Below are 57,671 nucleotides of genomic sequence, written 5' to 3'. Positions count from 1 at the left end.
GGGAAGTTCTTTAGCTTGCCAAATGGTGGTAGAGGATGTGCTTAGCAAGGAAAAAATTGAGGCAGATTTAGAGCACGAATCTATATCATCAGCACCAGGGTTAAGGACAGATATTATTGTTTCGGCCGAAAATTTTAAAATGCAATTTGAAAAATTTGAGATGGACCCAGAAATTCATTTTGTATTTTTACACAACATTGTTAGTGAGAACGAAATTAAGGAAAAGCTTATTCCAGTTATCAAAGAATTGTCAGAATAAAGTAATCAGTAAATTTGTCTGGAGGTAAGACGATATGGTTGTTATTAATTTTATTATTCAAAATATTCTAACGCAATCAGCTATTATCATCGCACTTATTGCGTTACTGGGTTTAGTTCTGCAAAAGAAATCATTCGGTACGGTGCTCACAGGTACTTTTAAAACTTTACTTGGATTTGAGGTTCTGAGCGCGGGTTCTACGGTTATTACTGCTAGCTTGACATACTTTGGTAAAATCTTTCAACATGCATTTCATTTGAACGGTGTTGTTCCAAGCATAGAAGCAATCAATGGGCAAGCAATGAACACGTTGGGATTAGGTAATGAAATTGCGTTTACATTCCTAGGTATCTTCATTGTTAACATTATTATTGCACGTTTTTCACCCTGGAAGTACATTTTCTTGACCGGTCAAGCGCTATTATGGATGTCCACAATGACGGTTGTTGGCGGTAAAATTTGTGGTTTCAATACCGTTGTAACGGTTGTTTTGGGGAGCATTATTGGCGGTATTTTTGCTGTTGCTATGCCAGCATTAGCTCAACCATTTGTTCGCAAAATTACTGGTAATGATGCAATTGCATTAGGACACTTCTGTACAGTCGGTTATCTATTTGAAGCAGGTGCAGCCTGGATTTTTGGCGAACGTGGTGAAAATAAGCATTCTGTTGAGGACATTAAACTTCCTAAGGCTCTCGAATTTATGCAGGATACTTACCTATCAGTTGCTGTTGTTATGGTCCCTTTGTATTTAATCACTGCTGCATTTGCAGGTCCAAAGTGGGCAGGTGTTGGTACGACTAATTATATGGTCGAATCATTCCTACAAGCTGTTCAGTTTGTTGTCGGTGTCTATGTACTGTTGGCAGGGGTTCGACTTCTGTTGGGAGAAATTGTGCCAGCATTTCGTGGTATTGCTATGAAGCTTGTTCCCGATGCAAAACCTGCGTTAGATTGCCCTGTTCTTTTCCCATACTCACCAAACGCAGTTATTCTCGGATTTGTCACAACTACAATTGGTACAGTGATTGGTATGTTCTTAATGCCAGTGATGGGTCTAGCCGTTATTTTACCAGGTATGTTAACAAACTTTTTTGCAGGTGGGACTGCTGGAATTTTTGGTAATGTTGTTGGTGGGCGACGAGGGGCAATCATTGGAGGTGTGCTTCACGGTTTGTTCATTACGTTACTCCCAGCACTGTTGGTTGTTGCTTTGCAAAGCCTTGGTTTTGTAAATGCTAGTGCTACTGATTCTGATACGATTGTCGCAGCATTAATGTATGCATTTATTTTTGCACCGATTTTGAAGGCAATCTAGGTATGACAAAAATAGCTGATTTTGTGATGGGAGATGATGCCATGTTTGGATTTAATAAAAAGAAAAAAGTAGAGTTTACTAATGCTAAAGAACTAACTTCTAAGGAAATTGAAAATCTTATCATTAGAGCAGCAAATCTTAAAAAAGAGATAAGCGAGGCTAATGCTGATGATGAAAAAATTAAATTGTATGAGGATCTTGGTACGGTATATGTGAAACTTAATCAAACAGATAATGCTATCTTTGCATATGAAGCAAGCTTGAAGATCAAGGAACAGTTTGGTGATGCATATAACGTATTATTGAATCTTTATGAGGAAAAACGCAAAATTGCGGCAGTGGCTAAAGATGATGCTGAAATTCAAAAATGGATTGGGAAAACTGATAGTTTATTAGATATGTCAAAACGAGTTCTGCGTTCAAACATGTTCTGAAAATTATATCTAAATAGGAGGAGTTATCTTATGTACAAGAATCTTGAGTCGATGTTAGGGGAAGCAGAAAAATTGAACTATACTGTGGGTGCTTTTAATGCGCATAATCTTGAAATGGTACCTGATATGATTCGAGCAGCTAAAGATGCTGGATCGCCAGTTATCATTCAAACCAGTGAATCTACTGCAAAATATGTTGGAATGAAAAACTTTGTAGCTGTATGTAAAATGATGGCTGAAGAGTTACTTGTCGATGTGGATTTACATCTTGACCACGCTAAATCCTTTGACAATATAAAAGAAGCAATTGATGCTGGATACAGCTCTGTAATGTTTGATGGCTCGGCATTGCCCTTCCGAGAAAATATGGAACGTTCATTACGTGTAACAGATTATGCACATAAACATGGTGTAGCAGTTGAATGTGAAATTGGTACAATTGGGGGTACTGAGGAGGGAATAACTGTTGCCGAAGGGGTCTATACCGATCCTAAACAAGCACTTGAATTTCTGAGTAATGTGCCTGTTGATGCACTTGCTGTGGGTGTTGGTACTCATCATGGTCAGTTTGAATCTAAAACGAAACTTAATTGGAATTTAATTGAAGAACTTCATTCAAATATATCAACGCCGCTTGTGATCCACGGTGGTACTGGAGTTAACGAGAATGATTATCATCGTCTGACGGAAAATGGTATTCGTAAATTTAATGTCGGCACTGAATTACTAGTTGCTTGGACACGAACTGCTAAGAAGTATTTTGATAAAACTGAAGTTAATAACTCTTTGCGAAACAATATCATGCCATGTAATAAGGCAGTGTACGATGTGGTAAAACACAAGATAGGTTTGTTTTTGAATAAATAAAAAGTATTGTTTAATGTGACAGTAAAGATTGGGAGAAAAGTTCGTTAATTTTCCAATCTTTTACTTTGCAGTGGGGGATGGTGATAGTAGTGAATTCAGCACAAAAAACATTAATTTTATTAGCCGGAGCTCCAGGAACAGGTAAAAGTTACACAGGAAGAATTATTATGCGAGCATTTCCTTTTCTAATTTATACGCCGCTAGATATGTTTAAGGAACACATATACGATGAAATTGGTTTTGATAATTTAGAGCAAAAAAAAGTTCTTGATGAAGAGGCACGAGAACGTTTTTATCGAGCAGTTGGACTCATGATGAGTTATGAAAAACAGATACTGTGTGATTATCCTTTTAGCTATAAACAAAAACCATATCTTAAAAGCATTGCATATAAAAACGATTATCAAGTAATTACTGTGAGGCTAGAGGCTCCAGTTGATATTTTGTATTGGCGTCAACGTAATCGTGATCAAGAAGAACCACGACATCTCGGACATCTGATGAATCACTATCATCGTGATGATGTATTAGAATCAAACACAAAATTTGATGGGATGCCAAGTATAGAAACATTTGAAAGACGAATGAGGGACCGCGGATATGCAAATTTTAGTTTAGGAAAATTACTTCGTGTTAATGTGAGTAATTACTCTCAAATTGATTATTCAAGGTTGGTTAATACACTTGAGAAAATAATTGGTATTAATGCCTTATCCATAAATAACGAAGGCAACTAGCATACGAGAAGATATATTATTTTATCTTAAGTGACAAATTGACAGTGCCACTGGGACCTTTTTTTTGATCAAGGATGTCATAATGAAGAAACAATTGGCAGACAAAAGATTGAAATAAATTAGCGAAAGTACGGATAACAATAGAACTATATTATAATTTCAAGTTGCAATACGTGTTATATAAACATTTTATTTTTTTAGGGTATTGTTTTGAAGGCACTGGAGCATGGCTGTATTTTCATCCTAGAATACATTAATAGCTCTATCAGAAAAATTATGACTTCTTCTGGTAGAGCTGTTTGTTTGGAAAATATGACTTGTTTTATTCTGGGATCTTAATAAATTTTTGTGAGTTCAATATTTATTGGAACATAACTTTACTTGCCATTTCGTATATCGTTATCTTCATCTTCGTTAGACAGGCACATTGCTTTTTTTAGGCCACGGGTACATTCGGCCTGAATTGTAACGTGACTAATATTATATTTAGCTTTTAATACATTTTCAATATTGCCATATATTTTCTCGGTTTCACTGAGTGGCAAATCGGGGAGATTGACATGTACAGATGCCATTAGTTCATTTTCGTTAATTGACCAAGAGTGAAAGTGATGGACATCTTTTATTTCTGGAATAGCCAGCAAATCACTTTTAACATGTTCGACATCAATATCAGGTGATCCTTCCATAAGGATTCTGAATGTCTGCTGGATAATCGGTAGAGATTCGTAAGCAATATAGAGTGATACTAGGATGGTAATAACGGGATCGATCCAAGTAAGATTGAAGAAGTAAATAAAAATAGCACCGATTATTACACCAATTGAGGCAAGGGAGTCACTCAATAGATGTAAGTAAGTAGCTTTCATATTAAGATTATTATGTGATCCACCGCGTAATAAGAGAGCAGCACCCAAATTAGCAATAAAACTAATTATTGCCACCCAGAACATAATAGCACCCTTAACAGCCTCAGGATTCTGAATGCGATCAATTCCCTCGAATAGTAAGAATAAAGAGATCAAAACCAGTATAATGGAGTTGAGTAATGCAGTTAGAATTTCTGCGCGACGATAACCATAAGAATTTTTAGGAGTAGCTTTTTTGTTCCCAATTACATTGGCAAGATAGCTTAAAACAATCGAGAAAGTATCGCTAAAATTATGAAATGCATCAGAAATCAGCGAAAGGCTTCCTGAAAGCAAACCACCAACTAATTCAAAAAAGGTGATTAGGATATTTAAAGTCGTAACTGATAAAAATCTTAAGTTTGTGTTATTGGGTTGATCCATATTACTACTCCTCTCTATGATAATATGAGTATATGTTCATATTATCTTAAATATAGCACTGTGGGTCAGGAAAAACAATGAGAATTTCTCGAAAATTTAAGAAAATAAAAAAGAAACACTTCTGCAACAATTATTGAGGCAATCTGATGTATTATCAGTATATAAATGAAAAGGAGGAACTACGATGGAACAATTCTTTGATTTTGGCAAAGGCTTGAAAGTCAACCGTTTAGGATATGGGACGATGCAGTTGCCTGGTAAAGGTGTTTGGGGACCTGCTAAAGACGTTGAGAATGCTGTAGAAGTAGTAACAACTGTAATTGACAACGGAGTTGATTTTATTGATACTGCAGATTCATATGGACCTTTCTTCGCTAATCTCTATTTGAAAGAAGCATTGAAACAACGGCCAGGTAACAATGTAATGGTAGCAACTAAAGTTGGATTTACAAGACAAGGTCCAGGGCAATGGACCCCTAATGGTCGACCAGACTATCTAAGACAACAAGTTGAATTAAACTTATTCTCATTGGGATTAAAACAAATTGATCTTTTGCAGCTTCACAGAATTGATAAAACAGTTCCTCTTGAAGAACAGCTCGGAGTGCTAAAAGAATTACAAAGTGAGGGAAAGATAAAACATATTGGACTAAGCCAAGTTTCCGTTCCCGAGATTGAGGCAGCACAAAAAATTGTTCCAATCGTATCCGTTCAAAATAGATATAACTTGATAGATCGTGCTGATGAAGATGTCTTAGAATTCGCTGAAAAAAATCACTTGGCATTTATTCCATGGTTTCCGCTTGCAACAGGAAAGTTGAGTGAGGATAAAAGATTGTTAAAGATTGCAGATAAATATGACGCAAGTCCTTCACAGATTGCACTAGCATGGCTGCTGAAGAAAAGTGCAGTAATAATGCCAATTCCTGGTACCAAATCAAAAGAACATGCAGTGCAGAATTTAGAGGCAGCTAAGATTGAGTTAACAGATGCAGAATTTAATGAACTGGGAAATTTAAAATAAAAAGGCAATCAAAGCAGGTTTTTAACTGTTTTGTTATAAAATTTATTGTGTAAAATGTAACAAACTATTATTTTAAGGAGTTGACAACAAAGTGGATTTTAGGATTGAGAGCGATACGATTGGGTCTGTTAATATTCCTGCCAATGCTTTGTGGGGAGCGCAAACTGAAAGAAGCAGGCAAAATTTTAAAGCCGGAAATAAGATGCCTTTGGATATAATTAAGGTACTGTTAGTAATTAAAAAGGCTGCCGCAGTGGCTAACCGTCAACTTGGGAAAATGACTGAAGAAAAAAGAGACTTAATTGTCGAAGCAGTAGATACTTTATTACAGCTTGGAGATGCAGAATTAAGAAGTGATTTTCCATTGCGAGTGTACCAAACCGGTTCTGGGACACAAACTAATATGAATGTTAATGAAGTTATTGCACATATGGCAAAGAAGCTTAACTCCAATCTAGAAATTTTACCCAATGATGATGTTAATATGGGGCAGAGTTCCAATGACGTTTTTCCTACCGCAATGAATATTGCAGCGACTCAGGCTTTGAAAAATCTAATTGAAGAAGTCCAAAAACTAGCAGCCACGTTAAGAGATAAGCAAGAACGCTATTGGGAGACTGTAAAGATTGGCAGAACGCACCTGCAGGATGCAACTCCACTGACATTTGGCCAGGAAATCAGTGGTTGGATAAGTATGTTGGAACATGATTTATCATTCATTAATACTATAAAGAAAAGTTTGTATGAATTACCACTTGGAGGAACTGCAGTAGGTACAGGATTGAACACAACAAAGGAATTTACGAAAATCGTAAATACTGAGATCAACAATCACTATCATGATAAATTCAATGTGGAAAATAATAAATTTTATGGATTAGCGGCACATTCAGCAATCAATGCTGTACACGGAACACTAAAAACATTGGCGGCAGATTTACTTAAAATAGCAAATGATGTCAGATTTTTGGCAAGTGGACCTCGTGCCGGATATGGTGAATTGAACATTCCAGCAAACGAACCTGGTTCATCGATCATGCCGGGCAAGGTCAATCCTACACAGGCTGAGGCGCTAACCATGGCAGCTGTTCGCGTTATTGGCAATGACACGGTAATTTCCGTGGCAGCATCACAGGGAAATTTCGAAATGAATGTTTATAAACCTGTGATTATCGATACTTTTCTAGAATCGGTTAACCTGCTGACACTTACCGTCAATGGTTTTAACGAAAAAATGATTGTGGGGATGACAGTTAATGAGAAGAAAATGGTGGAGCTGGTAAATAACTCGCTGATGACTGTAACGGCTCTGTCACCACACTTGGGATATCATAAAAGTGCTGAAATTGCGCAAAAGGCCCAAAAACAAGGTATTTCGTTGAAAGAAGCTGCACTAGAAACAGGAGAAATCTCAGAAAGTGATTTTGATAAGTGGGTTGATCCTAAGAAGATGACAATGATTGATGCAAAATAAAAAAATAAATGAAGTGGAATACTTAAATACAAGTAGAGCTAAATATGGGGGAGAAAAATAATGGCTGATAAGTTTGTTTTCACACCTAGTCCGATTAAGCAACTTGGAACAGACTACGATGTAATAATAATAGGTTCTGGTAGTACAGGACTAACTTGTGCAATTCAAGCATATGAACTTGGACTTAAACCAGTTATCTTGGAAAAGATGGACAAAATTGGAGGTAATACTAATCGTGCGTCTTCTGGGATGAATGCTGCTGAAACAGAAGTTCAATTAGCTAATGGGGTAGTTGATAGTTTTGCCGAATTTTACGATGAAACGTATCAAGGTGGAGGAAAGCTGAATAACCAGGAAATGTTAGAGTATTTTACTACACATACAGCCTTGGCAATTGAATGGCTTTCTTCTCATGATATAGAATTGACCGATCTAACAATAACGGGCGGAATGAGTAAGAAAAGAGCACATCGGCCAGCTTCGACTGCACCAGTTGGAGCATATCTAATTAAAGGACTGCTGCGTATTATTCAGAAAGAGAATATCCCCTTATTTACACAGGTCAAAGTTGAACATATAAAAAAGAATACTTCTGACACTGAAGTAGTTATCAGGTTAAGTGATGAGATGCGAAAGACGGTTGTAGGGAAGTCGATTGTTATCGCAACGGGAGGATTTGGGGCCGGTACTAAATGGATAAAGAAGTATCGACCAGAATTGTTGAATTATAAGACAACCAACCATGGTGGCGCCACTGGGGATGGATTATCGCTTGCACAGGAAATAGGTGCTGAATTAATTCAGATGGAAATGATTCAAATTCATCCAACAGTACAACAAGATACGCCGCATGCGTACCTGATAGGTGAAACGGTTCGCGGCGAAGGAGCCATTCTTGTATCTAGTGAAGGAAAACGATTTGTTGATGAACTGGATACAAGAAAAGTTGTTTCACATGCAATTACTGCTTTACCAGGGAAAAGTGCATACTTGATCTTTGATGAGAAGGTCAGAAAACGTGTTAAAGCAATTGAATTCTATAATCATATAGGATTGGTTGAGAGTGCAGAAACAGTTGCTGAATTAGCAGAAAACTTGAAAATTGATAGTAATAGCTTAACTTCCACTTTAGCAGAATGGAATAAAGCGGTCGAGGCTGGAGTGGATACAACATTTGGAAGAAAAACAGGAATGAATATCAAATTAGATGCTGGGCCATATTATGCAATCCACGTTGCACCGGCGGTTCATTACACAATGGGTGGAATTCATGTTGATGAAAAAACCAGAGTGTTGGACGGAAATGGTTATGCGATTCCAGGAATTTTTGCTGCTGGTGAGGTTGCTGGTGGATTACATGGTAATAATCGAATTGGAGGCAACTCCATTGCAGAAACAGTTGTTTTCGGGAGACAGGCTGCACAGCAAGCATATGTATATTTGAAACAATAGGTGAGAGGTAGAGCTGCTAAAATGCAGTTCTTTTTTTGTATAGACTTTGGAAAGGTTGTAAGCGCTATCTAAATAATGTAAAATGAGTATGTAATAAAGTACTTTAATTGATAATGAGAGGGTGGGTTTATTATGAGTGAAAAAACGATTATGTTATGTTGTGCAGCAGGAATGAGTACCAGCATGCTTGTTGCTAAGATGCAGACTGCAGCAAAGGAACAAGGTAAGGAATATGATATTTTTGCAGTTTCAGCCTCCGAAATTGATCAAAAGTTGGTAGAAAAGGAAATTGATGTTGTTTTACTAGGACCACAGATTAGATATATGAAAAATGATATTGAAAAGAAATTAGTTGACAAAAAAATCCCGATGGATGTAATTGATATGCAGTCATATGGAATGATGAAAGGTGCAAAAGTTTTGGAGCAAGCGGAAGGTTTAATGGCCTGACGGTATATTTTAATTAACTATGATTTTAATCAATGAGAGGTGGTCGAAGAATGGGTTTTCCAGAAAATTTTTTGTGGGGTGGAGCCACAGCTGCTAATCAGTATGAGGGAGCATATTTAGAAGATGGCAAAGGTTTAAACACGGCAGATGTATTAACCAATGGCTCCCACACTGAGGCACGAAAAGTTACATGGATTAATAAAAAAACAAATAAAAAAGGACATGCTCCGGTAATGTGGGGGGAAAAATTTGAAATACCCGAAGGTGCCATACCTGCAGTACTTGAGGACGAATACTATCCAAGCCATACGGCGACTGACTTCTATCATCACTACAAAGAAGACATTGCATTAATGGCCAAAATGGGATTTAAGGTGTATCGCTTATCAATCAACTGGGCAAGAATCTTTCCCAATGGGGATGATGAACATCCTAATGAATTAGGTTTAGAATTTTATGATAAGGTGTTTGATGAACTGGAAAAATATGGGATCGAACCTCTAGTGACACTTTCTCATTATGAGACGCCACTGAATTTATCTGTTAAATATGGCGGTTGGGTCAATCGTCAGTTAATTGACTATTTTGAAAGGTATTCGGCAATCGTGATTGAACGTTATCATGATCGAGTGAAGTATTGGTTGACGTTTAATGAAATTAACGCTATGGATTTAGCTCCATATATTGCGGGAGGTGTTCTTGATCCTACACCACAGAATCGTGCTCAGGCGGCACATAATCAGTTTATTGCTAGTGCAAAAGTAGTTAAACTTGCACACAAGGTAGATGAGAAAATCAAAGTAGGGCAAATGTTAGCTTTTCAGCCTTTATATTCATATACTTGTGACCCAGTTGATCAAGTTAAAATTATGGAATTGAATCAAAAAATGCTATTTTACTCTGATGTGCAAACTGGTGGAAAATATCCTGAGTATCGGTGGAAACAATATGAGAGGGAAGGAATTGTGCTGGATGATAGTCCTGAGGATTATGAGCTGCTTGCGAAATATCCTGCTGATTTCTTAAGCTTTTCGTGTTATGGTTCATCTGTATTCACAACGCATCAAGAAGAAGCAAAGTCTAGTGGAAACTTGGGGTCCAACGGAGTAAAAAATCCATATCTAGAGACTAATGCTTGGGGATGGACCACTGACCCAGAATGTTTGCGGATAGCACTAAATACATTGTGGGATAGGTACCGTAAACCGCTTTGGATTGTTGAAAACGGAATAGGCTGGGCTGATGTTCTTGAAGATGGAAAAGTGCATGATGATTATCGAATTAAATATCTAAAGGCAAATATTAAATCGATGAAAGAAGCAATCGATATCGATGGGATTGATCTGTTAGGTTATACTATGTGGGGATGTATTGATTTGGTATCAGCGGGGACCGGCGAAATGAGGAAACGATATGGATTTGTCTATGTTGATCGTGATGATCAAGGTAATGGAACATTAAAACGAACTCCCAAAGACTCATTTTACTGGTACAAAGAAGTTATACAAAATAATGGCTCGGAAATCTAGAAAATGTGGTAAAAGCAACATTTTTTGGGAAAAAATAAACATGAAATAAGAAAATTACATTTAAATTTATTAGTGATTAGGGGCTGGGTCAAAAGTTGAATTTTGAACTAGTCCTTTTTATTGATTCGTATAAATGTTTTTAGGAGTTAAAGCTTTAATTTTCAGCTTTTATTGTTACACATTAACATTGTTCTTGTTTCTTATTTAAGTTATATATAGTTCAAACATTCAAAAAAAAGTATATAAAACTTGTCTATTTAAAGTTAGTACTATAAGGATGTATAATGAAAGTATTCTGATGAAGCGGGGAGAAAATATGACTGAAATAGCACGATTTTACGATGATTTCCAACCATCGCATTATGACATCTATCTTGACATAGATCGAGGTACTAAAAAGATAAAGGGAACAACAAGGATAACAGGGATTGCAAAAAGTGCTAACATTGCAATTCATCAAAAAAATTTGAAAATTGATCTTGTTGAAGTAAATGGAGAACAAAGTAAGTTTGAGATTGACACGACAAAAGACGCTCTTCGACTGACTATGGACAAATTAGGTAAAGTTGAAGTTAAAGTTGAGTATGAGACAAAGTTAACTGATTCAATGATGGGCATTTATCCATCGTATTATGAAATTGACGGCGTCAAAAAACAGATTATTGGGACACAGTTTGAGACTAACTTTGCCCGTCAAGCTTTTCCATGTGTTGACGAACCTGAAGCAAAAGCAACATTTGACTTAGCTTTGAAATATGATGAAAAACCAGGCGAATTAACTCTAGCTAATATGCCTGAAAATCGTGTTGAAGATGGTGTACATTATTTTGATACGACTGTTCGCATGTCAACATATCTGGTGGCATTTGCATTTGGAGAATTACAAGGCAAATATGCTGAGACTAAAAGTGGAGTCAAAATCGGGGTCTTCGCAACAAAAGCGCATAAAGCTAATGAACTAGATTTTGGTTTGAGTATTGCCAAACGTTCAATTGAATTTTATGAAGACTTCTATGAAACGCCATACCCACTGCCACATTCATGGCAACTTGCCTTACCCGATTTTTCGGCAGGTGCAATGGAAAACTGGGGCTTGGTAACCTATCGTGAGGCATATTTGACTCTTGATCCAGATAATACTTCATTAGAGATGAAACAGCTTGTTGCCACTGTGATTGCTCATGAACTTGCTCATCAATGGTTTGGTGATTTGGTAACCATGAAGTGGTGGGATGATTTGTGGTTGAATGAAAGCTTTGCCAACATGATGGAATATGTGGCAATTGATGCATTGGAGCCCGAATGGCGCATCTGGGAGACTTTTCAAGCATCAGAGTCACCTGCTGCATTGCAAAGAGACGCAACTGATGGGGTTCAATCGGTGCATGTACAAGTTAAAAATCCTGCAGAGATTGATGCATTATTTGATGGGGCAATTGTCTACGCTAAGGGTGCTAGAATGTTAGTGATGGTCAGGGCATTGATTGGTGACGATGCATTGAGAGCTGGCTTGAAGAATTATTTTGAAGAACACCAATATGATAATGCGACGGGTGCTGATTTATGGAAGGCACTAGGCAAAGCATCAGGAATGGATGTCTTAAAGATTATCAACTCTTGGTTAGAACAACCGGGTTATCCTGTGGTAACTGCAAAAGTTGAAGATGATGATCTCATTTTGTCACAAAAACAGTTCTTTATCGGTGAAGGTCATGATCAGGGACGTCAATGGCAGATTCCATTGAATAGTAACTATGATGAAATTCCTACGATTATGTCGGAAAAAGAAGTTAAGATTGCTGGGTATCAGAATTTACGAGAGAAAAAGGGCGAGCCTTTGCGGATTAATATTGGTAACAGTTCGCACTTTATTGTTAAGTACGATGATACGCTGCTTGAGGACATTTTGCGGGACGTTACAGGATATGATTCAATTACACAATTACAAATTCTTCAAGACTTGCGTTTGCTAGCTGAGGGCAATCAGGTTTCATATGAAACAATTGTCCCATTACTTAATAAGTTTGCAGATAGTAAATATGCATTAGTCAACACAGCCTTGTATAGTGTAGCAAGAAACCTGCGTAAGTTTGTGACACCTCATACTGTTGAAGAACAAAACTTAAAAGCGTTGTACAATAAATTAAGTGCACACCAAGTCGATCGTTTGGGGTGGATTCAAAGGGTAAATGAGTCAGTTGACGATCAACTAACGAGGCCTTATGTTGTCGGTGCAGCAATTTATGGAAACAATAAAACGGCTGTTGCTCAAGCACATGAACTGTTTAGTGCTAATAAAAATCAATTATCAAGTTTACAAGCTGATGTTCGTGCAGCAATATTAATAAATGAAGTCAAAAATTTTGGTAGTCATGAATTGTTTAACAAGCTGCTGGAAGAACATCGTCGGTCAGCAGATGGGAGTTACAAATCAGATATTTGCGCAGCATTAACAAGTTCTAAAGATCCAGCAATCCTCAATGAACTTATTGATAAGTTTGAGGATGCTGACACGATTAAGCCGCAAGATTTGCGCGCATGGTTTGCTGGAGTATTGTCAAATGCTGAGGGTGAACAACTGGCTTGGGATTGGATCAGAAATGAGTGGCAATGGTTGGAAGATACTGTTGGCGGTGATATGGAATTTACGACCTTTATTACCGTAATTGCCCGAGTCTTGCGTACAGAAGAAAGACTGGCTGAATTTAAAGAGTTTTTTGAACCGAAGTTGGTAGTTCCTGGATTGACACGCGAGATTAAAATGGATACGAGTGTGATAGAGAGTCGCGTTAAGTTAATTGCAGAACAGCAAAATGGTGTAAATAAAGCAATTAAAGAAGTGTTATAAAATCGTGTGAAGAAGTCATAAAAGCTCGACTTTGTGTCACAACATTGATACGTAATTAAAAAGGACTGAGTCAATTGTATTTTGACCTAGTCCTTTTGTTTTGGTTTTGAATTATGTGAATTAATAAATGTGTTTTTTAATGATGTCTTGTATGTTCTGCTAAATGAACCAAATGTGTCAAGAACGCATGAGTAGAAGCTTCATAGCGATACTTTCTGCCTAACTCAACAAGATAGCCATTGATGTAATCCACTTCAGTTGGGCGATTGTGTGACATGTCCTGATACATTGAAGGATAATGTAATGGATTAGCAACCTTTGATACGTAGTTAACACTATCTAGTTCCTCTTGCCGTGAATTGATCATAGTAATATTCGCACGTTCGCAGACATCGTATGCTTCATTAATCAATTGACGACTCAGTTCGTCGGCACCAGGATAGCTTGCAAATTCTCCCATGGTTATTTCAAAGAGGGTGCACAATGTATTGACAACAGAATTGAAGACCACTTTTGCCATCAAAGTTCCTAAGAAGTTAGTGGTTAGAGTCGGGTTGAATTGTGCTTTTTTAAGTTCTGTTACGATTTTATGTGTCATTTCATCAGGTTTTTCAGTATAATTTGCTAAATTCATTGTTCCGGCTCCACGAGCACCAATGAAATCAACATCCCCAGGTCCATTTAGCACTGTGGCAACAAGGGCCGTACCAGCAATTAATTTTTCAGGTTTAAAATAATTCAATAGTTTTTCAACATGGCCCATGCCATTCATACATGTTAAAACATACTGATTGTCGTTGAACTTAGGCGCCATTTGTTGAAGAAGACTTTCAAGTTGCATTTGTTTTGTAAAAACTACCCATACATCAGGATTGCCTGTGTATTCCTCTGGATAGAACATTTTAATGGGAACAAGTTGTTTATTTTCATGATCACGCGAAACAAAGACGCCGTTTTGTTTTCTGACTGCTTCAACATTTGGTTTCCAAGCATCAACGAATTCAACATCGTTGCCTGCCTCTTGGAGCAAAACACCATAACGATAACCCATAGCACCTGAACCTAATACTGTAAATTTCATGAAGATTCCTCCTATAATGTTTTTATAAGATAGATGTTGAAGATAAAAAAAGACATCCAATAGACAAATGTCTAAAGGACGCCTTCGCGTGGTACCACCTTTTATTCACTCACAACAGTGAGCCTTTATTCGAACTAAAAATCAATTCGTCAGCACTATAGTGGGTGCTCCCAAAGTGATTTACTACTTCATTACGAGTTTCAATCACTACGCTCAGAGATGATTTTTATTAACCTAGGATACCTACTTTCACCAAGATTAGGCTCGCTAAATCCATCTAATTAATAAAGCTTCTCTTCAACACGCTATCTCATTTTTTCTTAATATGTTTGAAGTCTAATACACTTTTTTGTTGTAGTCAATAGATTTTGAAAGAAAAGTTAATTATATTAAAAATGAATTTAAAATTAGTTTTTTATTAAAAAAAGATTGACATCTTAACTTTCTAAGCATAGACTAATACCAATATTGATAGACTAAATTTATTCAAATGTGGATATTAATGACTCAGTTTTGCTTAGAGAGTATGTGGTGGTGTAAACATATCAAAACTGTTTTACGAGAGTCGCATTTGAGAGCTTGCTTTTAGAGGCGAGATGGATACTTCCATTATAAAGCTGGAAAGACAATTTTGTTATTTCCGTTAAGATGAACTTTTTTAGTTCAAAAAAGGTGGTACCGCGTTTACGAACGCCCTTGGGTTGATGATGCAATCAATCTAGGGGTGTTTTTTGTTTTAAAAATAGAAAGGAGTTGTTGAAGTTATGAAGTATGGAATTATTGGTGCGGGTGCAATGGGTTATCGTTATGGTGTTATGTTGCAGGAAAATGCAGGTGTTGAGGTCGATTTCATTGATACATGGGAACCAAATGTAGAAAAAGTTCGCGAATTAGGTGGCGTTTCTGTAGCTAGAGATCATGAAAATCGGAGGGTTGTTCCAATCAATATTTATTATCCAGAAGAGTATCAAGGCCATCCTGATGTATGGATAGTTTTTAAAAAACAGATGCAGTTGGAAGAAGAGCTTGCACGTGATGCTAAGGCTGGACTTTTTCACGACGATCAATATGTTTTTTCCGCAATGAATGGGATGGGACATTTTGAAAAAATTGCACAATACTTTGCTCCTGAGAAGATAATTTGTGGTACTGCTATGATTGCAACGAGACTAGATGGTCCAGCAGATGTTGATTTTATGGGGAAAAAGGGTGCAGAAGTCATGCATCTTGCCATGTATGCAAGTAAGAGTATTCCTGAAGATGCTGAAGAATTTGTAACAGATTTAAAAAGAGCATATTTGGGACCAATTGTCGTTGAGGATTATCTTGGAATGTGTATGTCAAAAGTGGTTTTCAATGCTGTTGTTAACACTTTGTGTACGATGTTCGAAGTCCAAATGGGACAGTTTATTGAGTATGAAGGTGTTCCCCAGATGGCACGTCAATTGTTTGACGAAGCATATGATGCCTGCGAGCGAGCTGGAATTTATTTGATTGAAACAAGGCAAGAGGAAATTGACTCAGTTACGACTACAAGTCATGCACTTAAGTATCATTATCCTTCAATGTATCAAGATTTTTCTAAGGGAAGACCTACAGAAGTTGATTATATTAATGGATACATCGCAAAAATCGGTCGTGAACATGATTACGTGTGTCGTACTCATGAATTTGTCACACAACAAGTTCATCTGGCTGAGTTAATGAGAAAATATCACTAAAAATATTTCACACAATCTACTTGACGAAATACTAAAATGATTGATATACTCGGGTCTATACTTATTGTTTTAAATTCAGAAAGTTAAGAATAGGGGGAAATCATTATGGTATTCGGACACATTTTATTCGGAACTATCGCAGTTATTGGTGTTTTACTCTTAGAAGTAGGCTTTTATCGAGAATTTAATCGTTTAAATATGATTCAGAAACTAGGAATCTTTTTAACTATCTTTGGGTTAGTTGCAACAACTGCATTGGGTATTTTCTTAACTGGAAATGTTCTTGCAGGCATAGTAGTTGCAGTATTAGGTGTAGCATTGTTGGGAATTTTAGTACGACCAGTATTTGGTACTGAGAAAACAAAATGATTTGATTTGAATTGACAAGTTAATTTAATAAAAATAGGCGTTCTCAAAGTGAGAGCGTCTATTTTTATTGGAAAAATTAATTTATTTAGTAAGAATTTTAGTGATTGCCTTGTTAAATGCTGGAATATCATCGGGTGTACGACTTGTCACCAAGTTATTATCAATCACGACGGGCTCATCCTTAACTGTTGCACCAGCATAGTAAAGGTCTGGCTGTACAGATTTATATGATGTCATTGTACGCCCCTTAACTAGGCCAGTTTGAATGAATAACTGTGGTCCATGACAAATGGCAAAAAGTGGAGAATCACTCAACAGAAAATGTTTCGTAAATTCAACAAAGCGTTCATCAGAACGAAGCTGGTCTGGTGAGAAACCGCCTGGAATAAGAAGCGCATCAAAATCGGTAGGCTTTACAGAACTAATACCAGTGTCAACTTTTATTTCATTACCATGTTTACCTTTTATTGTAGTTGTATCATCAAGGCTAATGGTAGTGACTTCATGACCGGCTTCCTTTAAAGCCACAACGGGGGATGTATATTCAATTTCTTCTACTAAATTAGTAACTAAAACTGCAACTTTACTCAATTGTATTACCTCCTAAGATTAGTCTTAACATTCTACTACACCTTCAATATAACAAAAAAAATAAGAATATTCAATTAATCAGCTTGAGCAATGGGATCAAAGTGTATAGACATATTTTAATAGTAACAACACAATCTAAATATTAGATAGAAAAAGTTATTTGTTATATTGTGATTTCTAATTTTTCAAAGTATCTGACCACAAATGACATTGCTGCCTCACATAGATACTATAATGCTGACATTATTAAACCAGAAGTTGAACTTGATGGAACTTTTATAAATGTATCTGAAGAAAAAGGATTGGGATATAAGGTTGATTTCGAAAACTTGGCCAAATTTACAGTAGAGCAAAAAGAATTGGTTTAATAATATAAGCAAGAAAAAATAAGGGCTATACCGTGTATTTTGGGCATAGTCCTTATTTTTTAACATTCTAAAATTAATTTGTCAATTATACTTCGACCAAGTCATTAAAGAAGCTCAACAGCTGTTCCTTAGTCAGCTTTTCTTTTTCTGGACCAGCAACATCAAAAATAACCTTGCCTTTATCTAAAATAATTAGGCGATTTCCATATTTTAATGCATCGTCTAAGTGATGTGTAATCATCAAGCATGTTAGGTGCTGCTCAGAGATGATTTTATTTGTTTCTTCCATTAGTTGAAAGCTTGTTTTAGGATCTAATGCGGCCGTATGTTCATCAAGTAATAGCAGTTTTGGTTTTTGAATAATGGCCATCAAAAAACTAAGTGCTTGTCTTTGACCACCAGAAAGGTTTTCGGTGGCAACATCTAATTTAGTATTTAATCCATTACTCATGGTGCTAGTTAATTCCTTGAAGTGTGATTTGTGCTTATTTAAATGACGAAGTGTTAGGTTGCGAGAACTTCCTCGGCGAAGCGCTAAATTCAAATTTTCTGCAACAGTCATTCGAGGAGCTGTGCCCATTTTGGGATCTTGGAAAACTCTGCCTAAGTAACGCGCTCTTTTTTCAACTGTTTCTTTTGCAATATCTTTCTCATTTAGTAGAATTTGTCCACTAGTTATCGCAAGATTACCAGCAATTGTATTGAAAAGAGTGGATTTACCAGCACCATTTGAACCTAAAACTGTGATAAAGTCTCCACGATGGACATCAAGGTTCAGATTATTCAAAATAATATTCTCAGAAGGAGTTCCAGCATTTACAGTTGTAACGATATTTTTTAGAGAAAGAATTGGTTTATTTTGCATTCTTGATACCCCCCTGAGTCAACACTTTAGTCAACCTTAATTTTTTACCTAACACAGGTGACATTAAGCAAAGAGCTAAGATTATTGCCGACAATAAGTTGAGATCGTTTGTACTGAAACCAAGTTGTAAGACGATCAAGATAACAAAACGATAGATAATACTTCCTAAGGTTACTGCTACTAATCTTTGGTTAAGTGTTAACTCACCAAAGACAACTTCTCCAATAATAATTGATGCAAGTGCGATCACAATGATCCCTATCCCCATGTTAATATCTGCATAGCCATTACTTTGTGAGATCAGAGCACCACCAAGGCCGATAATGCCATTAGAGAGCATTAGTCCCATAATGGTCATGGAATCAGTGTTAATCCCTAATGAACGAGCCATCATTGGGTTGTCACCTGTTGCAATGAACGCCTGCCCCAATTCGGTTTGAAGAAAGAGCATTAATAAAATGGTAATAACTGCGACTGTGACTAACCCAACGAAAACACTGTCAAAATATTTAGGAAGTGATTCAAGAAAATGATTCGAGAAAATAGTCTGTTTTCCTAAGAGAGAAATATTGGAACCGCCCATGATTCTCAAGTTGATGGATAGACAAGCCGTCATTACGAGAATTCCAGCTAATAAGATAGGAATCTTGCCTTTAGTATACAGCAAACCAGTTAATAAGCCTGCAATTGCTCCGGCGATGAATCCAAGAATGCATGCTAGAAAAGGAGAAACACCACGTGTAATCACAGCAGTTGTTACGGCAGCGCCCAGCGGAAATGTTCCTTCAACAGTCATATCTGGAAAATTCAGGATACGGAACGTTAAAAATAAAGCAACTCCTAATATGGCCCATAAGAGGCCTTGACCAATACTTGAGACAATCATACTCATTTGAAAACTTCTCCTTTGCTTTGTGCCTGTTTAACAATATCATCGGGTAATGTGATTCCTAATAATTTAGCTTCCTTTGTATTGATTACATATTCACCCTTAGTAATATATTTAACTGGGAAATCCGTAGTTTTTCTACCGCGAAGAACTTGTGCAGCCATTTCACCAGCAACTTTCCCTAATTTATATTGACTGATTGCATATGATGCAAGACCACCGTCTTTGACCATTGTATCAGCAGCTGCAAAAACAGGAATCTTGGATTTGTTAGCAACTTCAACTAAAGTTTTCATAGCTGCAGCTACTTCGTTGTCTTGAGGTGCATAGACTGTATCCACTTGTGAAACCATTTGTTCAGCAACTTGCTGCATATCATTGGTACCTGAAATAGTATAGAGTTTGTAATTTATTCCTTCTTTTTTGCAAAGTGCAGCGAACTTCTTTGCATTGTAGGTGCCACCATGATCAGAAGATGTATAGATAATACCGATTGTTTTAGCATTAGGCATGACTGTCTTTATTAATGCCAATTGTTTTTCTAGAGGAGATTCACCTGAGGTACCAGTAATGTTAGCACCAGGATGCTTATCTGTCTTAACTAAGCCACTCCCAGATGGATTGGTTATACCTGCAAGGATAACAGGTGTTTTTTTACCAGCAACATTGGCTAGAGCTTGTGCGGCAGGAGTAGCAATTCCCGCCATTAGTGATACTTTTTCATTTGAAAATTTAGTACTCATAGTTTTTAAGTTACTCTGATCACCCTGAGCATTTTGAAAATCAATTTTGATGTTTTTACCAGGCGTATAACCGTATTCTTTTAAACCAGCTACAAACCCTTTATGGATCTGATCGAGTGCAGGATGAGACATTAACTGCAAAATTCCAACAGTAGGTATTTTTTTCTTTGCCGTTGTTGTATTTGATGAATTGTTTTGTGTCATAAAAAACGCTACCCCTAAAAATATAACTAGTGCTGCAATAAAGCCATAAAGTCTTTTCATAATTAAAATCTCCCCATTTTTTATTATAAATAATGAGAGCAAATAAAAAGGGCAAACCAGCATGCCTGGTCGCCCTCGAACCAAAGCCTGCTGTGTAGACCCATGCAGACTTCTTTTAGAATACAAGAAAGTTAGTCGGCACAGATACAAACTGTTTGCCAGATTGTATCCGTGTAATTACGAATTACAATCCGCTATGCCGGCTTTGCCATGAAATATTCGCTGTGAATAGACTAGACTTTCTCATAATCAAACTCGTCCTTTCGATAATTATTGATGTTAGTATATTGTTAATTATCCTCAGTGTCAAGAATAACTGTTAAATTTTTGCAAAAGTATCGCTATTTTTTTGATGATGTGCAATATCCATCCTAACATCATCAGCAATATCTGCAATGGTTATTCTACGCATTTTTGCCTCAGCGGTACTTTGAATTTCCAGATAGTATTTGTTTAAAATAGTCGGAATAATGTGACCGACTTGACACTCTTTCGAGGTATTTTGATCGACTTTTAAAAGTGGAGAATCAGGACAAGTTGCCATGTATACGTCGAAAATAGTGATTTTATTTGGATTTTTTGCCAACTTAGGACAAGCCGCTCCTTGAGTCGTTTCAAGTAAGTTTGCTTTTCTCAGTTGTCCCATCATTCTGCGTGTCAGACTAGGATTAGTATTAAGACTACTTGCAATCAATTCGCTTGTTAGTTTTTGATTATCATGCAACTCGATATATACTAGAATGTGAATTAGGTCGCTCAAACGATTATTAGCCATTAGAGTGCATCTCCTTTCCTCTGTTGTTACTTTAAAAGTAATATAACACAAAACTTAAAAAAAATAAAACAAGTTTACTACACTATGATTGATTTGTGTTAAAATTACATAGAATATAAAAAGTAACATGAATTAAGTTATTAGGTTTAGAAAGTTTATTGAGGTAGAAAACGCTTTACAGTAAATTAATTTAAGGCTATTCTGAAAACATAATCATAGCTGTCAAGAAATGAGGAGATTATAATTTCAATTAAATTAGTGGCAATTGACATTGATGGTACGCTAGTAAATTCGCAGAAGGAATTAACTAAGAAAGTTAAAGAAACAATAACTCAAGCAAAAGAAAGAAATATAAAGGTCGTAATATGTACGGGCAGACCTATCTCAGGTGTTAGAAAACTGTTGAAAGAATTGGAACTTGATAATCAAGATGAACAGTATGTAGTCTGTTTTGGCGGTGCAGTGGTTCAGACAACTGCGGGAAAGATTATCAGCTCGCAGCCAATCACTTATCAGAATTATCTTGATCTTGAAAAATTGGCACGAAAGTTAAATCTGCACTTTCACGCAATCAGTGAAGACAGAATCTACACGGCAAATAAGGATATCGGATATTATACAGTTTATGAGAGCAATCTGGTTTCACTGGGAATATCCTATCGTACACCGGACGAAATGAGTAATATTAACTTAATCAAGGCAATGTTTATTGACGAACAGGCCATTTTAGATAAAGCAATAAGCAATTGGGAACCATTTTCAAAAATGGAAAACGAGCTTGTTTTTACCAAAAGTGCTCCTTTCTACTTAGAGGCCAATGCAAAGGGAGTTAACAAGGGAAATGCTTTGTCTAAGCTAGGGGCAGTTTTAGGCATAACTCCAGATGAAATCATGGCTATTGGCGACGAACAAAATGATTTGAGCATGATTAAGTTTGCGGGGCTAGGTGTAGCAATGAAAAATGCTATTCCACAGGTTAAAGAGGCCGCAAGTGTAACTACTGATGATAATGATCACGATGGGGTAGCAAAAGCTATTCAAAAATACGTTTTATAGTTATGCTGGTAGTATTTTGATAAATGTTAATTTCCTTTTCTGTGGGAAATTAATTTAGTTAGTATTAGAGTTGTGGAAATTCCAAAGCAACTCTTTTTATTTGTTTGGCATTAAAGGGACTCATTTTCAAAATGAGGTTTCAAATGATTGGGAAAATGAAAGATGGAGGACAAAAAATGAGAAATGAGGGTAGTAGGGCACAAAAAAATATTTGGCTAATAATTGCCGCAGTTGGAATATTTACTTTTATGTCAACTTTAGATTCATCGATTATTAACATCGCACTGCCTGTAATTTCTAAAGATCTGGCAATTCCAATGAATAAGGCAACTTGGACAGTTGCAATTTATTTAATATTTATTTCAGGAATATTAACCTTTTTTGGTGGCCTTGGTGATCAAATAGGAAAAATTAAAGTTTTTAAGATAGGGACCTATGTCTTTACAATTGGGTCATTACTTGCTGGAATCAATTTAGGCTTATGGTTTCTTCTTTTTGCAAGGGTCGTTCAAGCACTGGGAGCCGCAATGACGATGAGTAATAGCTTTGGAATTATCACGAGTGCTGCTCCTATGAAGATGCGTGCGAGAGCAATGGCTTTAAATGCAATGTTTGTGTCATTGGGAACAATTACTGGACCAGGACTTGGTGGATTAATACTGGAACATTTTAAATGGCCGTATATTTTTTGGGTAAATGTGCCTATTGGTATCGTAGCGATTATTATTGGAATGAAAGTATTACCACAGGAAGTAAGGTCTACTACAAAAGTGACTTTTGATTATTTAGGAATCATCAGTTTATTTTTGACAATTAGCATTTTCTTTTTAGGTGTAAATATTGGACAAGAGCAAGGATTTGTAGAAATTATTCCATTGAGTTCGTTTGTTGTTTCGATAATATTATTAATCTTTTTCATTATCCACGAACTTCATACGGAGAACCCCTTGCTAGACTTAACAATTTTCAAATCGTCGCTCTTTACGATTAGTCTGGTTGCCGCTTTTCTGATATTTACAAGCAACTTTTTTATTAATGTATTATTACCATTCTATTTTGAAAATCTAAGAGGCATTTCTTCGGGAACGGCGGGAATCTATATGATGATCTGGCCGGTGACGATGTTAATTGGAACACCAATTTCGGGTTATATTGCAGACAAATTTGATCAGGAATATGTTACGTTATTCGGATTAACAGTCTTAGTACTCTCCTTTTTCGGCTGGCGGGTCGTTAATGGCGAGTCTTCTTTATTGTTTGTAGGATGTCTCTTGGTACTTGGTGGAGTAGGAATGTCCTTTTTCCAAACTCCTAACAATGCTTTGATTATGACTAATGCACCCAAAGCCAAACTTGGTGTAGCTGGAGCATTGAATGCATTGGCTAGAAATTTGGGGATGATTTCCGGAACGAGCCTTGTGACCACAATTTTGTATTTTGCTATGAGTCAAAAGATAGGGTACACCATTACAAGTTATCCGGCTCATGACAGCAGTATTTTTGTGTATGGCATGCACATTGCCTTCACAAGCGCAACGTATATTATTTCGTTTACGTGGTTATTGACGTTATATCGTGTCTGGATGAGAGCTAAGAAACATTAGATAAGTCGCAAAATTAGCGGTTAGACAGACAATGTTAACTTATGGAACACATTTGTCCAAGTAAATAGAGGAGCTAGGTCAAGCTTTAACTTTTGACCCAGCTCCTCTTTGTGTAGGTTTTACAACATCTTTTCTCTGATTTTAAAAGCTTTTTCAAAATTGTCGGTAATAATTCCAGCAACTTGCTGACTAAATAGTTTTTTTATTTTAAATGAATCATTAACTGTCCAAATCCTTTGGAGAATATCATCTTTTTGGTAGTGATGAAGATGCAATCCCGACAAGCCCAATTTTTTAACAAACAACGCTGCTTCAGGTACCTTATGCATGGTCAACCAACAATATAATTGCGAATCGTCAATTTTTTTACATCTTTTCAAAGTATCCAAGTTAAAAGATGAGTAGACAACAGGCTTGTCAAGGTCATAACTCTTAACCATATCAAGAACAATCTTTTCAATTCCGGGATAGTTCATTTTGTCAGTTTTTAATTCGATATTTAATTGGACAGGTGAAGTGCCAACTAGTTCCAGTACTTCTTTTAGAGTCGGGATTGATTCACCATTCTCCAATTTGAGTTCTCGCAATTCCGAGAGCGAAAAAGAACGAATTTCTCCTTTTTCATTAGTAGTTCTATCAACAGTTTCATCATGAAGTACGACAGGTATGTTATCTTTGGTCAAATGAACGTCAAATTCCAATCCATCTATGTGATGCTCAATTGCATAGTGAAAACCTTCGAGTGAATTTTCAGCATATTTTGCAGGAAAACCACGATGACCAAAAATCAATGTTTGTTCTGTCATTCTATACCATCCTTTTAAAATTCAATTAGAAAAAATCATTATCCATTTTCTATTATAAGTCGTTGGAGTAACCAACTGTTATAAATATTGTAATTAATGTGTAAAGAATAATCAGTCAATAATCTTTTTATTTGGATCAAGTAAATTTGTAATGAGAATGACAAGAAAAAGAAGAATGGTGATTCCAAAGACACCGTGTAGAGCTTGCAAAATAATATTTTCAATATTGAGTTGATGCGCAATCACCGTTTTACTTGCAGAACTGATAGTATCGTTAACTTGAGCAAGTGAAACGCCATTAAGATTGTTTTTAATAATAATATTTAGGGTCGCGCCATATACACCGGCCATTACTGTCGGTCCAAGCGATCTGCCTAAAGTGATTATGGCGGTTGCAGATCCAACCTGTTCTGGTCCAACTAAGTGTTGACACAACATGATATTCATACTGATAACGACTCCCATTCCAGCACCGCTAATTGCTGCAATTATATAGAATGACCAGTCAGGAAAGTTTCTACCCGCTCCAATCAATGGTAGATAACTTATGCATTGGATGATAACAACAACTAATATAATTTTTTTAGGTGAGAATCTCTGCAGTAATGGGCCAACAAAAAAGGATGAAAGCAGCCACATAACAGAACTCGAAGTTACAACAAGTCCAGAAATTGTTGCGGGCACATGGTAGAGCGACTGTAGCCAGATAGGAAAGTATATTTCATAACAAATCAAAATCCCACTCAGCAACGTTGCTGTAATAACTTGATTTGAGAATGTTCGATTAACAAACATTGAGATTGGAATTATTGGGTCTTTCGCTTTTATTTCTGCTGAAGAAAAAAGAAGTAAACAAATACCCGAGATGACAAGAATCAGAATTCCCAAAATAACATGAGTGTTTAATAACTGGATACCTATCAGCAACAGCAATAGGGTAAGCGACAGGAAGGTGATTCCAGCTTTATCGATGTTAGTAAGTTGCTGCTTAGTATAAGTTTCATGATAACCGGCTGCAATTATGACAAATACTAGTATTCCCAAAGGAACATTGACAAAAAAGACCCAATGCCAGCTTAATTGGTCTACGAGAAATCCACCTAAGAGTGGGCCAATAAGTGCAGATAAGCCCCATGCGGTGTTTGTGAATGCCATGATTTTTGCACGTTCCTTGAATGAATAAAGATCAGCGATAATGGTGAATGTGAGGGGGATTACGGAACCCGCGCCAATTCCTTGGATACAGCGGGCAATTATTAGAAAGAAGATATTTGGTGCTAATCCACTTAGTAGAGAACCAATAGTAAATAATACAAGACCTAATTGAAATAATGATTTTCTTCCCCAAACATCTGCTAATTTCCCGTAAATAGGAGTAGCAATTGCTGTCATCAGGAGATAAGAACTCATTATCCAGCTCTGAAATGATAAACCATGCAATTGACTGATTATGGATGGGAGAGCAGTAGTAACAATTGTAACTTCTACTGAAGTCATAAAAGTTGCTACGAAAATGGCACATAAAATTAAAATACGGTTATTTTTTTTCAATATTCAAACGTCCTTTTTGTTAGCATCAGTTAATTATTGAATATAACAACCTTTTTTGCAATCTTAAACTCTAGAATTTTATTTTCAGAGGACTATCCCTTATAATTGGTAGTAATTAATCGGAGGTGAGGACTATCAGAAGGGTATTATTAGAACTTCATATACCAGATCGATAAAAATATAACATAGAAGAGGATGATTTTATTAATGCAAGATGAGCAACAAGTACACTTAATTGAACAAGGCGAAGACTCCGGAGACGACGGTGCCCCCAGTCAGAGGCAAGATTGGCAAGCGAGTACAGCGCAGTTGGAAAACAGGTACCAGACAAATGCAACTATTGGATTAAGTGCTAAAGAAGTAAAAAGAAGATTAGAACGATTCGGGAAAAATGAACTAGAGGTCAAGAAGAAGTCTAATTGGGTTCTTTTTTTCAAGCAATTCAATAACAGTATTGTCTATATTTTGGCAGTGACTGCAATTGCTACTTTCCTGCTGCGTCACTACCCAGACTCGATTGTTATAGGTGCAGTTATTGTAGCAAATGCCTTCATAGGATTTTTTCAAGAGGTTTCTGCCGACACTGCTCTGAACAAAATTCAAGGATTATTAGTAGCCGAGAGTTTTGTTATTCGTGATGGACGACGAAAAATGATGGAAGCTAAGGAAATTGTTGTTGGGGACATTATTAGTCTTGAAGCAGGAGATTCTGTTCCAGCTGATATCCGTCTACTGACAGCCGATAACTTAAAAATACAGGAGTCGACGTTGACTGGTGAGACGAACTCTGTTGATAAGATTGAAGAGCCGATTGAATTGGAGAATGTTCCGTTAGCTGAGAGAGCAAACATGGCTTTTGCTGCTACAGCCGTAATAAGTGGTTCTGGCACGGGAGTCGTGGTAGCAACGGGGATGCAGTCGCAAATTGGTAAGATTCAATCCGATGTAATCAAAGTCAAAAATAAGGCAACACCGCTGATGAAAAACCTAGATAAATTGGGGATTACATTATCATTGGCTATCGTAGCAATTGCGGCAATACTATTCTTCTTAGGTATGCATCTTAAAATTTATAGTCTGCCAACGCTAACAGTTGCGATTATTACCCTAGTTGTTGGTTCTATGCCAGAAGGAATGCCTGCGAGTGTTTCAGTTGTCTTGGCAATGGGGACGAGAAAGTTGACTGGGAAGAATGCAATTGTTAAGACTTTACCTGCAGTGGAGACTTTAGGAGCTGTTGATATTGTCAATACTGATAAGACAGGAACTCTTACCAAAAATGAAATGACGGTTACCGATATAATAACTCTCAATGATGAGTACACAATATCTGGTGTCGGTTATGATGCTTCAGGCCAAATTCTTGATACTGAGAATAGAGTTGTTGCCTGGAAAAATGACGATAAGTTGAGTAAGCTTATTAAGATTGCTGGACAGACTTCTGATGCTTCATTCCATTTGGAAGGTGGAGCCTGGATACTTACTGGTGAACCAACTGACGGAGCATTGACCGGACTTTATCATAAAGTCACAGGAGAAGAACCAGACGTATCTGAGATTGATTCACTTCCCTTTGATTCGGAATTTAGATATTCTGCAAGACTTATCCAAGCTGCAAATCAGCGTTATTTAATGGTCAAGGGAGCCCCACAGACCTTATTAAGTAAAATTAAGAAATTTAGTCCTGATTTTGAAGGAGAACAGAAGTGGTTAGAGAAAGTTGTAAAACTTTCTAAGCAGGGGAAACGTGTGGTGGGACTTGGATTGCAAAAGGTCGATGACGCTGAGAAACTTGTAGATCCGGCAAAAATAGGAAAGCAATTTGAATTTGTGGGGATAGTCGGAATAATTGATCCTCCAAGAGAAGAAGCTAGAGATGGCATTAAACAACTTCGATATGCTGGTGTTAAAGTTAAAATGATTACTGGTGATGATCCTAACACAGCTTTAGCTATTGCAAATCAACTTGACATGGGTGAAAACTTAAAGGCTGTTACAGGTCCAGAACTTGATAAGATGTCTGAACAGGACTTGATTGACAATGTTGATAAGTATACGGTTTTTGCACGAACCACTCCAAGTGATAAGTTAAAGATTTTGAAGGCACAGCAGAAAAAAAAGCACGTTGTGTCAATGACAGGTGATGGTGTTAATGATGCTCCTGCACTTAAACAAGCTGATATAGGTGTTGCAATGGGGATTAAGGGTACCGATGTGGCTAGAGGTTCGGCTGACATGATATTGGCAGACGATAATTTTATAACTATTCTTTCAGCAGTTAGAGAAGGACGCTTGGTTTTTGACAATATTCGAAAGACAATCCGGTTTTTACTACCAACAAGTTTTGCGGAAGGATTAATTGTTGTTTTCAGTATCTTGTTAAACCAGATTATGCCGCTATATCCTACACAGTTACTGTGGATCAACATGGTTTCAGCATTAACAATTCAATTTGCCTTCATCTTCGAGCCGGCAGAAAAGGGAATAATGGCTAGGGGGCCTAGGAATATCGGTCGTGGAATTTTGACGAAGTTTGATATTGTTGAAATAATCTACGTATCAATTCTGATCGCAGGTTTAGGCATGATCGCATATAATGGCATGACTGCTCTTGGAATGTCACATATAATGGGCAGTACCATGACTTTGAATATTATTATTTTCGGTAAGATATTCTACTTGTTCAATATGCGAAATGATCATCTTGTTTTTTCAAAATATTTTTTTCAAAATAAAATCTCTTTTTACATTATAGGTATATTGTTGTTATTCCAAGTGGGAATTATTTATTTGCCATTTATGCAGGATATATTTCACACTAGATCGATTAGTTTTGTTTACGGTTGGATAATTCCAAGTATAACAGGACTAATTGTGCTGATAGTCACAGAATTAGTGAAAGTTGTAAGGTTAGTATACTCAAAAAAAGCAAGCAAATCGAAAATATGATAAATTTTTAAGTAGCTTAGGCTGAGTTATCAGGGAAAAGCCTAAAAAATTCCCACATTTTATTTATGAAAGCAAAAAAATTGATTACAATATTAACCTTTGTTACAATTTATGTAAGGTTAAGCGTTACGTGCGGCTTAATACGAAGTGAATTTTCGAAGGGAGCTGAAATGTATGAGTTTGGATGACAAAGTCGATGGAATGAAGGACAAGGTTACCGGTAAAGCAAAAGAAGTTGAAGGAAAAGCAACTGGTGACAAGACTCGTGAAGCACAAGGAAAAGCAGAAGGATTCTTGGGTAAGGCCAAAGAAAAACTTGGTGATGCTAAGGATGCTGTTAAAGATGCTGCCGAGGATTTGAAGTCGAAAATTAACAAATAGTTTTGAGAAACAAAGTTGTACGAAGGGGGAGAGACTATGCATTGGTTATGGGTCTTAATTGTAGGTGCGATTATAGGTGCAATTGCAGGTGCAATTACAAGTAAAGGCAAATCAATGGGATGGATTAGTAATATTGTTGCAGGTTTAGTGGGCTCATCTATTGGTGAGGCAGTACTTGGTTCTTGGGGACCGCAATTAGCTGGAATGGCTATTGTACCATCAATTATTGGAGCAATAGTTCTTGTATGGCTAGTTTCGTTTATTCTATTTAGGCACTAAATTGTATTCTTTCTTTTTGAAAATAAAGAGAACCTTGGTGTAATTTCATCAAGGTTCTTTTTTGGCTATTCATAATAATGGGGGGACTGGGTCATGATTCCTAAATGAAAGAGCTACACCGAAAATTTCATTACCTTTTTCGGTGTAGCTCTTTCGATATAATATTGGCCGAACAGAGAAAAGCAAAAATAGTTAACAGATAATTAAGTTGTTCTCCTGTAATAATTATAAATTTTATACTGCATAATTAACATTTTTTACGACCAGACATGAATCAATTAAAGCTAGGCTTAACTAGATTGTAGTTAACACTTCTTACGATAATCGCACATTCTTTCTCATTCAAAAAGTATTATTTGAGTGCAGATCAAGTCAGTTAATTCTTCCCAAGCAAAAGATGTATTTTATATACATAAGAAGTTAACACTAGACTAGATATTGCTTCTGAAAACTGCATTGTTTCTTAATTTTTCGAATATGAGTACTGCTGCAATCGACTTGATTGTATCTCCAGGAATAAACACAAGAACAGACAACAGAGCTTTCCAAAAAGTCATCCCCGTTGATATAGTTAACCCAATAGCTCCGCAGACATTGATAAAAACAACTCCAATAATCCAAATGATAGCAAAATCGACCAACATTTTCTTATTTGAAAAAAACTCTAAAGACTTGCCCATAATTAAAGGACAGAGTAAATAACTGAGAAGATATCCGCCGGAAGGACCAATGAAGACCGCAATGCCACCGCGACCACCAGGTAGAAAAGGGCATCCTAAGGCAACCAAGACAAGTAGTGAGAAAACTGCTAAAGTTCCCCTCTTAGAGCCTAATAATGCACCTGCAAGCATAACACCTAAGTTTTGTAAAACAATTGGTAATGGAATAAAACCTATAGGAATACCGGGAATCAATCCCAAAATAATCAAAATAGCTGTCATCAAAGCAACTTGAGTTATCGTTCGTACCTTCATAATAAACCTCCTAAGTGTAAATAATTACGAGTTAAACAATATATCTTAGTTAACCATTTTGTCAAATCTAGTTAACGGTTGTTTTTTTTGTTTTATGTGTAATTATTTTATTGTTAACCATTGTGTAAATTATTGTTAACAGAAGGAGCATGAAAATTGAATTACATGACATTAGCTCAAGATATTTTAGCTGGGAGCAGAGAAATCACTGAAGAAGAAGCACTTAACATTCTTCATAGCAAAAAGGACTGGTGGTCAATTTTTGCCGCAGCTGTCTATTTAAAGAATCAAGTGACACAAAACTCGTTAAGATTAAATGTCTTATTAAGTGCAAAACAGGGGATTTGCAATGAGGACTGTGGTTATTGTGCCCAGTCACGGAGAAGCAAAGAAAAAATTGAAAAATACGGCTTGGTGCCAAATGCTGTAATTTTAAAAAAGGCAATTCTGGCCAAGAAGAATCATGCAAGTGTCTTTTGCATTGCACTTAGCGGAACGAAACCATCCAAAAGAGAAGTTAATCAACTGTGTGAAATTATCCCAACTATCAAAAATAGACTTGGTCTTGAGATTTGCCTATCTGCCGGTTTCGTGGATGACAAACAGTTGGCACAGCTTAAAAGCGCTGGAATAGATCGGATAAACCACAATTTAAATACACCAAGAGAAAATTATTGCAAAATTGCAACTACACATAATTATGACGACAGATGTGCAACACTTGAAAGAGTTAATGAGCATCAGATTGATGTTTGTTCTGGTTTTATTTGTGGTATGGGTGAAACAGATGAAGAATTAGTTGAACTAGCTTTCGATTTAAAGAGCAGGAATCCTTTTTCAATACCGGTTAATTTTCTGCTAGCCATTGAAGGCACCCCATTAGAGGGAAAAAATGAATTAACGCCGCTTAAGTGCTTAAAAATAATGGTTATGATGCGCTTCATTTTTCCTAACAAAGAACTTCGTTTAAGTGCTGGACGTGAAAAACATTTTGACTTCTTACAGCCAATGGCTCTCTTATTGGTAAATTCAACGTTTCTGGGTGATTATCTGACAGAAGAAGGAGAGAATAAAAATGTGGATCTAGATTTCTTTAAAAATTTGGCTTTAAATATAGAAAACTACTGATCAGAACATTAAAATGCAGATAGAAAATATGGATCAAATATTCAAAAATTCACATCCACGGAATAAGTTAATGTGGTAGTAGATGAACTTCAATCAATAGATTTTGTCAGACAACGTGTAGTTCGGATGTTGTTGAAAACAAAAAGTGTATTTCCACAAGAGATTTGAAATCTACTAGTGTTACCGTATAGTATATCGCAAGAACGTTTTTCTTTTGGAGTAGCATATCTGAAAGTAATTGAAAAATATATGGAGATACCTTACCTAATTTTAACAACGACAGAATCATTTAGGTATCAATAATAAGACAATGGCTAAGAAAATTAAATATGTCCTCTAAAAATAGCAACAGACACTATAATCAAGGCTCTATAATCATCAAATAATATGGTTAACCAAAAAGTAAGCAATAAGTCTCTGCTTGCTTTTTGGTTAACCATGTTAAATGAACCTAAATTTTTACTTGTGGGAGGTTAGGATGGCTTTGGCATTTTCAAAAGACGATAACCTAGCACATGCAAGATGGGATTATAAATATCATATTATTTTTACATCAAAATATGGACGAAGGGTAATTTATGGAGAATTAAGAAACAATCTAATTTATGTTCAGTTGTTTTCTTGATTTTAATTTTTTATATAAAGGAGTAGGGCAACTATAAAAATAATGCTCATAACTTTTTCAGAGATGGAAAAGCTGCCCATTTGATGTAATTCCTTATCTGCATATTCTTTGGCATTAGGTGTCTTCTTAATTTTAGAAGTGAAACCCTTGATAAAGTTAAACAAGGTGTAATTAACAAAATGGCAAGATACTTCGCTTGGGATCGGGCAGAGGTCGCTGAACAAACTGAGCTGTTAAATAAAGAAATTGCAGAAGCTAAGCTTGTTGATTTAAAGCACACTAGAAGCGTCACTAATTAAGCATTAAATAGATCATAAAAGAGATATCAAATTGTTTTTATTATCTTATTGAAGAGACCATAAAAACTGTAAGGTATTGTGAACTTATTTTCTGTTATACTACACTCAAGATAAGCTTATAATACTTTTATACATAATAGTGTGGCAAAAATTCATATCAGAGGTGTTTAAAATGACCGTAGTGGCTAAAACTTATCATGGATTAGGAACAAAAATCGTTTTAACTGTTTTTACACCTGCGACAATTAAAGATCTTGATAATGCATATACATTGATCAAACACTATGAAGACCTTTTGACAGTTAATCGTGCTGAGTCAGAAATCATGGATATTAACCATGCAGCTGGAAATCACGCGGTTAAGGTCAGCCCGATTAGTTATCAGTTGATAAAACAAGCCGTTGAAATCAGTCAAAAAGATTTGGGATTTGATGTTGCAATAGGGCCCTTGGTAAAACTGTGGCACATTGGATTCTCAGATGCGCATGTTCCGGCGGTTAAGGATATTCAAGCACGTTTAAAATTAATTGACCCGCGACAAATAGAACTTAACGATACGGAAAGATCTGTTTTCCTTTTACATGCGGGCATGGAACTAGATTTAGGAGGAATTGCTAAGGGATATATCGCAGATGCTATAAAACAAATGTGGTTAAACCATGGTGTTAACCAAGGAATTATTAATTTGGGTGGAAATGTTGTATTGCTAGGCCCTGGTCCTCATCAAGATCAGCAATGGAAAGTGGGAATACAAGATCCTTTCGATGTACGAAATAAACCACTGGGTGTGTTAATCACTAAGGCGTGTTCAGTTGTTACTTCTGGAATTTATGAGAGGCTCCTAAATTATAATGGTCAAAAATATCATCATATTTTTGATCCCAAAACTGGGTACCCTGTTAATACAAATCTTGCAAGTGTGACGGTCATCAGTAAAAAATCAATTACAGGTGAAGCTTGGTCTAGTATAGGATTCTATAATGGAATAAATACCCTGAAATTATCTTCAATCGATGATTCACTTGGATTTATCTTTACCACACAACAGCGGCAGGTCTTTGTTACCAAGAATCTACGAGAACAGTTTAAGATTATTAATAATAATTATCATTTCGCGCAAAAATAAATTTTACAAATATTTTAAATCAGGAGGTAAAGTTGTGATTGTCATAAGATATTGTTCTAAAACTGGAAACACTAAAAAAATGGCAGAATTGATTGCTGAAAAATTAGGAGTCAAAGCTGAATCTGTTGCTACACCACTATCAGGACAAGTAGTTGACATCTTGCTTCTTGGGGGAGCAGTTCATATGATGTCACTGGATAAGGAGTTAAAAGAATTTGTAAAAACTCTAGATCCGCAACAGGTTAAAAAAGTCATCATGTTTGGTACTTCTGGTGGTGTAATGTCGATTGAAAAGCAATTGGCAAAAGTATTAGAAAAGAATAAGCTGAACATTGCTGAATCACGTCTATTTTTACACGGATTAGCTCCCAGTATTTGGCATATCACGAAGCGGCAACGAGAAGAACTTGCAAAATTTGTAGAAACCGTAAGACAATAATACAAAACTTTGGTGTAACTTTTTGCACACATTTTATAAATTTTAATGCTCAAATAGTTATATTGTGATAATTATCACAAAAAGAATTGAATAAACCTTATAGGGATGTTAATATATTTCTTGAAAGCGTAATCATAAAAGGGCGAGTACTGTTAATTCTAAGCTTTTGTCAGCGTGTTTTCTAATTTGTAGGAGGAAATGAATATGCCAAAATTGAAATCGGGAACGTATCAAATCGTTGCTAAAGAATATGAAGGAGAGTCAATTCCGCTTAAAGTTGAAATTAAAGATAATAAAATCACTAAAATCATTCCTCAGAGGGAAATGACTCCTGGTGGTTTAGAGGAAGCTGTTTTTACACGTTTGCCTGAACAAATTATTGAAGGCCAAACCCTCGAAATTGATACAATTTCAGGTGCTTCACACTCTCGGCAGGGATTGTTAAATGCCATTGAAAAAGTCATTACACAGGCCGGTGGGAATATTGATAATTTTCACAACTTAAATGCTAACCAATGGACTGCTGAAGCAAATCTCACTTTAAAATCAGATGTTGATATTCGCAAAGAAGAATATGCTTTTTGGCGGGAGGTTCCTCAAAAAATTGTTAAAGAAATTAATACTGATTTTTTGATTATTGGAGCAGGAATTTCTGGATTAGCTGCTGCGGTACAAGCAGGTTCTGACGGGATGAATACATTGGTTATTGAAAAAAATGGGTTTGTTGCTGGAAATGGCGGTGGTGTTGAAGGCATTTTTGGAATTAATACAAAAATGCAAAAAGCCGTTGGAATTTATGCCGACAAGGAACAAATAATTGCTAAAGAAGCAGAAATAGGGCAATATCGTGTTGATGGCTCTTTTTGGGTAGATTTAGTTAATAACTCAGCTGAAAATATTGATTGGTTGGTAAAACAAGGGGTTAAACTGACTAAGGTTGATGATTATCATGGAACTTGTATGTTTCCTACATTCCATTGGTACAAAGACGGTTTTGCTTCTGAAGGATATGTTCCGTTCATGAAGAAACGTGCTGATGAATTAGGGGTTAAATTCTTACTTGAAACTTCTGCTAAAAGTATCATTTTTGAAGATAGTAAAGTTAAAGGGGTATATGCAAAAACGGCAGAAGGTATGGTAAAAATTAATGCTAAAGCAACATTATTAGCTACTGGAGGGGTTGGTCATAACCCTGAATTAATTGAAAAACAAGGGTGGTCAACTCAGAATTTACACTACTGTTTGATGCCAAGCAATACAGGAGATGGTTACCAAATGGCCATGTCTATAGGTGCAAAGGATATGTTAAAAGAATCGCCAGAGTTTATGATGAACTACATTCAAGCTCTTCCTCATGAAGGCGTTCATCTTTACATTGATCCAATTAATGGTTTTATGTCATTGCCATCAGGTGGGCCAGTTGTATGGGTAAATCAAAATGGTAAACGCTTTGTTAACGAAAATGTCAAAAAGTATAATTTGCTTTACCAAAGGATGGCAATTTGTGCAACTAAGGTAACTTATCAAATATTCACTCAAAAAATTTACAATAAAATTACAAAAAATATTCCAAACGCTATGGCTATTTTATCTAAAGCGGTGGAAATTAACGAAGGTAATTCACTCTACAAGAGTGACACTATTGTAGGACTTGCTAGAACAGTTGGATTGCCTGAGAAAGATTTTGTGACAACAATTAAGAAATACAACAAATTTGCACACAATGGGCGAGATGAAGAATTTGCAAAAGATGCTGATATGATTGTTCCAATTGAAGAAGGCCCTTTTTACATTGCACGGCTTGACCCATCAAATTTAATTGGTGTGGGTGGAGTTGGATCAAACCAAAACTTCGAAGTAATTGATGATAATTTCGAGAAAGTTGATGGGCTTTATATTTCTGGAATGGACAGTACAATGCAGTATCGCAATGTATATACTATTACTTTGGGTGGTTCTGCTTGCGCCCACAACGTTAATTCTGGACGCCATGCGTCAATAAATGCTAAGGAATACATTGAAAACATTGATAAAAAATATTTAAAATCAACGTACTAAATGATTTTTAATTATTTAGAAGCAATCCTATAATTTTTACATTATCGCTGAATATTTTTTGTTAGATAAACTTTAAGGTTCTTAGGACGTTAAATTGTGTTTTGCTCTTTTTAAGAAGCTGGTTTATAAGACCCAAATTAAAGAACTACACCAGAAAAAGTAATGATTTTTCCGGTGTAGTTCTTTGGTATAAAAATAAAAAAGTGCTGGTTGCAGCCAACATCTTCAAGAACAATATTCTAATATTATATTGAAGAAGGTCTAGAGTGTATAACAGGCATAACATAAATTAACTTGTACTTAGTATCTAAAATGACTTGGATCAAAAGAAAATTATCCTGTGTGGAGATTAAGCAGATAGCTGAGGATTTATTGGAAACGTCGATATAAAACTTAGTTAGTTATTCTTAATAAGGTTAACACAAGCGATGCCATCTTCTTGATATATATCACCACTGCGAACGTAACCAAGTGTTTCATAAAACGTTAGTCAGTAATTAGTTGTACTGATTAACTCATCATGTGAGTTTAAAATAGAAATTTTAAATTTAGTAACTCAAAATTATAAATCAGAATAGCTAAAGAAATTAATAACTGAAAATAAGTTGCTCTACATTCCAAACTGATAAGAAGAGTGGTTCATTTGGTCAGCCTTTTATTATTATTTACTATAAGGAGATGTTTATTTATAGTTTGCTGTTACTGCTCAAGTAAGATTTTATCAATAAATTTTAGAACACCCTGCGTTTCATTATCACTTGTAAAAGCATTAGCAGTGGTTTTAATCTTCGGCTGCGCGTTTGCCATTGCTACTCCTAGGCCAACTTCTCTAATCATTTCAAGATCATTGCCCCCGTCGCCAAAAGCAACCATTTGTTTTAAATCTATCTCTAAAAGATCTCCAAGTTTTTTCAAGCCTGCTGCCTTATTTATACCCGGTTGGATAATGTCAATATCACCATGCCCACTGCTTGTGGGTTCCGCCAGACCAACTAATGAGCGGCGTAAAACTTCAACAATTTCTTCAGTTTTTTCCGGTGGACAGGAGATAGCAAACTTTAAGATGTCATCATCAATATTATCATAACTTTTTACTACTTCTAGGTGATGGTAATAGTTACGCATGGTTCTCACTTGTTCTGGGTTGGTAGTTGTTAATACATACGCACTCAAGCGCCCGCAAACCAATAAACTGATAGTTGAAATAGTTTCTAGTTTCGCAAGAATTTGGTCTGCGACTATCCGATCAAATTTATTAACAAACAATTCTTTTTCTAAAGTACGAATATAAGCACCGTTTTCTGCCAGATATATAGTATCAGGATAATCCGAAAAAAAGATTGTAACTGATAATACTGATTGCCACTTGCGACGACAAACTTGATTTCAGCTGCCATCATTCGTTCATGAATATTTCTGAACTGTAACTTATCATATGTCATGTCTCCACGAAGAAAAGTACCATCCATGTCCGTTGCAATTAATTTTGTCATAACTACAGCTCCCTATATTATATGATTGTAAACGCTTTAATAAAAACAGCATAACACATTAGCATCAATTTAACGCTTCAAAAATAAGTTTTTTTCACATCTTATAAATTCATTAATTGTTGCTTCAGCTTTCAGTAAATATTATTCAAGAAGAAGTTATGGTTCTGTTGCAAAGTTTAAAAAGAAACAATATTATTCTTGATTTCACTTTGATTTAAGATGTTATTCCTAATAATACTTTAATTTCAGTACAGACTAAATAGTTGAAGAGAGTGCTTTCTTTTTTCTCAATTGGTTTTAACTTGATAAAATTGTTTTTCAATGTTGTTAAGTTCAGTCTCACTATTGCGAGCATTGTCCTTTATCGGCAAGCCTGAATCACGATAAGCAAAGGGCAGCTCAAATGACTTTGAAACCAAATCTTGAAATCTTGGCGTTACTTACTTTTTGAAAAAAAGCACATCTCTGTATGTTTGAGAGTGTGCTTTATGTCATATCACTACTAATTAAATTGATACTGACTTTTTTTCTACTAGATAACCGTACCCGCCTACAAATACGGCATCAATAATATCATCATGAGTTGTTAAATCAACAACAATTTTCGATGGATTATTTAGATTATAACCTTGTTCAAAAATATATTGTGATTTCTTTTCAACATATTTAAATAGATAACAGGCTAGGGCACAATTGGAAGTTCCCGTCGCTGATTCTTCATTAATATTATAGAGCGGTGCAAAGTTTCTACAAATTGCAGTAATATTGTTCTTTATATCTTCTAGTGCAAAAGCATGAACACCAATAACATTTTGTTCTTTACTTAATTCAGTCATAACGCTAAAATTAGGATCTAATTGCTGGAGCTCTTTACTTGATTTTATTGGTAAAAGAATGTCCTTTAAGCCTGTAGACACAATCTGAATTGGTAGTTTATCATCAATTGAGTTAGTATCTAAACAATCAGTAAAGGAATTTAATGAAAGGACATTAAAAAAAGTTGGAGCGTTTTGTTCCATAAATACCATGCCATCTGAACCAACTCTCATGGACAAAACTCCTGACTTTGTTTCTATTGTATACTCACTTTTAGATAATTCATTCATCAAATTCAGAAATGCAAACGTTCCTATTGTAGCGTGTCCGCACAGTGGTACTTCTTCCGTAGGCGTAAAATACTCTAAACGGAAATCTGCTAAGCTTGATTTGGTAATAAAAGCAGTTTCAGCATACCCCAACTCTTTGGCAATCGCCATTTTTTGAATTGAATTCAAATCAGGTCTATCAAAAACAAGGCCAGCTTTGTTTTTGCTAAAAGCACTTACAACATAAATGTCAACCATCTTTATTTTTTCCATTCAAAATTACTTTAATTGATACTTTGCTTTGGTCAGTATACAGATATATTTAGATAATTACAATCTGTTCCTAAGTCAATATTTGGCACATGCAAGGGATCATTATCCCAATTCTTGATAATTCTATATTTTTGTGAGTCTACAAAACTGATTTTCGTAAGAAAATTCCCCAAAATGTTATAAACAAGTGCAATATAAACGTTAAAACAAAAGTAACGGTGAAATCAGTAAAGGCAATCAATGAACGACGGCCAACTGCTCTACCAAATGAAACTGCTGTACCACCAGTAGATTGATTAGGCTAAATCGGTGCAAACCAAAAAAACAGCAACCCAATCAACAGTGACATTAAACAAGCTTTTACCCTTATCGCATGTTCCTGTTCACAGCAACTAATTGTTAATCCGAAATTACAATTTTTACATCATAACGTTCATACTATTAAATGCTGATTGGATTGCCTAAGGATTATTTGAAACCCTTATTTTAAACTCATCATGTGAGTTTATCAGTAAAACTAATTACTGATTAACGATTTCTAATTATCCTCTATCTAAATGATAACAGTTAAGCACCATTTTTGCAAGCGTTTGCAACTGGCGATAAATAATAAAGAAAAGTGTCAAAACTTGATGTAGCAGCAAGTCTATAATCAATATGTCTAGTTTAATATTAAAATCATACTCACTTTCATCATAATAATGTTTATCTATGTTTTTTGAACAGATGACTTTTGGTATTTGTCTTAGTATCTGGGAAATATTAAAAATAAGCATTGACTATACGTAGTATTTAAAATATCATGTATATAGTATTAAAAACCATATATGATGGTTTTGCCTCCTATGTTAAATGCTTTTAATAACTATGTTTGAATTAAAACTAACTATGATTGGAAGTCTATGTCAATGGAAAAAATTGGTATTTTAGTTGATTCTGCTTCAGATGTACCTGTGGAAGTACTACAAAAAAATCATAATATTGAGTTGGTTCCATTAAATTTAACTATTGATGGAATTAATTATCTTGATCGAATCGATATTCAACCGGCTGAGTTTTATGAAAAACTAAGAACGTGCACACAAAAGCCACAAACAGCTAGTCCTTCGATTGGGACTGTAATGGAAAAAATAGCTTCTTTGAAGAAACGCGGTTATACCAAAGTCGTTGCATTAACAATTTCCAGCGGTTTGTCGGTTACCAATCAAGTATTTAAACAAGCTGCTGCAGAAATTAAAGGCATAGACATAGAAGTTATTGATACTAAGAATATTGGTATTGGTAGTGGTTTATTTATCATATATACAGAGGAACTAATTCAAGCAGGGCTATCATTTGATATGGTAGTTCAAGCCGTAAACAAAGCGGTTCCTAGAAGTCATGTTTATTTTTATATCCCTACCTTAGACTATCTCAGGGCTGGCGGCCGCATTGGTCGAGTAGCTGGACTTATTGGTTCAATTTTAAACATTAAACCGATTATTTCATGTGATCCTAATGGTATTTATTATCCAATTGCTAAGGCACGCAGTGAGTCCAAGGCAATTGCAAAAATGATTGCTTTAGCAATTCGTGATGTTAATTATTATGATGATATCAGAATTGGTATCACTCATGGAGCTAATGAGCCCTTGATGGATGAAGTTATTAAAAAAATTCGTCTTCTGTTACCTGAGCAAAGCAAAATTTATACAACTGAGGTTTCTCCTGCATTAGGAGTTCATACTGGTCCGGGACTGATTGGAATTGCTGTTCAAGCTAAATAATGATGGCATAGGAGACTTAGAAATGGATAAAGGCAGACCACAACTTCCCTTATGGAAAGAGTTACCGCTGATTGATTTACATTTAGATCAACTGATTACATTAACTAATAACTATCTTCAACCGATTACAGGTGAATTAATAACAAAAACGATGTTGCACAATTATTTTAAAGCGCAAATTATGATTGCACCACACAAAAAAAAATATCAACGAGTTCATCTAGCTGGAACGATTATCATTGGATTGATGAAACCTGTTTTTTCTTTAACTGAGATTAAATTAACTTTGGATGCTATTAATAATCAAAAGCCATCTATTCAAAGCAACTACGATGCATTTGTTCTTTTATTCAATACTCATAATGAAACTGCAAATAAGCAGGAACAACTGATGGTTCAAAAGAGCATGCTGCAGACTGATTTACTAACATTACAATGTAATGCAGTTCAAACTATCAGCTATTGGTTAATGACTAAGCAAAATTTACGGGAACTTAGAGATATAACTCAATAATTTTTATGCACTGGAATTTTTGTTACAGCAGCTTCCTGATTGATAGATGAATTACATTACTCCATCTATCAATCAGGAAGCTTTTATTATGTCCATGGAAAATGATTAGCCTAGATATTAGGATGATTTTTTATTTTTACTTATTTTTTGTAAACAATGATAATTGGAGCTATAATTAACGTTAATAAAATATAGGAGTGAATTTACCAATGAAGGCAATTGCAATTAGAGAGTATGGCGACATAGACAACTTGAAAGAAATTGAGTTGAAAATTCCAGAATTAGCAGAAGATGAAGTACTTGTTGAAAATTATGCAACAAGTATTAATCCCATCGACTGGAAGGCACGATTAGGTTATTTAAAAGGAATGTATCCATGGAAGTTCCCTGTGGTTCTTGGGTGGGACACGGCAGGGATTATCACACAAGTTGGTGCCAAGGTTGCCGATTTCAAGGTTGGCGATAAGATTTTCGCTAGACCAGACATTTATATTGATGGTAAAAAGGGAACTTATGCGCAATATGTAGCCGTTAAGGAAGATAAATTGGCCCTTAAACCTGATGAAATTACATTTGAAGCGGCTGCCGCGGTACCCTTAGCGGGATTGACCGCATTGCAAGTCATTGTAGATCGTTTGAAGGTAAAAAAGGGTGACAAAGTTCTTATTCAAGGTGGAGCAGGAGGTGTAGGTCTGTTTGCTATTCAGATTGCCAAACATCTTGGTGCTTATGTTGCAACTACTGCAAGTAAAAAAAATCATGAATTTCTAAAAAGTTTAGGAGCAGATGAAGTCATAGATTATCATGAGACAAAAATTGATGCAGTGTTAAATAACTATGATGCTGTATTTGATACTGTCAATGCAATTGATGACGGGTTAGCAATTCTGAAAGAAAATGGACGACTTGTAACAATTGCTGGGAATCCAAGTGAAGAACAAAAAGCAAGTTCGAAGGAAGTTTCAAGCTGGTGGTTACAACCAAACGGTAAGCAACTGGGTAAGCTAGGAAATTTAATTGTTGCAGGTGAAGTAAAAGTAATTATAGATAGTGTATATTCTTTGACTGCAGAAGGAGTCAGAGCGGCACATAAAAAGAGTCAAGAAGGTCATGCCAGAGGGAAAATAGTAATTAAAGTGAAGTAATCTTTCATAATTAAATACAAAAAAGCATCACATAATTGTTGGCAGAACTAGAGCCAACGATCACGTGATGCTTTTTTATTTTAGCTAGGATTTTTTTGTAATAAGTAACTATTTTGTAAAAAAATCAAAATAATAAAATTAATCTGCTGAGAGTGCATCGATTGGATTCAGTTTTGAAGCCTTCCGAGCAGGTAATAACGCAGCGATTAATGAGATAAAGAGTGAAACCAAAATGGCAAAAATAACATTGGCTAGATTGATCTGGACTATGTTAAATTTGATCAAATTGTAAACAAAATTATTAAGTAATATACTGAAAAGCCATGCCAGCAACAATCCTAGGAATGCTGAGAAAAGTCCAAGTAGGAGTGATTCAGCAGTAAATAATCGTCTAATATCCTTACGTCGTTCTCCCAGAGCACGTAAGATTCCAATTTCTTTTGTTCGTTCTGCGACTGACATATACATTGTTACAATAATCATCAGTGCTGAAACAACCAATGAAATACCAGCAATTGCAGATAGAACGGTTGATGCTAGGCTCACATAATTATTAACCGTCTTGAGGATATCACCAACAGTTATAACAGAAAAAGCATATTTACCATTGACTTTTTGTTTGCGAATCTGACTTGCAACGTCGTTAACACCGTCAATGCTTTTTGAATTAACAACTACGAAGTTAGGATCGGTTCTAGCACCCGCGGACGATAGAAGTGAGCGGGTTTCGGAATACGAAAGGACCGTTACTTCGCTTGATACACCACTTGATGAATCGGAGATCCCTGAGATGGTTAACGCCGTTTTCATCTGAACAGGAGTATTACTGTTCGAAAGCCAGTTGATAGTAACGTTGATACTTTTTCCTATGAGTGAACGATAGTTTTTGGAGCTTCCAGATAAGGTAATTGCTTGGTTCTTTGAAATAACAATTTCTTTTCCTGTTGGCCAGCTACCCTTAGTTAATGAATTAGACGTGTAAGATTTTGTATAACTTTGAATACCTGAAGAAGAAACATTCTTATTGTTATAACTTAATGAATATGTGCCTAATTGATAACCAGCTTGAATATAGGAAGTTCCCGTTGTTTTCTTGATGGCATTTATCTGATCTTTTGAGATGAAGAAGTTGGTTGGATCTTGGTTGAATTGCTGTATTTCTCTTTGTGCTTGAGTATTATTCAGCTTTTTTCCACTAGGATTAGCCATAACCGTAATCGTTCTTGGATTAACCAGAGAATTAATTTGATCATTTATATAGGAATTAATTCCATTACCTAATCCAGAAAATAGGAGCACGGCAAAAATTCCAATTGCAGTACCTAAGATGATTAATGAATTTTGTTTGATATTATACATCAGATGTCTAAATGCAGAGATATAGCTTGCACTCGCAGGTAGTGGATGCGAGGTAATTCGGGTAGGATTATTTGTAGTCTTATAGGGATCTTTTAGATGTTCATCATCTTCTACTTGACCGTCAACTAAGCGAATAATCCTTGTACCGTGGTCTGCAACGGCTTGGGAGTGTGTAACGGCTATTACAAGTTTGCCATCTTTTGCAATTTTGTTAAGTATTTCGAGAACTTCTTGTGTATTTACTGAGTCTAAAGCTCCGGTCGGTTCATCTGCCAAGATGATATCAGGATCACTAGCTAAAGCACGTGCGATTGCAACACGTTGTTTTTGCCCACCCGATAGTTGATTGGGATGCTTCTTTGCTTGATCCGCAAGTCCTACTTGAGCTAATAAATCCTTCGCACGCTCAATTTTTTCAGCATGTGATAATTCTGTCATTTCTAGAGAAACAAGAACATTTTCAAGAACGGTAAGATGTGTAATCAGATTGTAGGATTGGTAGATATAGCCAATTGTTCCGCGACGATAGTTGTCAAGCTGTTTTTCTTTACGATGATCAAGGACTTCGCCATTGAGAGCGACTTGACCGTCAAAATTTCGATCCAATCCACCAATAATATTCATTAAAGTAGATTTTCCGCCACCGGATTCCCCAAGAATTGATACAAATTCGCCAGTATTAAATTCTAAATTAATACCGTTTAAAACCTTGCTTTCTTCTTTACCAAGAAAATAAGATTTATGAATATTTGAAAGCTTCAGTAAACTCATTTAATTTAACCCCTTTTTTAGTGCCGTGTATTGGAAACATTTTATCCTACTTGTAGCGAAAAAAAAACAATAAATCTGAACACTAGTTTATTTTATGAAAAAGTTATCAAATTAGTCAATAAATAAGTGAAGAAATAAATTTCTCAGAGCCTTTTCTTACTATATTTTCAGTAAAACACCATAAAAGCAAAGAAGGGTATGCTCAACAAACTATTGTGATAGAGTAAACTATAGAAAGAAAATGTAGGTGAAAAAATGCGAGTCATAAAATATCTGATTATTCCATTTTTAGTATTCGGAGCGATTGTTTTGCGAAGCGAAAAAGTAATTGCTAACAAAAGAAAAACGAGGTAAAGGTATGCAGCTAAAAACAATGATTTATTTTAACCCAAAATCTGGATCTGGGGAGTCACAAAAAATCGCAGATAAGGTTGAAACAATCTTAAAAAACAGGGGACTGCCAGTATACCAGCTAAAAACAAGTACTAAAGACGAAGCACTGAAAAAGATAGTACTTGAAGCACCAAATATTGATCGAATTATCTGCATTGGCGGAGATGGGACGATCAATGTTTTGGTAACAGCATTATTGCGAGGAAAAGTAAGGGTTCCAATCGGGATAATTCCTACTGGGACAGTTAACAACTTTGCGCATAAGTGGAAAATATCTGATAACATTGACGAAGCAGTCAAAACAATATTAAGAGGCAGGTTGCAATCCGTCGATATTGGAGAGTGTAATGGACAAGCAATTATTAGCTCATTAGTCTTTGGGAGCCTTGCAGATATTTCTAACGAAGTGAGACAGACAGAAAAACAAAAATATGGTTTTGCGGCATACGGATATAATGCAATTAGGCAGATTGGTAAGAATAGTTCACATCAAACACTCTTATTTAACAAGACATTTTCAATGAGTGCGAAGGTCTGGGTTTGTCTGATGACTACCTCTAACTATGTAGGAGGAAGAAAATATTTAGGTGAGACTGAAGATGGATTGCATCTAACAATGCTTAATGATATGAAAGTAAATAAGCTCTTGAATTTGGGGTACTTTGCGCTAACAGGCAATCTAAGAAAATCAACGACTTTGACTACTTTTGATATTAAGGAAATTGTTGTGCGCAATATTGAAGGAGAGATGCTTGAAACTCGGATAGATGGTGATAAGGGGCCAAAGCTGCCAGTTAAAATCAAATGGTTGCCCAAAAGAGTGCAGCTTTATGTGGACTAGGAAAGAGTAATACAAGATATGTTTGCAAAATCTTTGAGCAGATTATAGAAAGATTATGTGTGGTCTGTCGTATAATCTCATTGAACACAAAAAGAATGGAGGATTCAAAATGTCAAAAGAAGTTAAGATTGGTAAAAGTGACGTTATAGCTACTAAGATAGGTTTAGGAACAAATAAAGTTGGTGGACATAATCTTTTTAAAAATCTAGACGATAAAGATGGCTATGCTGTTGTGCGGGCAGCATTGAATTCAGGAATTACATTGCTTGATACGGCATATATGTACGGCTTGGGACGTTCTGAAGAAATCATTGGTGAAGTGTTAAAGGAATATGACCGTTCCAAAGTAATCATTGCTACAAAAGCATCACAAGATCCAGCGCAAGATAACAAGAAAAATAATAATGCGCCATCCTTCTTAAAACAGGCTGTTGAAGATGCACTCAAACGACTGCAGACAGACTACATTGATATTTTCTATATTCATTTTCCAGATGAAGAAACACCCAAGGATGAAGCCGTAGCAGCTTTGGCGGATTTAAAAAAAGAAGGAAAAATTAAAGCTATCGGGGTTTCTAACTTTTCACTTGAGCAAGTTAAGGAAGCTAACAAAAATGGTGATGTAGATATTGTTGAGGATAATTATAGTTTGGTTCATCGTGCTGCTGAAAAGGACCTATTGCCTTACCTAAAAGAAAATAAAATTTCTTTTGTACCTTATTTCCCGTTAGCATCAGGACTATTAACTGGTAAATATAGTGCAGTTGATGGTGAAAAATTTGAACAATTTAGTAGTGAACAATTCAAGAAAATTATCGCCAATATGTCACGTGTTAAAGGAATTGCAGCAAAATATGATGCAACTGCTGCACAAGTGATATTAGCATGGTATGTTGCAAACCCTGACATGAGTGTTGTAATTCCAGGAGCTCGCAAGCCAGAGCAAGTACTAAGCAATGCTAAGGCATTGAATCTTGAGCTAACAAAGGATGAGTACGACGAAATTGATACAGCCTTTAAGGAATTCTAAAAAGTGACGGCATAGTGTTGATAGATTAGGCGGAACCACCAAAATGTGTGGAACATATTTATATAGAAAAATAAAGGTGTCAAGTCAAAATTCAAACTTTGACTTGACACCTTTTAAAATGTAAAAAATTATTTGCTGAGTTTACGCTGAAAGAACTTTACAAATTCAACCATCACAAGCATTAGCACACCACCACTTAACACTATTAACCATTGTTCTAGGGCTAATGGTGTAACTTTAAAGACAGCATTGAATGCTGGGATGAAAATTGTTGCAAATAAAAGTATACCTGAGGTAATAATGGACCAGTTAAAAATTTTATTTGAAAACAAATTTTTGTTGAAGATAGAGCCATGGATTGATTTAGAATTAAAGGCGTGGAACAGTTGGATTAGTCCTAAGGTTGCAAATGCCATGGTTAAGGCATCTGCATGAATCAATTCATACGAGTTATGGAAGGGATACTTAATAGCTATCCAGTACACGCTGAGAGTTAATATTCCTTCTAACAATCCTTGATAAGTAATACTAGAGAGAACTCCATCACCAAGGAAACTTGATTTAGCACCCCTAGGTTTCTTTTGCATAATTGTAGACTCGGCTTTTTCGATTCCGAGTGCGATAGCAGGGAAAGTGTCTGTTACTAGATTGATCCAAAGAATCTGTGCTGGAGCAAATATGTCCCAGCCAAGCATAGTCATGAAAAAGAGAGTTAAAACTTCTCCAAGGTTAGCAGAGAGAAGATATTGAATCGCTTTTTGAATGTTTGCAAAAACTTTGCGTCCTTCTTTAACGGCGACAATAATAGTTGCGAAGTTATCATCGGCCAGAACAATATCACTAGCGTTTTTTGAAACTTCAGTACCAGTTATTCCCATTCCAACCCCAATATCGGCTGTTTTTAAAGCAGGTGCATCATTGACCCCATCACCAGTCATTGCTACAATCTTTCCTTTGTTTTGCCATGCCTTAACAATTCTAACCTTATGTTCAGGAGCAACTCGGGCATAAACTGAGTACTTGTCAACCGAGGAGTTCAACTCATCGGTTGACAAGTTATCCAAATCATTGCCTGTGATGACAGCATCAGTTTGAGATTTGTCAATTATCCCTAAACGTAATGCAATGGCCGTGGCTGTATCCTTATGGTCTCCAGTTATCATCAGTGGTCTAATTCCTGCTGAGCGTGCCTGTGCAACTGCATCTTTAACCTCTGGACGTTCAGGATCAATCATCCCTACCATTCCAACAAAGATTAGATTCCTTTCTAATATCTGTGATGAAGGTTCGGTCGGAACGGTCTCTAGTGGTCGATATGCAAAGCTTAAAACACGTAAAGCTTCATGGGCTAGGTCATGGTTTATATCAAGAATCTTTTTCCGATCTTTTTCAGTTAAAACTGTTATTTTGCCATTTTTTTCAATACGTGTTGTTCGTTGCAGTAACTCATCAACAGCACCTTTTATGAATAGAACAGGTTTATCTTCATGTTTTACGATAACTGACATTAACTTTCGCTCAGAATCAAAGGGAATTGATTCTATTCGCGGGGAATTCTTTTCAACTTGTGAGACATTATTTGATTTATCAATATTATATTGAATTAAGGCTGTTTCAGTAGGATCGCCGATTAGCCCATTATCGCTTTTTTGACTGTCGTTGGCCAAAATCATGGATTTCATCAAATTACTCATATCAATTTGTGCACTATCAGCGTCAGTCAAAATATTATTTTGATAGATTTTTTCAACTGTCATTTTATTCTGAGTTAAAGTACCGGTTTTGTCTGATGCAATAATCTCGGTTGCCCCAAGGGTCTCAACAGCAGGCAGTTTTCTAATTAATGCATTGCGTTTAGCCATTGCTTGCGTTCCGAGTGCAAGAGTGATTGTTACAATTGCTGGTAAGCCTTCAGGAATCGCTGCAACTGCCAGAGAAATTGATGTTAGTAACATTTCTAAGATTGAAGCACGATCAGCCGATATTCCTATGATGAAGACCAATAGTGCAATTGCCAAAACTAGGACACTTAGGATCTTGCTTAAATGTACGATACTTTTTTGAAGTGGAGTAGTCGTCTGATCAACATTATTAAGCATCGTTGCAATGTGCCCAACTTCTGTGTTCATACCCGTTGCAGTAACTACAGCCTCGGCTGTCCCGTATGTGACGTTGGTATTCATATAGCCGATATTTTGTCGATCACCTAATGGAATACCATCTTCAGGAATACTAGCCGTATTCTTATTTACGGGTACGGATTCACCGGTCAATGCAGCTTCTTCAACTTGAAGAGAAGAAGTGCTGATAAATCTAACATCAGCTGGAATGATGTCACCTGCCTCTAATAAAATAATATCGCCAGGGACCAAATCTGCACTTTTAATTGTTTGAATTTGGTTGTTTCGTCGTACTTTCGAAGATGGAGTCGTCATTTCTTTTAACGCATCAATTGCATTTTCGGCCTTTGCTTCTTGAAATACGCCAAATACAGCGTTTAAAACAATTACCAAGAAAATAATCAAAGCATCAGAAATATCACCCGCAAAAGCAGCGATAAGAGCAGCGACCATTAATATTATAATCATCAGGTCCTTAAATTGGGTTATAAATTTTTGAAGCAAAGAACTCTTTTTTTGTTCAGTGAGCGTATTTTGCCCATATTGTTTCAACAGAGCATCAGATTCGCTCAATGACAGACCTTTGGTGCTTGTATTTAGTGAACTCAATGTCTTGTCGATAGAAATTTGGTAATATTTTTGGGTCATAAAGTATGACAATCCCTTCGTGTTTTGTAATTTAAATGTATCATGCTTCAAGATGTTAAGAAAGAAATAACGATTATAAAATAAGATGGTTGAAGAAAGTTTAAATAGTTGAAAAAGTCTATGCGACTTGGTACATTTAAAGTAGTTTAATATTAGGGGTGTTAGAATTGATTAAAGAGTTCAAAGAGTTTATTTCACGAGGAAATGTGATTGATTTAGCTGTCGGTGTTATTATTGGGGGAGCTTTTACGTCAATTGTTAAATCACTGGTTGATTACCTGATCAATCCTTTTATCGGTTTGTTTATTGGTGGAATCGATTTTTCAGATTTAATTTTCAAGGTTAATGGGGCCACATTTAAGGTGGGTAGTTTTATTAATGCAATTATCAACTTCTTAATTATTGCTTTTGTTGTGTTCTTACTGGTTAAGTTTGTTAATAAGTTCTTAATTCGTAAAAAGGCAGAAGAGACTGCACCTGTTGTAGCTCCTGAAGTTGAGCTTCTTGAAGAAATTCGTGATTTATTAAAAACACAGGAAAAATAGTGTACATAAGATTTTCTTTGGTGTTGATATTAGTGAAATATTTTCATTGAATATTTAGTTATACAAAAAAGGATTAGGTCAAAAGTTTAATTTTGATCTAGTCCTTTTTTTATTCCTCATCTTTTAGGTCGTATAAGTGATGATTGACTTTTGATTAGCTTTCTTCAAAATAAATTTTAAAAGTATAAATTATGAAAACAGTTAAACTTCAATTTCAGCGAGACAGTTATTCAAAAATTCACAGATACCTTGAAAATCTAATTCTCCGCGAAATTGGTCAATTTCCTTGCCATCTTTATAAGCCGTGACCACGGGGGTCCCAAAAATGTGAAGTGTTGCTATAATATCTTGATTTTTATCAACATCAAGATAATATGCTTCAAATTGGTTGTTGAACTTTTCAGAAACTGCTTTTTTCAGTAATGGGTGGACTATGCGACAGTGAGAACAACGCTCAGCACCGAACATTACGATTTTGATTTTGTTAGTGTTCTTATTACTTAAAATTCGATTTGTAAATTCTTCTTGAGTTATTTCAGGAAAAATATTGCGGTCAATTTCAAACAATTGTTGTTTTTTCTTTTTAGTGTTTATCCGTTTTGATTCATCGATTGTTGCAACACACAAGGCAACATCTTTGTAATAGGGTAGGGTTCCCGCAACAGAAATTATTTTTTGTGCACCTTTTTTACCAGCATTTGGTAATCTGAAAGTAGAAATGTTAATCGGTTGAATTGGTGTTTCATTTGGTTGATCTTCCTGTGGTACATAATCATAGGGATAACGATAAGCGCGGTAAACCATATTGTTTTTTAATTTACCATCATCGTTATGTGAGAAATAAGGAGAGATCCATTCCCAGACGATTTCATAATCGTTAGTGATTTCAATAATTCTACCATCAGATCCTTCGTTGATTAGAGTATTTCCATTTGGTAACCGCTGCACATTTGAAACATAGGGGCTATAAAATTTACTACTGTCAGTGGGCATTTGATAGCCAAAATCAGCAGGCGTAACGGACCAGACAATTTTCATTGCAACTGGATCAATTTCGAGAATTCTGCTATAGTCACGTAGTGCATTTTTTGAACCATCTAAGCTGCCGGGGTTAGGGATACCGTAACCAGCCCAGCCCCCATTGTCAAACAATAGTAAATTTCCCGTTCCTGGCAATCCACGCGGAATCATATGCAAAGCATGTTGACCGATGATTTGTCCAATCGCTTTAGCCTGTGGATCATGAACATAATCAGGACCCAGTTTCCAAACAATTTCACCGCTATCATGATCGATGATGAATAAAATATTTGCTTCTCTACCGTCCATTATGATGTTATCGGGTTTAAACCGCTGATCACCTTGATCAAACCATTTATTCTCTCCTAGATAACTAGCACAATTAGTATGCATAAAATCGCCAACACCACCATCTGATTGGCGCATATTGGGATTTCTCATCAGAATATTTTTAGCAGCCTCATCAAAACCAAATTCATCAAAATGTTCTGCCACACTCCAACTCCACAGTAGGTTACCTTGCCAATCCACTTCGTAAACAATATCATCCAATAATTTTTTATCGGAAATTGCGGGATTATGAATTGTCTGATGAGCTAATATCAAAGTTTTTCCCGAATTTACCTTGGGTTGCTCTAGGGGTGAATAATAGACAGATTGACCTTCACGTTGAAAATCATGATGTTGACGCGCCATCCAACGGTGATCGTATCCTGGATCATCAATTTTTTCAAAATGATCAAATTGCCATTCAATATTGCCATCATAATCAATTTGAACGAGATTAACAGCATCTTGCATTCCATGAACTGGTTGACGATTACCAGAATTTCCAATGATATGACCATTTGGTAACATCTTAGGTGGCATTCCACGGAAAATCCAACGTCTTACTTCATTACCATTCATATCAAATAATAGTATTCCATCATTGATTGTTGGTATTAAGGTATAACCATTCCAAGCTTTATCAGGATTGTAGCGAATTGTTCCAGTTGGATATACAGATGGTTGGCCCATAAAAATCACTCCTCAAATTTGTTTTAATATAGAGACTGCAGATAGTACTTTTATTTTTGAAAAAAGTATCTCAATTAATAGTTTTTACAAAATATACAATTAATCTATACTCTCAATGATAGAAAGGTCTTTTGAAAAAATTGTGAAATTATTTAGTAAATTCCCAGCACTTTTAACGAGTTTTAGTTGGAAAATGAGAAGGTATGGTATTTTTGTCTTGCTGACTGTCTAATTTCAAAACGATAGTCGTTAATTTTGGCTGATCAGTATATCAATGTAATAGAAAAGGGAGTGTGACATAAGTCGGTAAAATTTGAGTACTAACAAGAAATTACGAACATAGCGAGTAATTTGCTATGAGTAATTCGAGGTTAGACGGAAAATTTTAACTTATGGAACACGTTTATCCGTAATAAATAGAAGAGCTAGGCTAAAATTTCACTTTTGGCCCAGCTCCTAAAAAAGTAGTTTTTCAAAGTTATGATTTTATTACTTAACCAATAATGATTGGTATAAATATCAGTATTATTTATACGAAACGGAACCAGATATGGCTTTCTTCAATGTAGTGGTATCAAGGTATTTATTGATATTGTAAGTATGCTTTAACTTACCACTATTAGCTAGGTATTTGTAAATGCTCTTTAAATCATTGTATGTGCTTTGGTCAAAGTTGATTTTAAAATTAGTACTCTTGAAAGTTGCTAAAACAGTCTTTGTAGGCACATTTAATGCTGAAGATACAATTTTAGCAGCCTTTTGTGGATGTGAATGAACTAACTTAATACTGTCATTAATAGCCTTTAAGTAGGCTATTGCCGCTTTTGGGTGTTCTTTTAGGAATTTTTTATTAGAAATAGCAAATGCTAGAGTTGGCGATGTAATTTTTCCTTGTGTTGTCAATACTTTGAATTTACCAGTCTTTTCTAATTTTTCAGCATCTTGTCCTGATGCCCAAACAGCAGACGCTTTTCCGGATTTCATCAAAGCTAATCCTTCTTGCCCTGTTTCGACGGACAGTAAATTAACTTGGCTTTCTTTTAAACCACCCTTTTTTAAGGCTTTAGCAACCCAATATTCTGTAACAGTTCCTGTGCTAGTTAAAACATTTTTGCCTTTGAGATCAGCTAACGAACTAATATCTTTAGTTGTGTATAATTTAACACCGCTACCACCTGAGCTAGATAATTTTGCAAAAATTTTGAGATTACTTTTACTTGAGCTTCCAAAACGGTTTAAGGCTGCAAAATCGGCTACATATCCAATATCTAATTGCTTTGTTGTGATTGCATTAACAGTTTCAATCCCAGATGAAAAGGTCGTAGTTTTTACTTTGAGGTTATACTTGCTGAAATAACCCTCTTTTTTTGCAATTGCTGCTAAGTATTGACCACCAGAGTTTGTCATTAATCCTAGACGGATTGTTGTTGAATTGCCGCTACTTTTTTTTGAACTGCTGTCAATGTTCTTTAAGCCATAGATGGCAGCAAATATCACGGCAATAATAGCTACTAAACTTCCTAGCAACACGATTAATTTTTTATGCACTTATAAAAACACCCTTCTGTATGTTTTACTTGGCTTCTTTTTCAAATACACCATATTTTTTTAGAACAACTTTACCGAATAAACGAAGCAGTGTGTCCGAAAGGTAACCAATAAATCCAAGAACAAAGATGCCAACAAAGATCCAATCTGTTCGGTAATAGAGTCTAGAAGTATAAATTAGGTAGCCAATTCCATTTTGGGCAGCCAACATTTCAGCCGCTACAATAGCAACAATTGCCCCACCTAATCCAAGGCGTACGCCGGTGAAGATATTCGGAACAGCTGAAGGAATGACAACGCTGTAGAAGATTTGAAATTTTGAGGCACCTTGTGACTGAGCTGATTCGATCTTTAATGGGTCAATAGCAATAACCCCAGTAATTGTGTTGATAATGATTGGAAACATTGTTGCATAAATAATTAATGCAATTTTAGATACCTCACCAACACCAAACCATAGTAGAAATAATGTCAAAAATCCAATGGCTGGTACAAAGCGAAAGAAATTAATCAATGGTTCAAACAAATAGCGAATAATTTTAAATTGTCCAATAATTAATCCTAGAGGTATGGCAATAGTACTTCCAACCAACCATCCAGCTATAATTCGCAACAAACTAATTAGTAGATCGCTTTGAAGCGTTCCATTTTTTATCAATGCTTTGGCGCTAGTCAGTGTTTTCCATGGACTGGGTAAAAAACTGGCATCGCTAACTTTGGAGGCAATCATCCAAAGTAATAATAATAGGAGCCAGGCCAATAATCCACGCTTAGTTAAGAATAATAATCCGTTCCTAAACAATTCTATTCCCTTATGGGTATCAGGATCATTGGGAATTTCTAAGTTATTTAAAGTCTGGGATTTAGGAGTGCTTTTACTCGACATTTCTTTCACTCTAACGACCTCCTATCGGGAAATAGTTATTTAATTCTGTAACTAATTGTTCGTTATCTTTGGAGAAAACATTCCTAGGATAAGGATAGTCAACGGTAATTGTTTTATAAATGTTTGAAGCAGGAGCAGGAGAAAAGATACTGATTTTTTGACCTAAATAAGCTGCCTCTTGAATATCATGCGTCACAAATAAAATAGTTTTTTTTGTCTTTTGCCAAATTCGGATAAGTTCATCCTGCATAATTCTTCTAGTTTGGGCATCTAAAGCGCCAAATGGTTCATCTAAAATTAATATGTCTGGATCATTAGAAATACTTCTTGCAATTTGAACGCGCTGTTTCATTCCGCCAGATAATTCATATGGATACTTATTGGCATGTTGATCAAGCCCAACTAATTTTAAACTTTGATTAACTATGGGAGTTCTTTCCTTTTCTGAGAAGTGTTGCATTTTCAGGCCATAGGAAACATTTTCATAAACGGTTAACCATGGGAAAATAGCCGCATCGGCATTTTGAAATACTACTCCACGATCCCGTCCAGGAGCAGCAACTTCGTGTCCATTAACCAAAACCTGACCACTTGTTTTGGGAAGAAAGCCAGCAATAATATTAAGCAATGTTGATTTACCACACCCACTACGACCTAAAAAAATGTGAAATTCACCAGGAGCAATTTTTAAATTAATATCTTGTAGTACAAAGGGATTTTCTTTTTTTGGTGCAAAAAAAGAAGTAGGTGCCTGGTACTTCTTAAACACATGTTTAAGTTCAATGCTATTTTTTATCATATTTGTTACCTCATTAATTGATTTTCAGTATTAACGTGAATAAAAATTATTGCATCTGTACTATTCATATCTTAAATTTTTAATTTATTGTAGATATTATTTTCTATACAATTAAGTATTAATAGTATTAAAAAAAATTAAAAAATAACGATAATTTATAGTAAGCAAAATAAAAATGTTAAAACGCTTATAATCGATACTACTCATCGTGTAGTTAAACTCAGATGATTATTGAAGGAAAGATTCAAAAATGTTTCGTTATTGAATGTTTTTAATAATAGGTTAAAATTATGAATTGTAGATGAATTTATTTTGATGGAAACATTTGCATTTTATGATGATTTGTATAAATACCGTTTTTGTAAATTTTGAATAATAAAGAGGAATGTTGTGTAATATACAAAGTTTAGCAAATTTATTTGCTAAATGAATAAATGCATTGATTTAAAAGGTGTAAATATTCTGATATATATAGAATTAATTGGTAGATAGAATATGTCTAAAATTAAAAAATTAGTATATTTTTTATCTTAAGAATAATATATTATCAAGAAGTTGAAATTATATTGAAATTAAGGGTTACTTTTATGTATTTTTCTGTTATGATTATCTGCATACGTGGTACTAAAGTGAGTAATAAGTTTACACAAATCTTAAAAAAATAATTTTCTTTAAAGAAGAGCGATTTTTGATTCATAAATTCTATTATTTTGTTGTAAGATTGGCAGAATTTATGAAAATATGTCAATTACTAAGGTATTTGGTATTTTTTATAGTAAGTATGTGCCCATATACTGAACACTTGTATAATAAATGTGAAAAGAGGCAAAAAATGAAAACGGGTGAACTTGTTAAACAAATTAGAACTGAAAAGGGAATAAAAGCTAAGGTTGTATATGATGGTCTGCTATCGAGGTCGATGTATTATAAATATGAGAGCGGTTTAGTTGAAACAACAGCAGATACTTTCTTGTACATACTAAATCGTTTAAATATTGAAGCCGATGAATTCCTGCGAATGTTCAGTGTGATGGATAAGTGTAATAATGGGTACATAAATTATCGTGATGATCTAAATAATGCTTACCGGCTTGAAAATTTAATTGAGATTAAAGCCTTAGAGAAAAAAATTAGTAAAGAATATCAAGAAAGCGGCTTGGTTCGTTTCTATAATTTGATGTTGATTGCGACTGCCATGCGTAAAAAACTTGGAAAAACTGCGGAAAGTGTATTGAATGAACGGAAAGAAATTTTACATTATTTGATGCGTAGTACAAAATGGGGTCATTATGAATATGGTCTGTTTATTGATGCGGTTTTCATGTTTGATAGTAGCTCAATTGAAAAAGTATTTCAGAATCATGATTGGAATGATAGTCATGAAGGCGAAGATATGAAGCTTGATAATTTGAGGGTGAAGGCTTTATGCCAGTCAATTTTGGTGTTTATGAAATCTAATAAGACGGATCAAGTAAACTATTATTATACGTTACTTGATAAAATAAAAGTTAGCTCAAATAATATATATGCGTTGGGCAACAAAAAATTTTTTGAAGGTTTAAAGACCATTAATAATGGGGATTATGAACAAGGATTGAAGAATATTTCTGAAATTTTCTCACTATATCAGGAGTTGGGGCTAGATGACTTGTATAAGGAACATGTTGCAATTCTTCAGGAGTTGTTGAGTGTCCAATTACAAAAGTCTAAGTCTAGAAAAAGGCGGAAAGCATAATTTTGCTTGCTTGAAAAAAAAAGAAACAGTATAAGATGGAAAGATACGTGTAGAG

At 35.6% G+C, this 57,671-nt stretch carries 49 protein-coding genes and 1 pseudogene (1 of these 50 running past the window's edge); 31 read left to right on the top strand and 19 right to left on the bottom strand.

Annotated features, from left to right (window positions below):
* The 5 genes from GSM_RS06380 to GSM_RS06360 all read left to right on the top strand — a co-directional run.
* Positions 1-259 carry the 3' portion of a PTS sugar transporter subunit IIB gene (locus GSM_RS06380; RefSeq protein ID WP_003691278.1) on the top strand. 44 nt of this gene lie to the left of the window's left edge, so the window shows 259 of its 303 coding nt (coding positions 45-303); the start codon falls outside the window, past its left edge; it ends in the stop codon at positions 257-259.
* A 34-nt stretch (positions 260-293) separates the two neighbouring features.
* The gene (locus GSM_RS06375) at positions 294-1,577 is read left to right on the top strand and encodes a PTS sugar transporter subunit IIC (protein WP_003691280.1); all 1,284 of its coding nucleotides are present in this window, start codon (positions 294-296) and stop codon (positions 1,575-1,577) included.
* Positions 1,578-1,618: 41 nt separating this feature from the next.
* Positions 1,619-2,011, top strand: coding sequence for a tetratricopeptide repeat protein (locus GSM_RS06370; RefSeq protein ID WP_029327379.1), 393 nt, complete (start codon positions 1,619-1,621; stop codon positions 2,009-2,011).
* A 30-nt stretch (positions 2,012-2,041) separates the two neighbouring features.
* Complete coding sequence (locus GSM_RS06365; RefSeq protein ID WP_003691284.1) at positions 2,042-2,878, top strand: class II fructose-bisphosphate aldolase; 837 nt, start codon at positions 2,042-2,044, stop codon at positions 2,876-2,878.
* A 77-nt stretch (positions 2,879-2,955) separates the two neighbouring features.
* On the top strand, positions 2,956-3,615 hold the full coding sequence (locus GSM_RS06360; protein ID WP_187323315.1) for a P-loop nucleotide/nucleoside kinase family protein: 660 nt from the start codon (positions 2,956-2,958) through the stop codon (positions 3,613-3,615).
* A 377-nt stretch (positions 3,616-3,992) separates the two neighbouring features.
* Here the strand turns inward: GSM_RS06360 and GSM_RS06355 are convergent, their stop codons facing one another.
* The gene (locus GSM_RS06355; RefSeq protein ID WP_003691286.1) at positions 3,993-4,907 is read right to left on the bottom strand and encodes a cation diffusion facilitator family transporter; all 915 of its coding nucleotides are present in this window, start codon (positions 4,905-4,907) and stop codon (positions 3,993-3,995) included.
* 184 nt (positions 4,908-5,091) lie between these two features.
* On the opposite strand from GSM_RS06355, the gene GSM_RS06350 reads away from it, so the two are divergent.
* From GSM_RS06350 to GSM_RS06325, 6 genes are all read left to right on the top strand, one after another.
* Positions 5,092-5,931, top strand: coding sequence for an aldo/keto reductase (locus GSM_RS06350; protein WP_003691288.1), 840 nt, complete (start codon positions 5,092-5,094; stop codon positions 5,929-5,931).
* Positions 5,932-6,022: 91 nt separating this feature from the next.
* Entirely contained in the window at positions 6,023-7,405 is a 1,383-nt protein-coding gene (locus GSM_RS06345; protein ID WP_003691290.1) for a class II fumarate hydratase, read from the top strand.
* 60 nt (positions 7,406-7,465) lie between these two features.
* The gene (locus GSM_RS06340) at positions 7,466-8,857 is read left to right on the top strand and encodes a flavocytochrome c (protein ID WP_003691291.1); all 1,392 of its coding nucleotides are present in this window, start codon (positions 7,466-7,468) and stop codon (positions 8,855-8,857) included.
* Between the two features lie 132 nt (positions 8,858-8,989).
* Positions 8,990-9,307, top strand: coding sequence for a PTS sugar transporter subunit IIB (locus tag GSM_RS06335; RefSeq protein WP_003691293.1), 318 nt, complete (start codon positions 8,990-8,992; stop codon positions 9,305-9,307).
* Between the two features lie 50 nt (positions 9,308-9,357).
* Entirely contained in the window at positions 9,358-10,836 is a 1,479-nt protein-coding gene (locus GSM_RS06330; RefSeq protein ID WP_003691294.1) for a glycoside hydrolase family 1 protein, read from the top strand.
* Positions 10,837-11,152: 316 nt separating this feature from the next.
* A complete protein-coding gene (locus tag GSM_RS06325) occupies positions 11,153-13,684 on the top strand; it encodes a M1 family metallopeptidase (protein WP_003691296.1) in 2,532 nt (843 codons plus the stop codon).
* Between the two features lie 136 nt (positions 13,685-13,820).
* Here GSM_RS06325 and GSM_RS06320 read toward each other — a convergent pair whose 3' ends face one another.
* Positions 13,821-14,765, bottom strand: coding sequence for a ketopantoate reductase family protein (locus GSM_RS06320; RefSeq protein ID WP_003691298.1), 945 nt, complete (start codon positions 14,763-14,765; stop codon positions 13,821-13,823).
* 764 nt (positions 14,766-15,529) lie between these two features.
* Here GSM_RS06320 and GSM_RS06315 point away from each other — a divergent pair.
* Together GSM_RS06315 and GSM_RS06310 are read left to right on the top strand one after the other, a co-directional pair.
* Positions 15,530-16,486 (top strand): ketopantoate reductase family protein, encoded by a 957-nt coding sequence (locus tag GSM_RS06315; protein ID WP_003691299.1) that lies wholly within the window; start codon positions 15,530-15,532, stop codon positions 16,484-16,486.
* A 105-nt stretch (positions 16,487-16,591) separates the two neighbouring features.
* Positions 16,592-16,855, top strand: coding sequence for a hypothetical protein (locus tag GSM_RS06310; RefSeq protein WP_003691300.1), 264 nt, complete (start codon positions 16,592-16,594; stop codon positions 16,853-16,855).
* An 81-nt stretch (positions 16,856-16,936) separates the two neighbouring features.
* On the opposite strand, the gene GSM_RS06305 is transcribed toward GSM_RS06310, so the two are convergent.
* On the bottom strand, positions 16,937-17,446 hold the full coding sequence (locus GSM_RS06305) for a type 1 glutamine amidotransferase domain-containing protein (RefSeq protein WP_003691302.1): 510 nt from the start codon (positions 17,444-17,446) through the stop codon (positions 16,937-16,939).
* Positions 17,447-17,616: 170 nt separating this feature from the next.
* On the opposite strand from GSM_RS06305, the gene GSM_RS06300 reads away from it, so the two are divergent.
* On the top strand, positions 17,617-17,814 hold the full coding sequence (locus tag GSM_RS06300) for a hypothetical protein (RefSeq protein ID WP_003691304.1): 198 nt from the start codon (positions 17,617-17,619) through the stop codon (positions 17,812-17,814).
* Positions 17,815-17,899: 85 nt separating this feature from the next.
* On the opposite strand, the gene GSM_RS06295 is transcribed toward GSM_RS06300, so the two are convergent.
* The 4 genes from GSM_RS06295 to GSM_RS06280 all read right to left on the bottom strand — a co-directional run bounded on the left by GSM_RS06295 (position 17,900) and on the right by GSM_RS06280 (position 21,350).
* Positions 17,900-18,679, bottom strand: coding sequence for an ABC transporter ATP-binding protein (locus tag GSM_RS06295; RefSeq protein ID WP_003691305.1), 780 nt, complete (start codon positions 18,677-18,679; stop codon positions 17,900-17,902).
* Positions 18,669-19,571, bottom strand: a complete 903-nt coding sequence (locus tag GSM_RS06290; protein WP_003691307.1) for an ABC transporter permease — start codon at positions 19,569-19,571, stop codon at positions 18,669-18,671. Before GSM_RS06290 ends, GSM_RS06295 begins: the two co-directional genes overlap by 11 nt.
* On the bottom strand, positions 19,568-20,575 hold the full coding sequence (trpX, locus tag GSM_RS06285) for a tryptophan ABC transporter substrate-binding protein (protein WP_003691308.1): 1,008 nt from the start codon (positions 20,573-20,575) through the stop codon (positions 19,568-19,570). The genes GSM_RS06290 and trpX overlap by 4 nt, the downstream gene beginning before the upstream one ends.
* 319 nt (positions 20,576-20,894) lie before the next feature.
* Positions 20,895-21,350 (bottom strand): Rrf2 family transcriptional regulator, encoded by a 456-nt coding sequence (locus tag GSM_RS06280; RefSeq protein WP_003691310.1) that lies wholly within the window; start codon positions 21,348-21,350, stop codon positions 20,895-20,897.
* A 240-nt stretch (positions 21,351-21,590) separates the two neighbouring features.
* Between GSM_RS06280 and yidA the strand changes: the two genes are divergently transcribed.
* Both yidA and GSM_RS06270 read left to right on the top strand, forming a co-directional pair.
* Positions 21,591-22,406 carry a sugar-phosphatase gene (yidA, locus tag GSM_RS06275; protein ID WP_029327378.1) on the top strand — a complete coding sequence of 272 codons (816 nt, stop codon included), beginning with the start codon at positions 21,591-21,593 and terminating at the stop codon, positions 22,404-22,406.
* Positions 22,407-22,549: 143 nt separating this feature from the next.
* On the top strand, positions 22,550-24,010 hold the full coding sequence (locus GSM_RS06270; protein WP_003691314.1) for an MFS transporter: 1,461 nt from the start codon (positions 22,550-22,552) through the stop codon (positions 24,008-24,010).
* Between the two features lie 119 nt (positions 24,011-24,129).
* Here the strand turns inward: GSM_RS06270 and GSM_RS06265 are convergent, their stop codons facing one another.
* Both GSM_RS06265 and GSM_RS06260 read right to left on the bottom strand, forming a co-directional pair.
* Positions 24,130-24,816, bottom strand: coding sequence for a glycerophosphodiester phosphodiesterase (locus GSM_RS06265; protein WP_003691315.1), 687 nt, complete (start codon positions 24,814-24,816; stop codon positions 24,130-24,132).
* A 111-nt stretch (positions 24,817-24,927) separates the two neighbouring features.
* Complete coding sequence (locus tag GSM_RS06260; protein WP_003691317.1) at positions 24,928-26,367, bottom strand: MFS transporter; 1,440 nt, start codon at positions 26,365-26,367, stop codon at positions 24,928-24,930.
* A gap of 207 nt (positions 26,368-26,574) precedes the next feature.
* Between GSM_RS06260 and GSM_RS06255 the strand changes: the two genes are divergently transcribed.
* The 3 genes from GSM_RS06255 (at position 26,575) to GSM_RS06245 (ending at position 29,976) form a co-directional block, all read left to right on the top strand.
* The gene (locus GSM_RS06255) at positions 26,575-29,316 is read left to right on the top strand and encodes an HAD-IC family P-type ATPase (protein WP_010077917.1); all 2,742 of its coding nucleotides are present in this window, start codon (positions 26,575-26,577) and stop codon (positions 29,314-29,316) included.
* Positions 29,317-29,490: 174 nt separating this feature from the next.
* Positions 29,491-29,697: a CsbD family protein gene (locus GSM_RS06250; RefSeq protein ID WP_010077916.1), complete on the top strand. Its 207-nt coding sequence runs from the start codon at positions 29,491-29,493 to the stop codon at positions 29,695-29,697.
* 36 nt (positions 29,698-29,733) lie between these two features.
* Entirely contained in the window at positions 29,734-29,976 is a 243-nt protein-coding gene (locus tag GSM_RS06245; protein ID WP_010077915.1) for a GlsB/YeaQ/YmgE family stress response membrane protein, read from the top strand.
* Positions 29,977-30,407: 431 nt separating this feature from the next.
* On the opposite strand, the gene GSM_RS06240 is transcribed toward GSM_RS06245, so the two are convergent.
* Positions 30,408-30,950 (bottom strand): biotin transporter BioY, encoded by a 543-nt coding sequence (locus tag GSM_RS06240; RefSeq protein WP_010077914.1) that lies wholly within the window; start codon positions 30,948-30,950, stop codon positions 30,408-30,410.
* Positions 30,951-31,115: 165 nt separating this feature from the next.
* On the opposite strand from GSM_RS06240, the gene bioB reads away from it, so the two are divergent.
* Positions 31,116-32,078 carry a biotin synthase BioB gene (gene bioB / locus GSM_RS06235; protein ID WP_040538244.1) on the top strand — a complete coding sequence of 321 codons (963 nt, stop codon included), beginning with the start codon at positions 31,116-31,118 and terminating at the stop codon, positions 32,076-32,078.
* Between the two features lie 627 nt (positions 32,079-32,705).
* Here bioB and GSM_RS15050 read toward each other — a convergent pair.
* Entirely contained in the window at positions 32,706-32,867 is a 162-nt protein-coding gene (locus GSM_RS15050) for an anion permease (RefSeq protein WP_235720350.1), read from the bottom strand.
* 15 nt (positions 32,868-32,882) lie between these two features.
* Here GSM_RS15050 and GSM_RS15385 point away from each other — a divergent pair, with 15 nt between their 5' ends.
* From GSM_RS15385 to GSM_RS06210, 4 genes are all read left to right on the top strand, one after another.
* Positions 32,883-33,002: a glycerol-3-phosphate dehydrogenase/oxidase gene (locus GSM_RS15385; RefSeq protein WP_235720349.1), complete on the top strand. Its 120-nt coding sequence runs from the start codon at positions 32,883-32,885 to the stop codon at positions 33,000-33,002.
* Positions 33,003-33,174: 172 nt separating this feature from the next.
* A complete protein-coding gene (locus GSM_RS06220) occupies positions 33,175-34,128 on the top strand; it encodes an FAD:protein FMN transferase (RefSeq protein WP_010077911.1) in 954 nt (317 codons plus the stop codon).
* Positions 34,129-34,162: 34 nt separating this feature from the next.
* Positions 34,163-34,567 carry a flavodoxin family protein gene (locus GSM_RS06215; protein ID WP_010077910.1) on the top strand — a complete coding sequence of 135 codons (405 nt, stop codon included), beginning with the start codon at positions 34,163-34,165 and terminating at the stop codon, positions 34,565-34,567.
* A gap of 204 nt (positions 34,568-34,771) precedes the next feature.
* On the top strand, positions 34,772-36,625 hold the full coding sequence (locus GSM_RS06210) for an FAD-dependent oxidoreductase (protein ID WP_010077909.1): 1,854 nt from the start codon (positions 34,772-34,774) through the stop codon (positions 36,623-36,625).
* Between the two features lie 699 nt (positions 36,626-37,324).
* On the opposite strand, the pseudogene GSM_RS14055 reads toward GSM_RS06210, so the two are convergent.
* Positions 37,325-38,118: pseudogene (locus GSM_RS14055) on the bottom strand (Cof-type HAD-IIB family hydrolase).
* Between the two features lie 506 nt (positions 38,119-38,624).
* A complete protein-coding gene (locus tag GSM_RS06200; protein WP_010077908.1) occupies positions 38,625-39,461 on the bottom strand; it encodes a PhzF family phenazine biosynthesis protein in 837 nt (278 codons plus the stop codon).
* Between the two features lie 923 nt (positions 39,462-40,384).
* On the opposite strand from GSM_RS06200, the gene GSM_RS06195 reads away from it, so the two are divergent.
* The 3 genes from GSM_RS06195 to GSM_RS06185 all read left to right on the top strand — a co-directional run bounded on the left by GSM_RS06195 (position 40,385) and on the right by GSM_RS06185 (position 42,901).
* Positions 40,385-41,242 carry a DegV family protein gene (locus GSM_RS06195; protein WP_010077907.1) on the top strand — a complete coding sequence of 286 codons (858 nt, stop codon included), beginning with the start codon at positions 40,385-40,387 and terminating at the stop codon, positions 41,240-41,242.
* A gap of 22 nt (positions 41,243-41,264) precedes the next feature.
* On the top strand, positions 41,265-41,756 hold the full coding sequence (locus GSM_RS06190) for a DUF1836 domain-containing protein (protein ID WP_010077906.1): 492 nt from the start codon (positions 41,265-41,267) through the stop codon (positions 41,754-41,756).
* 209 nt (positions 41,757-41,965) lie between these two features.
* Positions 41,966-42,901 (top strand): NADP-dependent oxidoreductase, encoded by a 936-nt coding sequence (locus tag GSM_RS06185; RefSeq protein WP_010077905.1) that lies wholly within the window; start codon positions 41,966-41,968, stop codon positions 42,899-42,901.
* A 138-nt stretch (positions 42,902-43,039) separates the two neighbouring features.
* On the opposite strand, the gene GSM_RS06180 is transcribed toward GSM_RS06185, so the two are convergent.
* Positions 43,040-45,031, bottom strand: coding sequence for an ABC transporter ATP-binding protein/permease (locus GSM_RS06180; RefSeq protein WP_010077904.1), 1,992 nt, complete (start codon positions 45,029-45,031; stop codon positions 43,040-43,042).
* Positions 45,032-45,389: 358 nt separating this feature from the next.
* On the opposite strand from GSM_RS06180, the gene GSM_RS06175 reads away from it, so the two are divergent.
* Positions 45,390-46,265: a diacylglycerol/lipid kinase family protein gene (locus tag GSM_RS06175; RefSeq protein ID WP_010077903.1), complete on the top strand. Its 876-nt coding sequence runs from the start codon at positions 45,390-45,392 to the stop codon at positions 46,263-46,265.
* A 109-nt stretch (positions 46,266-46,374) separates the two neighbouring features.
* Positions 46,375-47,295, top strand: a complete 921-nt coding sequence (locus tag GSM_RS06170) for an aldo/keto reductase (RefSeq protein WP_010077902.1) — start codon at positions 46,375-46,377, stop codon at positions 47,293-47,295.
* A 128-nt stretch (positions 47,296-47,423) separates the two neighbouring features.
* On the opposite strand, the gene GSM_RS06165 is transcribed toward GSM_RS06170, so the two are convergent.
* Entirely contained in the window at positions 47,424-50,063 is a 2,640-nt protein-coding gene (locus tag GSM_RS06165) for a cation-translocating P-type ATPase (RefSeq protein WP_010077901.1), read from the bottom strand.
* 167 nt (positions 50,064-50,230) lie between these two features.
* Between GSM_RS06165 and mscL the strand changes: the two genes are divergently transcribed.
* The gene (gene mscL / locus GSM_RS06160; protein ID WP_010077900.1) at positions 50,231-50,608 is read left to right on the top strand and encodes a large-conductance mechanosensitive channel protein MscL; all 378 of its coding nucleotides are present in this window, start codon (positions 50,231-50,233) and stop codon (positions 50,606-50,608) included.
* A gap of 201 nt (positions 50,609-50,809) precedes the next feature.
* Here mscL and GSM_RS06155 read toward each other — a convergent pair whose 3' ends face one another.
* The 4 genes from GSM_RS06155 to GSM_RS14050 form a co-directional block, all read right to left on the bottom strand.
* On the bottom strand, positions 50,810-52,648 hold the full coding sequence (locus GSM_RS06155; protein WP_010077899.1) for an aryl-sulfate sulfotransferase: 1,839 nt from the start codon (positions 52,646-52,648) through the stop codon (positions 50,810-50,812).
* 525 nt (positions 52,649-53,173) lie between these two features.
* Entirely contained in the window at positions 53,174-54,196 is a 1,023-nt protein-coding gene (locus GSM_RS06150) for an ABC transporter substrate-binding protein (RefSeq protein WP_010077898.1), read from the bottom strand.
* A gap of 25 nt (positions 54,197-54,221) precedes the next feature.
* Positions 54,222-55,082 (bottom strand): ABC transporter permease, encoded by an 861-nt coding sequence (locus tag GSM_RS06145; protein ID WP_152134787.1) that lies wholly within the window; start codon positions 55,080-55,082, stop codon positions 54,222-54,224.
* 10 nt (positions 55,083-55,092) lie between these two features.
* Positions 55,093-55,881, bottom strand: coding sequence for an ABC transporter ATP-binding protein (locus tag GSM_RS14050; RefSeq protein ID WP_010077896.1), 789 nt, complete (start codon positions 55,879-55,881; stop codon positions 55,093-55,095).
* A gap of 832 nt (positions 55,882-56,713) precedes the next feature.
* Here GSM_RS14050 and GSM_RS06135 point away from each other — a divergent pair.
* Positions 56,714-57,616 (top strand): helix-turn-helix domain-containing protein, encoded by a 903-nt coding sequence (locus GSM_RS06135; RefSeq protein ID WP_010077895.1) that lies wholly within the window; start codon positions 56,714-56,716, stop codon positions 57,614-57,616.
* The last annotated feature ends 55 nt before the right edge of the window (positions 57,617-57,671 follow it).

Source organism: Liquorilactobacillus mali KCTC 3596 = DSM 20444, from assembly GCF_000260415.1.
Lineage (GTDB): Bacteria > Bacillota > Bacilli > Lactobacillales > Lactobacillaceae > Liquorilactobacillus > Liquorilactobacillus mali.
This window is presented reverse-complemented; position numbering and strand designations above follow the sequence as displayed.

Excerpts from the sequence above, each read along its gene's own strand:
- GSM_RS06310 (WP_003691300.1), top strand. The coding sequence starts at position 16,592 with ATGGTATTCGGACACATTTTATTCGGAACTATCGCAGTTATTGGTGTT.
- GSM_RS06340 (WP_003691291.1), top strand. The coding sequence starts at position 7,466 with ATGGCTGATAAGTTTGTTTTCACACCTAGTCCGATTAAGCAACTTGGA.
- GSM_RS06170 (WP_010077902.1), top strand. The coding sequence starts at position 46,375 with ATGTCAAAAGAAGTTAAGATTGGTAAAAGTGACGTTATAGCTACTAAG.
- GSM_RS06165 (WP_010077901.1), bottom strand. The coding sequence starts at position 50,063 with ATGACCCAAAAATATTACCAAATTTCTATCGACAAGACATTGAGTTCA.
- GSM_RS06245 (WP_010077915.1), top strand. The coding sequence starts at position 29,734 with ATGCATTGGTTATGGGTCTTAATTGTAGGTGCGATTATAGGTGCAATT.
- GSM_RS14050 (WP_010077896.1), bottom strand. The coding sequence starts at position 55,881 with ATGATAAAAAATAGCATTGAACTTAAACATGTGTTTAAGAAGTACCAG.
- GSM_RS15385 (WP_235720349.1), top strand. The coding sequence starts at position 32,883 with ATGGCAAGATACTTCGCTTGGGATCGGGCAGAGGTCGCTGAACAAACT.
- GSM_RS06290 (WP_003691307.1), bottom strand. The coding sequence starts at position 19,571 with ATGAGTATGATTGTCTCAAGTATTGGTCAAGGCCTCTTATGGGCCATA.
- GSM_RS06255 (WP_010077917.1), top strand. The coding sequence starts at position 26,575 with ATGCAAGATGAGCAACAAGTACACTTAATTGAACAAGGCGAAGACTCC.
- GSM_RS06355 (WP_003691286.1), bottom strand. The coding sequence starts at position 4,907 with ATGGATCAACCCAATAACACAAACTTAAGATTTTTATCAGTTACGACT.
- GSM_RS06155 (WP_010077899.1), bottom strand. The coding sequence starts at position 52,648 with ATGGGCCAACCATCTGTATATCCAACTGGAACAATTCGCTACAATCCT.
- GSM_RS06350 (WP_003691288.1), top strand. The coding sequence starts at position 5,092 with ATGGAACAATTCTTTGATTTTGGCAAAGGCTTGAAAGTCAACCGTTTA.
- GSM_RS06280 (WP_003691310.1), bottom strand. The coding sequence starts at position 21,350 with ATGGCTAATAATCGTTTGAGCGACCTAATTCACATTCTAGTATATATC.
- GSM_RS06335 (WP_003691293.1), top strand. The coding sequence starts at position 8,990 with ATGAGTGAAAAAACGATTATGTTATGTTGTGCAGCAGGAATGAGTACC.
- GSM_RS06370 (WP_029327379.1), top strand. The coding sequence starts at position 1,619 with ATGTTTGGATTTAATAAAAAGAAAAAAGTAGAGTTTACTAATGCTAAA.
- GSM_RS06210 (WP_010077909.1), top strand. The coding sequence starts at position 34,772 with ATGCCAAAATTGAAATCGGGAACGTATCAAATCGTTGCTAAAGAATAT.
- GSM_RS06250 (WP_010077916.1), top strand. The coding sequence starts at position 29,491 with ATGAGTTTGGATGACAAAGTCGATGGAATGAAGGACAAGGTTACCGGT.
- trpX (WP_003691308.1), bottom strand. The coding sequence starts at position 20,575 with ATGAAAAGACTTTATGGCTTTATTGCAGCACTAGTTATATTTTTAGGG.
- GSM_RS06320 (WP_003691298.1), bottom strand. The coding sequence starts at position 14,765 with ATGAAATTTACAGTATTAGGTTCAGGTGCTATGGGTTATCGTTATGGT.
- GSM_RS06135 (WP_010077895.1), top strand. The coding sequence starts at position 56,714 with ATGAAAACGGGTGAACTTGTTAAACAAATTAGAACTGAAAAGGGAATA.
- GSM_RS06175 (WP_010077903.1), top strand. The coding sequence starts at position 45,390 with ATGCAGCTAAAAACAATGATTTATTTTAACCCAAAATCTGGATCTGGG.
- GSM_RS06145 (WP_152134787.1), bottom strand. The coding sequence starts at position 55,082 with ATGTCGAGTAAAAGCACTCCTAAATCCCAGACTTTAAATAACTTAGAA.
- GSM_RS06220 (WP_010077911.1), top strand. The coding sequence starts at position 33,175 with ATGACCGTAGTGGCTAAAACTTATCATGGATTAGGAACAAAAATCGTT.
- GSM_RS06265 (WP_003691315.1), bottom strand. The coding sequence starts at position 24,816 with ATGACAGAACAAACATTGATTTTTGGTCATCGTGGTTTTCCTGCAAAA.
- bioB (WP_040538244.1), top strand. The coding sequence starts at position 31,116 with ATGACATTAGCTCAAGATATTTTAGCTGGGAGCAGAGAAATCACTGAA.
- GSM_RS06180 (WP_010077904.1), bottom strand. The coding sequence starts at position 45,031 with ATGAGTTTACTGAAGCTTTCAAATATTCATAAATCTTATTTTCTTGGT.
- GSM_RS06315 (WP_003691299.1), top strand. The coding sequence starts at position 15,530 with ATGAAGTATGGAATTATTGGTGCGGGTGCAATGGGTTATCGTTATGGT.
- GSM_RS06365 (WP_003691284.1), top strand. The coding sequence starts at position 2,042 with ATGTACAAGAATCTTGAGTCGATGTTAGGGGAAGCAGAAAAATTGAAC.
- GSM_RS06185 (WP_010077905.1), top strand. The coding sequence starts at position 41,966 with ATGAAGGCAATTGCAATTAGAGAGTATGGCGACATAGACAACTTGAAA.
- GSM_RS06375 (WP_003691280.1), top strand. The coding sequence starts at position 294 with ATGGTTGTTATTAATTTTATTATTCAAAATATTCTAACGCAATCAGCT.
- GSM_RS06360 (WP_187323315.1), top strand. The coding sequence starts at position 2,956 with ATGGTGATAGTAGTGAATTCAGCACAAAAAACATTAATTTTATTAGCC.
- GSM_RS06325 (WP_003691296.1), top strand. The coding sequence starts at position 11,153 with ATGACTGAAATAGCACGATTTTACGATGATTTCCAACCATCGCATTAT.
- GSM_RS06190 (WP_010077906.1), top strand. The coding sequence starts at position 41,265 with ATGGATAAAGGCAGACCACAACTTCCCTTATGGAAAGAGTTACCGCTG.
- GSM_RS06240 (WP_010077914.1), bottom strand. The coding sequence starts at position 30,950 with ATGAAGGTACGAACGATAACTCAAGTTGCTTTGATGACAGCTATTTTG.
- GSM_RS06295 (WP_003691305.1), bottom strand. The coding sequence starts at position 18,679 with ATGCAAAATAAACCAATTCTTTCTCTAAAAAATATCGTTACAACTGTA.
- GSM_RS06330 (WP_003691294.1), top strand. The coding sequence starts at position 9,358 with ATGGGTTTTCCAGAAAATTTTTTGTGGGGTGGAGCCACAGCTGCTAAT.
- GSM_RS06195 (WP_010077907.1), top strand. The coding sequence starts at position 40,385 with ATGGAAAAAATTGGTATTTTAGTTGATTCTGCTTCAGATGTACCTGTG.
- GSM_RS06200 (WP_010077908.1), bottom strand. The coding sequence starts at position 39,461 with ATGGTTGACATTTATGTTGTAAGTGCTTTTAGCAAAAACAAAGCTGGC.
- GSM_RS06270 (WP_003691314.1), top strand. The coding sequence starts at position 22,550 with ATGATTGGGAAAATGAAAGATGGAGGACAAAAAATGAGAAATGAGGGT.